This is a genomic window from candidate division KSB1 bacterium, from assembly GCA_034506255.1.
Lineage (GTDB): Bacteria > Zhuqueibacterota > Zhuqueibacteria > Zhuqueibacterales > Zhuqueibacteraceae > Coneutiohabitans > Coneutiohabitans thermophilus.
In genome coordinates, this window is the sequence record JAPDPX010000002.1 from 604,190 (window position 1) to 649,437 (window position 45,248).

Sequence of the window (45,248 nt, forward strand, 5' to 3'; positions counted from 1 at the left end):
CTCGCCGGGGGCATGCCCGCAAATTTTCTTGATGTCGGCGGCGGCGCCAACCCCGAGACCGTGGAGAACGGCTTCAAAATCATCCTTTCCGATCCCAACGTCAAGGCGATTCTCATCAACGTGTTTGGCGGCATCGTGCGCTGCGACCGCATTGCGCAGGGCGTGATTCAAGCGGCGCAGAACGTCAGGATCAACGTGCCGCTGGTGGTGCGTCTGGAGGGCACCAATGCCAAAGAAGCGGGCGAATTGCTCGCCAACTCCGGCCTGTCAATTTTGGTGGCGCATACGCTGGAAGAAGCGGCCAGAAAGGTGGTGGCTTCGCTTCCGGCCGCGGCATGACGAACGACATCCCTTCACGAGGAGGAGCAGTTGAGCATACTAGTTGACAAGCAGACGCGTGTACTGGTGCAGGGGATTACGGGCAACGAAGGCTCATTTCACACGCGACAAATGATGGAATATGGCACACAGGTGGTTGCCGGCGTGGTGCCGGGCAAAGGCGGGCAGAAGTTCGACGACCGTGTTCCGATTTTTGACACCGTGGCGCAGGCGGTGCGGGCCACCGGCGCCAACGCCGCCGCGATTTTTGTTCCGCCCTCTTTCGCCGCCGATGCCATCATGGAATCGGCCGCGGAAGGCGTGTCGTTGATCGTGACCATCACCGAGGGCATTCCCGTGATGGACATGCTGACCGTCAAGGCCTTCCTGATCAAGACCGGCACGCGCATGATCGGCCCGAATTGTCCCGGAGTGATTTCCCCGGGACAATGCAAGATCGGCATCATGCCGGGCTTCATCCACCAGCCGGGGCGGGTGGGTGTGATCTCCCGCAGCGGCACGCTCACTTATGAGGCGGTCAAGCAGCTTTCCGACCTTGGCATCGGCCAGTCGACCTGTGTGGGCATCGGTGGCGATCCCATCATCGGCACCACTTTTGTCGATGCCCTGCGGCTGTTCAATGCCGATCCCGGCACCGATGCAGTGGTGTTGATCGGAGAAATTGGCGGCAACGCTGAAGACGAGGCCGCGGCCTACATCAAGCGGGAATTCCGCAAGCCGGTGGTGGCATTCATCGCGGGCCGCACCGCGCCGCCCGGACGCCGCATGGGACATGCGGGCGCCATCATTGCCGGCGGTCAGGGCACGGCCGCCGAGAAGATGGCCAGGCTCGCAGAGGCTGGTGCCACGGTCTGTCAAAGCCCGGCAGAAATAGGTCTGCGCATGCAGGAGCAATTGCAAAAGCTCGGGAGCAAGCCCGTGGCGCGCAGGGCGGCCGGGGTGAAAACCGCCGCCAGGCCCAAAGCCGTTGCCGCGGGTAAAACCAGAATCGCAAAATCCGCGGCGAAAGCCAAAGCCGGCAGGAAATAGCAGCCGGCTGAAAATGTGGAATGGTGAGCTCTTGTTTCTGCCACGGCCCGGTGCAGCAAAATTTTTGCGACTGTGCCTGACACCCAGTGAGGTTTTGGTTTTCCCGGCTCCGCTACCGGTGAAAAGTTCGCAAAGAAATGGCAAGTCCGCGCCGGCAGGATGGCGGGCATGCAGGCAGCTTTCGCGCCACGCCGGCGGAGAGCGGGTAAATGAACACGGACAAACGCGCATGAGGGTCAAGCAACGCTTGCGCTGTGGTCAAGCCGCCGGCAAATGTCTTCTTCTCATTCTGCTGAGTGCGCCGCTGCCAGGCCTGGCAATGCAGGGCACGGCGGCAATCAGCGGGATTGTGATTGATCGCGAAACCAACCAGCCGCTGGAAAATGTTGCAGTCTATCTCAAACATTCGCAGCGCGGCGAGGTGACCTGCGCAGCGGGCCGGTTTCGCATCGAGCATCTGCCGCCGGGCGAGCACGAGTTGATTCTCAGCCGTCAGGGCTTTCAGACGGCCAGACAGAGCGTCAAACTGGTGGCGGGCGCGGAAGTGGTTGTGCAAATCGCGCTGGTGCCGCGGTTGCTGACACTGGATGAAGTGCAGGTGACCGCCAACCGCAGCCCGGCCGTGAGCGCGGAGGTGGCCACCATGATGTCGGTGGTCACGGCGCAGGATATTCGCCGCCAGCCGATCCAGCAGACGCCGGAGGTTTTGCGGGAGCAGGCCGGGGTTTTTATTCAAAAAACCAACCAGGGGGGCGGCTCGGCCAGCATTCGCGGTTTGAAGGCCAACAAGCTCCTGCTGCTGGTTGACGGCATTCGTTTGAACAATGCCACTTACCGCGGCGGCAATCATCAATATCTCAACACCGTGGAGGCGCAGGCGCTCGAGCGGATCGAAGTGGTGCACGGGCCGGTTTCAACGCTGTACGGCAGCGATGCGCTGGGCGGTGCGGTGAATTTGATCACGCGCAGCCCCCTGTTGCCGCGCACGGGAGGCTTGTCGCTGCACGGCGTTTTTGCCGGTGCCGTCACGACGGCGGATCAAACACAGACCAGTCATTTGGGCCTGTCGGCTGCGCAGGCAGGGTGGGGCGTGGTGTTGGATGCCTCCTTTAAATCCTTCGGCGAGGTCACCCGCGGCCGGCGCGGCGGAGAGCGCCTGATGCAACACCTGCAAAACGATACGCGCGTGAAGCGCCGTCTGGCGGTCACGCAGGCGCCCAATGGTTACGACACTTTCGATCTCTCCGGCAAGGTGCTGGTGGCGCTCGGTGCGGCGCAGGAACTCATGCTGGCGCAGCAAAGCAACCGCCAGCGGGAGGTGCCGCGCTATGATGTCTATGAAGCGCAGACCGACTCACTTTGGCAGTATGCGCCGCAGGAGCGCGATTTGTCGTATCTGAGGTGGCGCGGTCTATATCGCACTTTTTTGTTTGATGCAACCACCCTGACGCTCTCCCGCCACCGCCAGTTCGAGCGCCGCGTGCGTCTGGGATTCGGCAGCACCACGGAGAATCATGACCAATACCAGGTTGTAACATACGGATTGCAGGTGCAGTTCAATAAGATCGCCGCCGGCCGGCATCATGTGCTTTATGGCGGCGAGTTTTATCATGATGCGGTCCGGGCGCATTCGCAGCAGATCTCGCTTGCCACCGGCGGGCGCACCGTGCGCAGTCCGCTTTATCCGGAAGGCTCGTCGTTTCGCAGTCTGGGATTGTTCTTGCAGGCGGAGCTGGCATGGACGCCGCGCTCGACTGTGATCGCCGGCCTGCGATGGAGCGCTTATCGTCTGCAGACACCGGCACGCGATGAGGCCGGGCTGGCCGCCGTCACACAAACTCCGGAAGCGCTGACAGGCAGTCTGAGCCTCAAACATGCACTTTCCGGGAGGGTGAATTTGGTGGCGAATTTGGCGCAGGGTTTTCGTGCTCCCAATCTGGATGATCTCAGCCGGCTGGGCCGCGGCAAGGGCGACCTGATTTACGAAGTGCCGAATCCCGCTCTTCAACCGGAGCAATCGCTCAGCCTCGATGGCGGGATCAAGCTTCACGCCGAGCGCGTGCAGGCCAACCTGATCGTTTATTACAACTGGCTGACAAATTTGCTTGTTCGGCAGCCGACGCTGTTTGCCGGCCGGCCCTTCCTCGTCGAGGGAACGGACACGCTCGCGGTTTACCACAAAGCCAACGCCGGCCGGGCCTATACCACCGGTTTCGAAGTCGAAGCCGAGGTTGGACTGGCGCGTCATCTGGCGGCATTCGGCAATCTGAGTTATACATATGGTCAGAACCTGTCGCAGCGGGAACCGCTGCCGGCGATACCGCCCATGCTGGGGTTGCTGGGCTTGCGTATCGAGCAACGCCGCCTGCAGGCGGAAGTTTTTCTCCGTTTTGCCGGAGCACAAAACCGCCTGGCAGGAGAGGACAAGGAAGACTTGCGCATCCCGGAAGGTGGCACGCCCGGCTGGTGGACGCTCAATGCCCGCGCCAGCCTGACGCCGGCCGATCTGCTTGAATTCAAGTTTGGGTTGAGCAATATCCTTGATTGGAATTATCGCGAACACGTGAGCGGTTTCAATGCGCCCGGCCGCAATTTCATGGCAGGCGCAGTGGTTAAGTTTTGAGCCAGGCACGGCGTAATGCCTCAGTTACGTTTGAGGACGCAGCGCAGACCTCCTGTCGGCAGGCAGGGCTGCCTGCGCTACGCCGGAGTCTACCGGCACGGCTGGCGAGGCGGCAGGCTCTGCCACCGGCATGACAGCGATGCCGTGCAGCCTGCTGACGGCAAAAAGACTGTTGGTTTGACATGAGCGGTGCCGACCTGCCGCAGGGTGGAACATGGCTGCGGCGGGCAGGGGTGACCGCACGAATTCAAAATCATCTTTGGCACGCAGAAAGGAGTTCAATGTTGGAACGTACGCTGGCAATTTTGAAGCCGGATTGTGTCTCGGCTGGGAAAATGGGCAAAGTTTTGGCGCGTATCGAAGCCGCGGGTTTTCGCATTCTGGCCATGAAAATGGTACGCCTGACACCGGAAACCGCCGGCAAATTTTACGAGGTGCACAAGGAACGCCCCTTCTATAAAGATCTGGTCAGCTTCATGTGCAGCGACCGTGTGGTGCCGCTGGCGTTGGAAAAAGAAAATGCGGTGGCCGACTTTCGCAAGCTGATCGGCGCCACCGATCCCGCACAGGCCGAGCCCGGCACTATTCGCAAGGATTTTGCAACGAGCAAGCAAAACAACATCGTGCATGGCTCCGATTCACCGGAAAATGGCCGGCTGGAAGTCGCGTTCTTCTTCTCGGAAAAGGAGCTGTTGGAAACAATGTGAGGTTGCGGCCGCCCGCCGGGCTGATGGGCCGGCCCGGGGGATAACAGATCACTGCCGGCCCTCTCTTGCTGGTTGGCAAGCGTCGGAGGCAGGCTGGTGACCGGCCGCTCCTGCAGCATGGCTGCTGCCACCTGCCTGTTGCAGCAGGCCGCAGCATGGCTGGCCGCGCCACCGCCGTGGGATTCGCCCCATCGCAAAGGAAGCCGGCTCACATGGCTTCAGCAGCGATCAGGTGGATCACTGCCGCGGCTGTAACCGTGCTGGCAGTGATTGTCACCAACGGGTTTCGGTGTTGACAGCAGCAGAAAACCGTTTCTGAGAGACCGCGACCGGCGGCCGCAATCTTCGATGTGTCATCTCAGCCCGGCACGATTCCGCCGGTGGCAGCGATTGAGACGCCGCGTCCGGCGCTGGTCATGCGCGGCGGGTGGAAATTCCCGGTGCAGATTTCCGTCCTGTAATTCCGCCGCAATGCCCGGGCGGACGCACGGCGCCACGAGATGTATATTGCGCGCGTCAATTTTCCATCTCGGGGTGGCATTGGGTATCGCGTGCGCCTCGGTCGGTTTGCCACCTGGCCGCAGGCCAAGGCTCCGACAAATAAACTCCGATGGCAAGTGCAAGCCGGCCACAGGGGAATGGAGTGTGCCAAGATCGATGAAAATGCACGGTTTGAGCCGGAATTTTAGCTTGACTTCAAGCAGCCGGTTTTATAAATTGCGTCCCACTTTGAAATATAAAATTACCGCGACATGAAGATTTCCCTTGTTGGACTCGCAGAAGGCGTTCATCACCTTCACTTTGAAGAACAGCCGGCGAGTTGCGGTATCATCGATCATCCCAACCTATTCAATCCGGTGCACATCGAGGTTGACCTGGAGAAACGGGCGGCAAGCCTCTTCTTGCGCAATCGTATTGAGACGGTTGGCCGCTTCCATTGCGATCGTTGCCTGAAAGAAGTGGAGTTGACGATCACCGACATCGGCCGGGTCATTTTCTCCAATGATGAGGAGTTGCGCGCGCTTGCCGAAGACGAAGTGCATCCCCTGGCACAGGACGCGCGGGAGGTGGACATTACCGATGATCTGCGAGACTTGCTGTTGCTGGCGATCCCCGCAAAAATTCTCTGTGCCGAGACCTGCAAGGGGCTTTGCCCGCATTGCGGGGTGGACTTGAATACAGAAACCTGCCGGTGCGGCGCACGACCAATCGATGCGCGCTGGCAGGCATTGCAAAAACTGATCAACTGAAGCGAGGTACTTGTGCCCAATCCGAAACGACGTCACTCCCGCACACGCCGCGACAAACGGCGCACACACTGGAAGCTGGAGGCGGCCAAAATCATCAAATGCAGCCACTGCCATCAACCCAAATTGCCCCATCGTGTCTGCCCAAACTGCGGTTATTATAACGATCGCTCCGTATTTTTGCCGCGCGAGTCAACCTGACCTTTCCCTGCCGCTCACAAAGGAGAAGAACCGTCATTCTTCCACCCGCATCCAACAACGTTCATCACGACACGAAGCGAAACAGCCCGCATGAGATGATTTCAGATAATGTGACAGGATCCCGGCAGAGCCAGCATGCCCTGCCGCCTGGCGCTGGCCGTCAGCAACCCTGTGTCGCGGCGGCGCTGCATGCCGCAGCGTCATGGCACAACAGGAGAGTGTGGCAGCGCATGGCCATAATCCCCCGGGTGAACATGTGCCGGTGTGACCGCGAGGCCACGGCTTGATTTGGTGAAAAGAGGACCCTATGCGGATTGCCCTGGATGCCATGGGAGGAGACTTCGCACCGGCCGCGATCGTGCAAGGTGGTTTGGAAGCGGCACGGCTCAACGATGGCAAATGTGAAATCGTTTTTGTCGGTGATCGGGCTCAAATCGAACAGGAAATCAGCCGTCACCCCCTGCTGACGCGCGGCGACCGGTTGCACTTTTCGATTCATCACGCCTCCGAAAAGATCGAGATGACCGACTCGCCCGCCGCGGCACTGAAGAAGAAAAAAGACGCCTCGATCCTGGTGGCCAATCAGTTGCATCAAAAGCGGCAGGTGGATGCCGTCGTGAGTGCCGGCCACACCGGCGCAGCGATGGCCGCCTCCCTGTTCGTGCTCGGCCGTATCGTCGGCGTCAACCGTCCGGGTATCGGCTCCCTGATTCCCAACGGCAACGGCGTAACCATGTTGATCGATGTGGGCGCCAATGTGGATGCCAAGCCCATCCATCTCCTGCAATATGGCTTGATGGGCAGCATTTTCATGGAACGGGTGGTTGGGTTGGAGCGGCCCAAGGTCGCGTTGCTCAGCATCGGCGAAGAACGCTCCAAGGGGACGGAGGTCACCCGCGAAGCCTATGAGCTGCTGGAGCAGAGCAGCATCAACTTCATCGGCAATGTCGAGGGCCGGGACATTTTGCAGGCGAAGGCGGACGTGGTGGTCTGCGACGGTTTTGTCGGCAACGTCATTTTGAAGTACACCGAAAGCCTCGGCAGTGTTTTCCGCCGCCATATCAAGCGCCAGATCGGAAAGAAAATCTTCCTGAACCTCGGCGCCTTTTTGATGCAGCCCACTTTCAAGGGGCTGCGCAAGATTTTCGACTACGAAGAATACGGCGGCGCACCCCTGCTCGGTGTTGATGGTGTCACCATCATCTGCCACGGTTCCTCCACTCCGAAAGCCATTCGCAACGCCATCCGGGAAGCGATGGCCATGGTGCGCGAAGGCATCAATCAAATCATTCGTCAGGAGCTGGAAGCATTCGAAGTTCGAAAGGGAGTTTCACTCGTTGAACAAGACGCCTAAGTCAATGGTTCTGGGAACGGGGCGGGCCGTCCCCGAACGTGTACTGACCAATGCAGACCTCGAGAAAATGGTGGACACGAGCGATGAATGGATTCGCTCGCGCACCGGCATCGAACGACGTTTCATCGCCGGGCCGGACGATTTGACCTCCAAACTCTGTGCAACAGCCGGCCGCAAAGCGCTGGCCAAGGCCGGGCTGCCCGCGGAAGAATTGGATGCCATCATCATCGGCACCGTGACCGGTGATGCCTATTTCCCTTCGACGGCCTGCTACGTGCAGGAGATGCTGGGCGCCACACGCGCGGCTGCCTTCGATCTCTCTGCCGCCTGCTCCGGTTTCATCTACAGCCTGACCATGGCCGACAGCATGATTGCGGCGGGCAAGGCGCGCCATGTGCTGGTGATTGGCGGTGAAATTTTGAGCCGCATCACCGACTGGACCGACCGCGCCACCTGCGTCCTGTTCGGTGACGGCGCCGGTGCCATGGTGCTCGGTCCGGCGCAGGGCGAGAGCGGCATCCTCGACACCCTCATCAAAAGCGATGGCCGCCTCACCAGCCTGCTGTGCATGATCGGCGGGGGCACGCGCGTGCCCTTTGAAGTCGCGGTCGCGGAAAGAATGTTTCGCATCGAGATGCAAGGTCCGGAAGTGTTCAAACACGCCGTCACCGCGATGGGCGATGCCGCCGCGGGCCTGCTGGAGCGCAACAATCTCACCGGCGAGCAGGTGAATTTGTTGATTCCCCATCAGGCCAATTTGCGCATCATCATGGCCACCGCCAAGCGCGTCAACATGCCGATGGAAAAAGTCTACGTCAATGTGCAAAATTACGGCAACACCTCCGCCGCCTCCATCCCGATCGCCATCGATGAGGCCTTTGAAGTGGGCCGCCTGCATCCGAACGACCTCTGCCTGATGGTGGCTTTTGGGGGCGGTTTCACCTGGGGTTCGGCATTGATTCGGTTTTAGGCCATGCACGCAAAGATCGCCTTTCTTTTCCCGGGACAAGCCTCGCAGTTTGTCGGCATGGCCAGGGACCTCCACGAAGCCTACCCGGTCGCGCGTGACCTGTTCCGGCAGGCCAATGAAGTGCTGGGCTTTGATATTGCGAAAGTTTGTTTCGCAGGTCCGCTGGAAGAATTGACACGCACTTCGATCACGCAGCCGGCCATTCTGATTCACAGCGTGATTGTGGCCCGGTTGCTGCAGGAGCGGGGGATGCTGCCGGCCATGGCCGCCGGTCACAGTCTGGGTGAATATTCCGCGCTGGTGGCGGCGCAGGCCTTGAGTTTTGAAGAAGCCCTGCGGCTGGTGAAGCTGCGCGGGGAGTTGATGGAAGCCGCCGGCCGGAAACAGCCCGGCACCATGGCGGCCATCATGGGCCTGGCGCCGGAGGCGGTCGATGCCGTTTGCCGTGCCGTTACGGAAGAACTGGCGCCGCAGCAACAAGTAGTGCAGGCCGCCAATTTCAATTCGCATGAGCAGACCGTGATTTCCGGCCACCTCGCAGCGGTGGAGAAAGCCATGGCGCTTGCCAAACAGCGCGGCGCCAAGCTGGCGAAATTACTGGTAGTGGGCGGCGCTTTCCACTCACCCTTGATGGCGGGCGCGCGCCAGGGGCTGCAACAGGCCTTGCGGGCGGCGCCTTTCGCTGATGCCCGCTGCCCAATCTACACCAACGTCACCGCCCGGCCCGAACAGGCGGCGGCTGTCCTGCGTGAAAGGCTGGAGCAGCAACTCACCAGCCCGGTGAACTGGGTGGCGACCATCGAAAACATGATTGCGGATGGCGCGCAGCAGTTTTATGAAGTGGGTCCGGGCAAGGTGCTGGCCGGCCTGCTGAAGCGGATCAACAAAGCCCGCACCGCCATCACGGTTGGCACCGTTGCCGAATTGCAGTCGCTGATGCAGACTTGAGGCACTGTATTTCCTGGTGGACGCTTGCGGAAATTTTCCTGCACCGGCGGGCCGTGGCAGCACACGTCTGAGAGTTGGCCGGCACCAGGCGCGAATCGGCGGGCAAATTCTGGCGAAGGCAATAATTGTCGAACAGATACTCACCTGACTTTAGTTGCGCATGATCAACTGATGGCCCTCTTGCAAGACAAAATTGCCATCGTCACCGGCGGCAGCCGTGGCATCGGCAGGGCGATTGCAGTGCGCTTCGCCGCGGCAGGGGCAAAAGTCGTGCTCACCGGCCGCAGCCTGGAATCCGCCGGGAAAGTGGCCGAGGAAATACGCGCGCAGGGCGGGGAGGCGGTGGCGCAGGCGGTGAATGCCGCGGTGGCAGAAGAAGTGGAGGGGCTGATCAAGAGCACGGTGGACCGTTTCGGCCGCCTCGATATTTTGGTCAACAATGCCGGCATCACGCGCGACAATCTGCTGGTGCGCATGCGCGGGGAGGAATGGCAGGAGGTGCTCGACACCAACCTCACCGGCGTGTTCAATCACCTGCGCGCGGCGAGCCGGGTGATGATCCGGCAGCGCAGCGGCAAGATCATCAACATCACTTCCATCGTGGCGCTGATGGGCAACAAGGGGCAGGCGAATTATTGCGCCGCCAAAGCCGGGGTCATCGGTTTGACCAAATCAGCGGCCCGCGAGCTCGCCAGCCGCAACATTCAGGTGAATGCCGTGGCGCCGGGTTTCATTGACACCGACATGACGGCAGTGCTGGGGGAGAGTGTCCGCGAGACGCTGTTACAATCGATTCCTCTCGGCCGCTTGGGAACACCCGGGGAAGTGGCGGGTCTGGTGTTGTTTCTGGCGTCCCCGGAGGCGGATTACATCACCGGCCAGGTGATCAACATCGACGGCGGCATGGTGATGGCATGAGCCGGGATGAGCCGGCAGTCGAATTCCTCTGCAAAACTGCAAACCATTCAGCGTGGTCGTACAATCAACCTTTCAATCAAGAATTGAGGAGTGAAAGCGAATGTCCGATATTGAAAGCAAAGTGAAACAGATCATCGTGGATCAGCTCGGCGTCGATGCCAGCCAGGTTACCAACGAAGCCAGTTTCATCGAGGATCTCGGCGCGGATTCCCTCGACACGGTCGAGCTGGTCATGGCATTCGAAGAGGAATTCGACATCGAAATTCCCGATGAGGAGGCCGAGAAGCTCACCACGGTCGGCCAGGCCCTGGAGTATTTGAAAAAGAAAAAGGCAGCCGCCTGAGCCGGCCGCGGGCCATGGCCGAAGGGCATGGCCACCGCGGGCGCAGAGGCGGCGCCCCGCAAAAAAAAACAGTGAGCACTGTCCCGCCTGCTCACCCGGGCTGTGAGGTTGAACAACGCTGACGCGCAGATGCAAAAAAGACGAGTGGTGGTAACCGGTCTCGGGGCCATCTCGCCGCTGGGAAACAACGTCAAAGACACGTGGGAGAACGCCCTTGCCGGCAAGTCGGGCGTTGCCAGGATCACCCGGTTCGACCCGGAAGCCGTGGCAGTGGAAACCAAGTTTGCCGCGGAGGTAAAGGATTTTGACCCCACGAACTACATTGACCGCAAAGAGGCCCGCCGCATGGATCTCTTCGTGCAATATGCCATGGCGGCGGCCTCCGAGGCCATTGCGTCTGCCCGCCTGCAGCAAGCCGGCATCGATACGAGCCGCGTGGGCGTCATCGTCAGCTCGGGCATCGGCGGCCTGGCCACTCTGGAGCGGGAATTCCAAAAGTGCATGGAAAAAGGTGTTTCCCGTCTCAGCCCGTTTTTCATTCCCATGATGATTTCGGATATGGCCGCCGGCCATATTTCCATTCAATACGGTTTCAAGGGCCCCAACTACGCCATCACCTCCGCCTGCGCCTCCAGCTCGCATGCCGTGTGCGAAGGCTTTCGTACCATCGAGCGTGGCGAGGCCGACATCATGATTTGCGGCGGCAGTGAGGCTGCGATTACGCCCATGGGCATCGGTGGCTTCAACGCCATGAAGGCGCTTTCCACCCGCAATGAGGATCCGCCGCGCGCCAGCCGGCCATTCGACAAGGAGCGCGACGGCTTCGTCATGGGCGAGGGGGCGGGCATCCTGGTGTTGGAGGCCCTGGAGAGTGCCCGCCGCCGCGGCGTCGAGATTCTCGGCGAGATCGTCGGGCTGGGCTCGACCGCGGATGCCTACCACATCACGGCGCCCGCGCCCGGCGGCGAGGGGGCGATACGCGCCATGCGGCAGGCGCTGAAAATGGCCGGCATTTCGCCGGCCGAGGTGCAGCACATCAACGCGCACGGCACCTCCACGCCCGCCAACGACAAAGCCGAAACCGACGCCATCGCGCAGGTGTTTGGCGAGCATGCGTCGCAGCTCAACATCAACTCGACCAAATCGATGCACGGCCATTTGCTCGGCGCCGCGGGCGCCGTCGAGTTGATCCTGACCCTGCTCGCCTGCCGCCACAATGCGATTCCGCCAACGATCAATCAGTTCACCCCCGACCCCGAATGTTACCTGTGCTACACCCCGAATGAAGCGGTTTACCGCGAAGTCGAGTACGCCCTGTCGAATTCCTTCGGGTTCGGGGGACATAACGTGACGATTGCCGTGAGAAAGTTTTCGGACGTTTGATCCCGGCGCCGCGAGCCAGCAGCACGGCCCTCTGCCCCGGCGCCAGCAGAGGGACGACTGGCCGGATCGTCCGCCATCGCTTTTGATTCTATGCTGCTTCGACTCCGACAGCTTTTCAGCAGGAATGGCAAGACCCCGCCAGCGCCTCATCAGGCGCAGATCAAGGAATTCTGTGAGCTGATCGGCTACCGTTTCCGCCGCCGGGAACTGATCACCCAGGCACTCAAGCACCGTTCCTACCTGCCGCAAGTCAACGAGCACCGCTCCCACTCCAATGAACGTCTGGAACTGCTGGGCGACTCCGTGCTCGGCCTGGTGGTCACCGAGTACCTCTATCACAAGTTTCCCGAAAAGGAAGAAGGCGACATCACCGCCATCAAATCGCTGCTGGTGAGCCGCAAGATTCTTACCCGCATTGCCCGCAAGCTCGATCTCGGCAAGTTCATCTTCATGAGTGAATCGGAGGACCTGGCCGGCGGCCGGCTGCGGCCTTCCATCATCGCCGATGCCTATGAAGCGGTCATTGGCGCGGTTTATCTCGATGGCGGTCTCGAACAGGCGCGCAGCTTCGTCAAGCAAACGCTGCTGTGCGATATGGATCAAATTCTCAGTGAGGAACAGCACCGCAACTTCAAAAGCATCCTGCTCGAACTCTCGCAAAGCCGCAATCTGGGCACTCCCTATTACAACGTCCTCTCCGAAGAGGGCCCCGACCACAACAAAATCTTCACCGTGGAAGTCAGAATCCAAAACCGCACCATGGGACTGGGGGTCGGCAATTCCAAGAAACGCGCCGAGCAAAATGCCGCCCAGCATGCTTTGGCGCAATTGACCTGAACCGCATTGCAACCCGTGCCTCCCCCGCCGCCCCTGTCGCCGCACACTGCTGCCCCATGATCTTTGCCCAAAACCCTTCACGCCATGAAAAAAACGCTGATCTGTGCCGCCCTGCTCTGGGCCTTGTGCCCCGTCGCCGCCCGTTCGCAAACACTCTCCGGCTATTACTCCCGCAATGATTTTCTGCTGGCGCCGCCTGCCGCCTTTGATGACGGCCTGCTGGGCTTCACCAATCCTGCGAATGTAGCCATGCTCCGGCAAAGCGAGACGCGTTTTCTTTGGTCAACTGACGGAACGAAGGCCGCTTCTTTCAATGACTGGGGACTTTTCTGGGGCATGCGCGGATTGGGTTTCTCAACACAACGCCGGCACAGCGGCAATTTGGCCGCTACAGATTACAATCTCGCCGGCGGTTTTGGGTCGCGCGCGTTGGCGCTGGGCATGGCTTACAACTGGTCAAGCGGCGATCGTGCTGCGTTCGGCCGCGAGAAGCTGTTCTCTGTCGGGTCGATCCTGCGGCCCTCACGTTTTCTTTCGCTGGGCTTGATCGGCAATTTTTCCACGGAGAGCAGCAACCGTGAAGGCATCGCCGAGATCGGCATTCGCCCACTCGGCACCTCGCGGCTCACGTTGTTTGCTGATGCAGCTTTACAAAACGGCATGTCCCTTTCCGAAGCGCCGTGGAGCGCGGGCGCGGCTTTGCAAGTGTTGGAAGGGATGCATCTCGTGGGGCGAACCTTCGACTCTGAGGCCTTCACGCTGGGCATGACGATCAACTTCGGCAAAAGCGGCATTGGCGGGCAGGCGCACTTTGATGCCGGACGTGATCATTCATACAATTCTTACATGATTCGCGCCGGCGGCGTGAAGCCAAGTGTTGTTTCCGGCGGCAAGGGAAAGCGCTACCTCGCGATGAGCCTCAAAGGCCGGATGGATTATCACAAGTATGTGTGGTTCGATAAAGACACCAACCGGCTTTACGACGTGCTGAACACCATTCGAACCGCCACCGGCGACCCGCAAGTCGGGCTGCTGGCGCTCAATCTCTCCGGCATGCAAATCCGGCCGGAGCATGCCTGGGAAATTCGCGAAGCGCTCAAACAAGCGCAGGCGGCCGGCAAAAAAGTGATCATCTTCATCGACAACGCGGAGATGACGGACTACCATGTGGCAAGTGTTGCGGATAAAGTCGTGCTCGATCCCGAAGGCATGCTCACGCTGCAAGGGTTCGTACTGGGCCGCACCTACCTGAAAGGCACACTCGAAAAAATGGGGCTCGGGTTCGACGAGTGGCGCTTTTTCAAATATAAATCTGCGATGGAATCTCTCAGCCGTGACAGCCTGTCTGAAGGCGACCGCGAGCAGTTGCAGGATTATGTCGATGATTGGTATGAACTGGTGCGGCGCGAGGTGTGCGCGTCGCGCGGTTTAACGCCGGAACGTTTTGATCAACTGATTGACAACGAAGCTCTCTTCACCGCAGAGCTGGCATTGCAATCGAATCTGGTCGATACGCTGGCGCGCTGGCCGGCGCTCCGCGAGGTGATCAAAAAAATCACGGGCAATTCTCTGACCGAAATCGCGGCAAAAGACCTGCTGGCGCACAACCGCGCCGCGCAAGCCTGGGGCGAGCCGCCGAAGATTGCGCTGGTTTATGGGCTGGGCGTTTGCGCCATGGACGAGGGCATTCGTGCGCGCTGGCTGGAAAAAGTTTTTCGGGATCTCGCCAAGAATTCTGCGATTAAAGCGGTGGTCTTTCGCGTCGATTCGCCCGGCGGCGACGGCATGGCGAGCGACGTGGTTGCCGAAGCGCTGAAGAAATGCAGTGAGAAAAAGCCGGTGATCGTCAGTCAGGGGCAGGTGGCCGGCTCCGGCGGCTATTGGATTTCGATGTATGGCGACACCATCGTGGCCGGGCCCAACACCATCACCGGCTCGATCGGCGTGATCGGCGGCTGGATTTACGACAAGGGCTTGAGCGAAAAACTCGGCATGACGGAAGACCACGTCCAGCGCGGCGCGCATGCCGATGCCGGTTATGGTGTCACCCTGCCGTTTCTCGGCGTGCGCGTGCCGGCGCGCAATTTGACGGTGGTGGAACGCAACCGGATTGAAACGTTGATCAAAGGTTTCTATGAAACGTTCGTTGCCAAAGTCGCGCAAGGCCGCGGCATGTCCGTCGAGCAAGTGAAGGCAATTGCCGAGGGCCGCATCTTTTCGGGCATTGATGGCAAAGCCAACGGCCTGGTGGATGAAGTCGGCGGAATGCTGACCGCGCTGGCCATTGCGCAGCAGCGGGCAGGTCTTGACCCCAAACAGGAAATCGAAGTGGTCGAGATTCCCGCCTCCAAGGGACTGTTCAATTTCAGGCCGGGATTGCCGGGCGTCCAAGCGCAAATGGCAAACGATCCGATCCTGCAATTCATCAAATTCATGAGCGAGCGCAACGGCCAACCGATGCCGTTGCTCGTGCCGGGCATGTATCCGGATTACCAATGAGCTGGCGAAGTCAGGCTTGGGTATCGGACTTTTGCATCCAAGTCTGACTTCACTTGTGCCGCGTAAACACCGGCTGCACCCACGCCGTTGCCCCTGCCGAATCTCTCACCCGTGCGCGCACATAGCGCTCCGCCGTCCGCAGCTCGAACACCGCGGGGTTGTGATACGATTGACTCAGAATCCGTCCCTGCGTGCCGAGGAACTGCGTGCTGTACTTGAAATCCCCTTTTTGCCGAATATGCAGCGTAATTTTTTTTGGTTCGATTTGAATATCTTCCAACTCCACGCCGGTGCTGGCATAGAACAGCCCGGCCTCAAGATTCTGCACGATTTCGCGCGGCGCCAGCGTGCGCGCTCTCACCACCACCCAGCCGCGGCCGGGATTCGAGCGTTCCGGCGCAAACTCCCCCTGAAAATGATGTGCATCATCCACCGCAATGCCGTAGATGCGCTTGCCCGCGCTCAACAGATGATCCCACACCTCTTCCATGCCCGGCCAGCCACCCCCGCCCTGGTTGTGCACCAGTGGATGCCCGTTGAAAATCTCCAGCAGCTTGTCGTTTGAAATCTGCAGCAGCTCGCGATGATCAAATGCCCAGCGAAAATTAGGATGATTGATGTGCGGCACGCCCGCCACCGCGCGCACGGCATCGACGTTCTTCTGGATTGTGCCCACCAGAGTGGAATCGAATTGCGGCGCGATCACACCGGGAATGTTGAGGCCGTTGACATGCACCGGCTTGTCCCCGAATTTGCTGGAGACTTCCTCCCCGGGAATCAAAAGAAAGCTCGAATCGACCAGGCTCGCCAGGGTGGCGGGGTCGGTGAATACGTTGTGATCTGACAGCACCAGAAAACGATAGCCATGATCTTTATACCACTGCGCCACCACTTGCGGCGGCGAGTCGCCGTCACTCATGGTGGTGTGTGTGTGGGTGTTGCCTTTGAACCAGACCATGCCGCTGGTGTCCGGCACTTCGAATTCGATTGGGCGTGTGCACGCACTGAGCAAAAGAACAGCCACAACCGCCAGGCGATGGAGGCGCATGTCAGCTCCGGAGTTTGATCGAGGATTCATTTGAAGATCGCGGTGGGCAATCTATCTCCCCGTTTTGGCAATTGCAAGCCCGGGATCGGCCGGCCGGCGGCGCACGGCACCCGGGCGGTGAGAGCCTCTGTTGCCCCGGCTGCGCCATTGCTTTTTGACCGATCGATTGTTATCATCATATGCAGTTCCTGAAATTACCGCACTGAGCTTGACGGAGCGGCAACGCAAAACAAGGGGATTCCTATGTCCGCCTTGATGACTGTTTTGCTCGGTTCGTCATTGCTGGGGCTGACGGCACACTCTCTCTTCCACTTCCTCGGGGACAGGCGCCCCAGGCCATTCATCCTGCCAATGGCGCTTCTGCTGGTTTGCGTGCCGGTTTGGGCGCAAACCAACATTCAATACACAAAACTGCGCGATGGCGTCGAGCGTTGGCACCGAACAAAAGCGGCGGGTGCAAAGCCTTGGTTCTTTCAGCAGGTGGAAAATCTGTTCAATGTCATACTGCCGCCCAAAGACCAACTGCCATTTGGCGCCAGCGTGGCCTTGCTTGTGGGCGTGAGCGAATATGCCTATCTGTCCCCGCAACTGCCGTTCGTGAAAAATGATCTGCGCGACATACGCGAGTTTTTGCTCAACGAGGGAGGATTCGACACCGTTTATGTGGCAAGCGAGAGGATTGTCAACCGCGACCTAATCGACGGCTACGTGCGCAACAAAATCGGCCGCAGTCTGAAGCCCCGTGACCGTTTCATGTTTTACTCCTCCGGCCACGGCGCCGACAACCGCGGCAGGACCGGCTATATGCAGTTCAGCCAGGCCGTTCCCGGTGATTTTGTGGGTACGCAGGTCATGCCGATTCGCACCGCCGTGGATTGGTGCAGCGAGCTGAATATCGATCACATGCTTTTTGTGTTCGATTGCAGCGCCTCCGGGCTCGCCTTCACTTCCAAAGGTGGGCCGGGGGACTTGCTCGCCGCGCTCAGCGGCAATGGCTGCCGCCTGGTCATGACCGCCGGCACCGCGGAAGAGAAAACCTATGAAGTCGAAGGCCGCAACGGCAGGGGCAACGGCGTGTTCACGCGCGCGTTTTTGAATGCCGCCCGCTCCGGCAACGCGGACAAAGGCACGGGCCGCGACGGCTTCATCACCATCGAAGAAATTCTCGCGCAGATCAAAACCGAGGTCGCGCGCTTTGCGGCCTTGCACAAGAAGAGCGTGTCCCCGCGCCTCTGGCCGCTCGAGGAAACGGAGTATCGCGGCACGTTCGTGTTCGTTAATCCCGAAGCGCAAAGCCAAGGCCTCGCTTTGCTCGATGATTATTCACAAAAGCTCAATGCCCGGCCGCGTGGCGAAGTGATTGCCGCCTTCGGCCTGGCGCGCGTCATCGCCTTTCTCTCCGGACAGGTTTATATCGACGACAGCTTGATTGACACGATTGCCAACGGCGACGTGAAAGATTATCCTTTGCCCGTCGGCTTGCACAAGATTGCGATTCACGGCGCGACTGAGATTGTGACGCAAACCGTGACCATTGCCAAAGGCCAAAGCGCGACGATTACGCTGCGGCCCAAGCTCGCCGCACCGCCGCCGCTGGTGGCGCCAACTGAGCCGGCCACCAGCCAGGCGCCCGAGGGCATGGTGCTCATCCCCGCCGGCTTATTTTTGATGGGCAGCGACGACGGTGACAGCGATGAGAAACCCGTGCATGAAGTCCATGTTGATGCGTTTTATCTTGATCAGTACGAAGTCACGGTGGCACAGTACCAGAGCTATCTCCGTGCGACCGGCCGGCCGAATCCGGGGAACTGGGATGAGCAATTGCAGAATCTGAATCATCCGGTCGTTTACGTGAGCTGGGAGGACGCGACGAATTATGCAAAATGGGTCGGCAAGCGGCTGCCTACAGAAGCGGAATGGGAATACGCGGCGCGCGGCGGGAATACCGGCATGGCTGGCAATCCAAAATACCAATATCCATGGGGCAATGTTGCGAGCCGAGATCATGCAAACTACTCGGGGGTTGCAGGCAAAGACAAATGGGAGCGTACTTCACCGATTGGAAGTTTTCCGCCGAATGGCTTTGGTCTTTATGACATGGCCGCCAATGTTTGGGAATGGTGCTCAGACTGGTATGCGGAGGATTACTACAGCAAAAGCCCGAAGCAGAACCCGAAAGGCCCAGCAACCGGAACTTTGCGGGTTTTGCGCGGCGGGTCGTGGAACGACCTTCCACAGCTCGTGCGCTGCGCCAATCGGTTCAGGAACCTTCCTACGAATCGCTACGTCGATTCGGGATTTCGCTGCGCCCGGGACGCCCGTTAGCATGGTGTTACCCTTTGAGGTCTTTTTACGCTTTTTACTCTTTTAGGCGCGAGCGCAGCGAGCGCCTCGCGAATTTTTTCAGGAACCCACTGCCCGGGCGCTTGCAGCGCCCGGGCAGTAATTCAAGGGCGCCGCAAAATGGCCCATCCCGAAAACATTCTCACGCTCACCTATGATTTCTTGTTGTATTTGATCCCCCCAATTATCCAAGTTCCCGCGCGATCAAAAATTCCTGCTGGCCGATCGCATGCAGAACCTCATTAGACGGACGGAACACGGCGTGACCTTTTTGGGGTTTCGCGTCTTTCCGGAATTCCGGCTGCTGCGCCGGGAAAACGTCATGCGCGCCAAACGGCGTTTGCGCAAACTGCAGACTGAGTATGCCCGCGGCGAGTCTTCGTGGGATGAGATCACCCGTGCCGTGCACGGCTGGCTGGGACATGCCGGCTTTGGCGATACGTACCGCTTGCGGCAAAGAATGTTTGATGAACACCCTTTTCGACGTTCGCAGTCGCTCCTTCAGAAGCCGGGGCGCCAACGCCGTGCGGGCGCCTGAAGGCGCGACTGCCAAACTCGCGTCGGGGCAGGCTCATCGCAGCGGGTTTTGCGCGGCGGGTCGTGGAACAACAATCCACAGAACGTGCGCTGCGCCAATCGCAACAGAAACAATCCCACGAATCGCAACAACAATGTGGGTTTTCGCTGCGCCCAAGACGCTGCAATCGGATGCCGGAATTTGGCTGACCACGGCCAGCCGAAGTGTGCATGTCACCGTCCAGAGTCTGCTCCGGTCCGGCCCAGCGGGACGAACAAATAAACCATTCAGGGGCGGGAAGTAGCACGTCGAACCTCGCCCCTGATCTTTTGATACCGCGTGCTGCTTTGCGCCGCTAGCCTGCGGGTGGCTTGCTGGTGGGTGCAGAACCACCAATGTGGTTCATCGCCTTTCCCCGCCAGGCCGCCCGACAGAAAGTCTGCCTGAACGACTCTGCAGAGAAAGGGGATTCCAGTGTCTGCCTTGATGACTCTGTTGACCGCTTTGTCACTCTTGGGGCTGGCTGCGCTCTCAGTTTTCTATTTCCTCAAGAGCCGGCGCCTCAAACCATTTCTGCTGCAAATCGTCGTGCTGGCGCTTTGTTTTGCCGCTCTGCATGCCCTGTTTGATTTTCCCGCCCGCGCACCCGCAGCCCGCGGCGCGGAGGACGTTTATTTCGTGATCGTCCTTTATCTCTGCATGCTGCTGGGCATGGCAGCGAACTATGCGCACAACCGTTTTCTTTTACCCAAAGAACAGCGGCCGAAATTTGATCCTGGCCTGTTTTTCGCGCCGATCTTCGCCTCTCCGATCGTCTTTATTCCGCTGCTGGCAGCCCTGCAAAATGTGGGGGTTGATCTGGCCCGCCTCACAGTGCCGAAAATGATGGTCTTTTTCGTCGCCTTTGAAAACGGCTTCTTTTGGAAGGAATATTTCGATCATCGCCGGCAGGAGAAACAAGCAGGGGAAAAATGAGGATCATCCGAATTTTGCGTACATTTTGCGACAACAAGATGAAAAGAATCGCAAAATCAGTTCCGTGCCTTCTCTGCTGAGAGCCACTAGCCCCAACGTGATAGCGAACGGCCCAACCCCGCCAGGGGCGAAATGTTTAGAGTAATTGTCAACACCTCCAACTTCAAACTCCTTTGGGAGTGACATGTAACGGCGTTTGCCTTCAATTCAAGATGAGATCAATGAGGAGGCACGATACACATGTCACCCCGCTGGGGTTTCATTTCGGCGAACGGCACTTGGCTATAAACCTCTCACTCCTATCGGAGTTCATCAGATGCCAAGAACAGTCATGCGGCCATGCACGCTTGAGTCGGATGATCTAAAAATGAGCGCGATGAGCAAAATCTTGCGCCGGGCGGGGTATCTGCCTGCCGCCTGGTTGTTGTTTACCATGCCAGCGGCCGCACAACCGCAGATCCGATCCACAAAATTGAGTGACGGCGAGGCAAGGGGCAGGTGGCAAGGGGCAAGACTTGTTTCTGGGGATTGCGTTTCGTAGAGCGGGGCGATGTTTTGTCGGTTGAACGAGCGCTGTGCAGCTTCAAATGAGCTTCCTGATTCTGGCCAATCTGCGCCAGAAACCGATAAGTATTGAGTGCCCCCAATTTACTGTTCAAAATGAGAATGGCTTGGCGCCGTAATTGCTCGGGGCTGCAGTCTCTCTCAGTAGCCATCCTGTTTATCCCGAAACAAAAACGGGCGGCCCGGCAAGGCCGCCCGTCGTGTTTTCATCCCAACCATCTCTGCCCGCGCAAGCGGCGCTCAGTACTTCAACACCTCCAGCGCGGTTTGATAAATGTCGTCCTCGCTGATCAAAATGGCGGCTTCGAGAATGCGGCTGAAGCCGATGGGCGTGTCCTTGGTGCACACCCGGCGCGGCGGGGCATCGAGAAATTTGAAGCATGTTTCTGAAATTTCTGCCAGCACCTCGCCGCCGTAGCCGCCGGTCTTGTGATCTTCGCTCGCCACGATCACGCGGTTGGTTTTCTGCAGTGAGGCGCGAATGGTTTCCAGATCATAAGGCACCAGCGTGCGCAGATCAATGACCTCAGCCTCATAACCCTCCTCGGCGAGTTTTTCCGCGGCTTTCAGCGACCAGTGCACGGCATTGCCGTAGCTCACGATGGTCAGGTCCCTGCCGGTCCGGCGAATGCGCGCGCGGCCAAAAGGCACGAAATGATTCGGCCCGGTTTTGGGCGCCTGCGCCATGGGATGGTTGTAGAGATATTTCGGCTCGAACATGATGGTCACCCCGCGCGAGCGCATCGCGGTGCGCAGCAGCCCCGCGGCATCATCCGCGAATGCCGGCATGATGATGCGAAAGCCGGGGAAGTTGGCGAAGACGCCTTCCGCGCTTTGCGAGTGATAAAGCCCGCCGCCGATGTAGCCGCCGCACGACAGTCGCACGATGATGTTGGGCAGGAACTTGCCGTTGGTGCGCCAGTATTCGTGGCTGAGCTCGACCATCTGCTCCATCGCCGGCCAGACATAATCGGTGAACTGCGCGGCTTCAATCACCACCCACATGTCCTCGCGGAAACGGCTCATGCCGTTGGCCGTGCCGACAATGAAATCCTCGGCGATGGGGGCATTGAACACCCGGCCTTTACCGAACGCCTGCTGCATGCCGTTGGTGACGTTGAACACGCCGCCCTTGTCTTTCGACGCCACGTCCTGGCCCCAGAGAAAGGTGTGGGGATTGCGCTGAAATTCCTCGTGCAGCGTGCGGTTGATGGCTTCCCGCATCTTCTCCTTTTCGCCTTCCGCGGGCGTGGGCGTTTCTTCGACCTGATAAACCGGCGCGACCGCGAAATCATAGATCGATTTGGGATCGGGCAGAGGGGCGGCTTCGGCGCGCGCCGCGGCTTCGTTCACCAGCCGTTTGTTTTCCTCCTCGATGGCGCGCAGCTCGTCTTCACTGAGCAGCCCTTGCGCGAGAAGGTAGGAGCGAAAACGCGGCAACGGGTCCTGTGCCATCACCTCGTTGAGTTCCTGTTCCGAGCGGTAGGACTCGTGCTTGTCGCTGTTGGAGTGCGGCCCGATGCGGATGCACTGGGCATGCACCAGCGCCGGTCCCCTGCCGGAGCGCACGTAGTCCATGGCTTCATCCATCGCCACACGGCTGGCGATCGGGTCGGTGCCGTCGCAGCGGATAATGTGGAGATATTTCAAGCCGATGAAATTGTCCGCCACGATTTCGTTGGCGGTTTGCTCATGCACCGGCACGCTGATGCCGTATTTGTTGTTTTGAATGACGAAGATCACCGGCAATTGTTCGCGGCTGGCGCCGTTGAGGGCCTCGAAGACATAGCCTTCGGAGGCCGAAGCTTCGCCGAAGCTGCAAAAAATGAAGGCATCGGATTTGTAGTATTTGACGGCGCGCGCCAGACCCACGGCATGCAGGGCATGATTCGACACGCAGCTCGAGGTGTTTTGAATGCCGATTTCCGGCTTGGAAAAGTGATTGGACATGTGGCGGCCGCCGGCGGCCACGTCGTCACGCCGGCTCAAGCCGTTCAGCATGATCTCATCGATGGTCAAGCCGGCCGCCAGGCAGGTCAGTTGATCGCGATAGTAGGGAAAGAGGTAGTCTTTCTTCGGACGGAACGACAGTCCGAGCGCCAACTGAATCGGTTCATGGCCCGAGCAGGTCGCGAGATAACTCCAGCCCTTGCCCTGCTTGAAGAGAATCCAGGCCCGCTCGTCGATGAGACGCCCGGTGTGCATCAGACGGTACCATACGCGCGCCGTCTCGGCATCGATGGTGGGCTGCTCCGACGTGCGGGAATAAGCGTGCATGACAGCCACAGGAACCTCCATTTATGACAGGTTGAGGGATTAGCGAAACGCACCACCGGCGGGCAGAATTCGGCCGGCGTTTTTCCTCGTCTCACGTCCGGCCGTGATTGGCAGTCATCATGGTGAACGTGAGTGAGTGCTGAACGCTGTTCAGGCCGGTGGTTTTGTAAAAAATTCATCCAATGTAAAAAATAATTGTCAGAATGCAAATCCTTTTGCCGCGAATTTTCGGGCAAATTCCAGCGGTGCCTGCCTTGCAATGGCATATTTTGGTTGGGGCGGTGATCCTCTGCCTGTCTGGAATCTCTCGTTCATATTTTTACACAAGTTTCAGGTTGTTTCTTGAGTTGTCGTGCCAAGCTCGCGCTTTGCGCTTGGAAACCCACAAGAAAATCCCCTCGCTTGCCGAGGGCATCACGTTTCTTCTCCCACGAAAATGAATTCCCACGAAAGGATTTTTGTAGTAGACCCTTCAGGGCCGGTGCATGAAGGCACCACTACGAAAGCTCATTTTCATTTTGATTGGTGCCGCGCGCGGTAGGGCAAATTACCCTGAAAACATCATGCTGGTCGCAGAGATTTTGGCGACGCCACTTTGTCCAGCTTGCCACTGAATAAAAATCAGCGCGACGCTGCGTCGATCAGCGTCCAGAGAATTGGTTCCGGGTCGCTTGCCGCATTACGATTTGCCCACACAAATCGACATAGAACCCGAAATTTTTTCGCTGGAAATCTGCTTCGCGGGCGGAATGTTGGGTTTGATTCTGGCAGTGCCATTTCCAAGAAAAGGAATTCTCACGGAATTTTTTCGCGGGCATTCTGCTTTCGTGGCCGATTGTTTTGTTTGATCCCGGCAGCGTTACTCTCACCGCGAGTGAGACGGTCGAGCCATACAGCTCGGTGTTTTGGACTCTCGTTTTGGCTGATGAATTTGTGATTACGACCTGGCGAAAAGTGGCGTCAATAGGGTATTTAATTGTCTTTTTGTTCACATATCAAATTGTTTTCGGCATTTTACTGTAATTTCTAAAAAAAACCTTGACTTTCATGAGATGTTGTTTTATCATTGGGCACAAGTGGATAGAAGTAGGGAAAAGTGGAAAAAAATGGTTAAATGGGGTTTGAGGCCGTGGTGGAACTCTCCGAAATCATTCCAAAGTTTTACGGCCGCTTCAAACAGAGCCTCGATGATAAAGGCCGGGCCGCCATCCCGGCCAAGATTCGGGAGATCATCGAACTTCGGGATATGAAGACGCTCATGTTGCGGCTGATGGAAACGCCGAATACATGTTTTATCCGCGCCTACCCCGCCTCTTATTTCCGCGAGAAAATCTTGCCGATGGCCTCCAATTACGACGAAGAGAGTGAAGTCGGCATTTTCAAGATGCAATCCATTCTGTCAACCTGCCATCAGGTTCGGCTGGACAATCAGGGTCGCGTCAACATTCCGACGGAGTTGCTGCAGTCAGCAAAGATCACGAAGGAGATTCGCTACGTCGGGATGGGCGATTTTTTCGATATGTGGGACGCCGCGCACTACGACGAATTTTTGGCGGCAGGACGCGCCGGCAATCTCAAAGGATGAAGTGAGCAGCAGCGACGCGTGCAGACGCCAAGGTTAGATCAAGGCGGGTTTCATGTGCCGGTGTTGGTGCGTGAAGTGACCGCCCACCTGCTCGCCGGGCCAACCGGCATCATCGTCGATGCCACATTGGGCGATGGCGGCCACAGTCTGGCCTTGCTCGAATCCGGACCACCACGGCTGCAGCTTATTGGCATAGATGTCGATCCCCAAGCCCTCGCCACCGCCCGCCAGCGGCTGGCGAAATTCGCAGAACGTTGTTCTTTGCTCAGCGGCAACTTCCGGCAGATTGCCGGCCTCCTGACAGCGCAAGGGGTGAGGTCGGTCGCGGGCGTGCTCGCCGATCTGGGCGTGAGCTCGCGTCAAATCGATTTGCCGGAACGCGGCTTCAGTTATCTCGATGAGGGTCCGCTCGATCTGCGCCTGGATCCCTCCCTCCCCCAAACTGCAGCGGAGCTCTTGGCGGCTCTGGAACAAGACGAACTGGTGCGTCTCCTGCGGGACTATGGCGAAGAGAGGCAAGCCCGGGCCATCGCGCGAGCCATCGTGCAACAGCGGCGACGGCAGACGATCCGGACGACGACCGATCTTCGCTCGATTATCACCGGCGTGGTGCGCGGCCCTCATCGGATTAAAACGATGGCGCGCGTCTTTCAGGCGCTGCGCATCGCGGTGAATGATGAATTGCAGGCGTTGCACGAATTTCTACCGCAGGCCTTCGCTTGTCTGGCAGCCGGCGGCCGCCTGGCTGTCATCAGCTATCATTCCCTCGAAGACCGCATCGTCAAAGATTTTTTTCGCGAGCAGGCGCGCAGTTGTACCTGCCCACCGGAGCTGCCGGTGTGCGTGTGTGGCCGGCAGAGCCGGGCGGTGGTGCTGACGTCCCGGCCGATCACCCCGACACCCGCGGAAATCGCGGCGAATCGCCGCAGTCGCAGCGCCAAATTGCGAGTGCTTCAGAAACGATGACCATGGCCAGCCCCAAAACTCTTCGTCACGCGCCGGTTCGCCGGTCAAACTGGCGGCGGGCGGGAACAACCGCGACCCTGCGCCCGGCCCCTTCGGCACACCGTGGCCCAAGCGACCGCAGTGCCGGCCGGACGTGGGCGGCGTTGCTTGCGCCGTTCTTGCTGTTGTTGGTCATGGGCTTGTTGTTGATCTGGTTGCGCGTGGCGGTTGGCGATCTGGCCGCAGCCGTGGCGCGTGCCGAGGCGCAAAAGCGCGAGCTGCAGGAGGAGAACACCCGCCTGTTGGTGCGTGCGGAGCAACTGGCGGGATATGGTCGCATCGCCAAAATTGCACGGGAGCATTTGCACATGACCAGGGTTGCCAGCAAACTGATTGTCGTCACCCAGGAATGAGGATGTCCGCGACGACAGGTTCCCGCCTCGTGCCGCGGCTGCGGCAGCCGCCCAAGTCGAAAGTCGCGGGGCTGTGCAACCGCGTCGTTTTTGTGGAAGGTTTTTTTTTGTTCTTTGCCATTTGTGTCGTGCTGCGGCTGCTTTATGTCGAAGTCTGGCAAAGCGGCAAATATCGCGACCTGGCCAAGGCACAGCATTACATCACCATTCCCCTGGAGGCACAACGCGGCATCATCTACGACCGCAACCAAAACCCGCTGGCGCTCAATGATGCCTGCCTCTCGGTGGGGGTCGATCTTCGTCAGGTGAAAGACCGCCGCAGTCTGGCCAACAAGCTGGCGCCGCTGCTGCATGAGCCGGCCGCAAAATTGCTGGCCCGCATGCACACCGAGCTGCCGTTTGTCTGGCTGAAACGGCGTGTCGACGCCGAGCTGGCCCAGAAGATTCAGGCAAGCAAAATTCCCGGCCTGCGTCTCGAAAAGGACGCCCGGCGCCGCTATCCGCACAAGGAAATTGCCGCGCATCTCATCGGCTTCACGGATGTCGACGGCCGCGGCCTTGCCGGCATCGAACTGGCGTGCGATTCCTTGTTGCGCGGACAGGATGGTCGCCGCGTGTTGCAGCGGGATGCCATTGGCAACGCCCTGCCGGATCTCGCCATGCCCGACGTGCAGCCGTTGCACGGCCGGCATGTGTATCTGACCATCGACTACATCCTGCAGACGATTGCCACCGAAGAGTTGCGCGCCGCCCTCGATTACTTTGCCGCCAGCAGTGGCACGGTGACCATCACCGATCCGCATACCGGCGAAATTCTCGCGCTGGCCTGTGAGCCCGGTTTCGATCTCAACAACCCAGGGGCATACTCACCGGCAACGCGGCGCAACCGTGCGGTCACCGATCAGGTCGAGCCGGGTTCGACCTTCAAGCTGGTGACCCTGGCCACCATCCTGCAGGAGAAGATCCGGCAGCCCAATGACATCATCTTCTGTGAGAATGGGGCCTACAAGTTTGCCGGCAAGGTCATCACCGATCACGGGGAGCGTTACGGCAATCTCACGGTGGCACAGGTGCTGACGCATTCCAGCAACATCGGCACCACCAAGCTGGCGCGGCTGGCAGGCAGGGAGAAGATTTACCGCTATGCGCGCGACTTCGGCTTCGGCATGCCGACGCGCACCGGCCTGGAGGGCGAGAGCGGCGGCACCCTCAAACCGCCGAGTGAGTGGTCGGGCTACACGATCGCGGCGATGGCGATGGGCTATGAGGTTTCGGTCACCGCGGTGCAGATGGCCATGGCCTACGGGGCGGTGGCCAACGGCGGTTTGCTGTTGCGGCCCAAAGTGATTGCCGCGATCACCGACAGCAGGGGCAGAGTCATCCGCAACGAACAGCCGGAAGTGGTGCGGCGCGTCCTGAGCCGGGAGGTGGCCACCACCCTGACCCGCATGCTGGAGGGCGTGGTGCAGCACGGCACCGGCAAGCATGCCGCGATCGCGGGCGTTCGCATCGCCGGCAAGACCGGCACCGCCCGCCGCACTTTGGAAAACGGCCGCGGTTACTCCAGCGACAATTACCTCTCATCGTTCGTGGGGTTCTTTCCGGCGGAGCAGCCGCGCTATTTGATCCTGGTGATGATCGAGAATCCGCGCCGCGATCACTGGGGCGCGATGGTGGCGGCGCCCACTTTTCGCCGCATCGCCGAGCGCATGCTCGGTTTGGAAACCGCCGCCGTCACTTCCTCGAAAGGCAGCCGTGAGCACAGGGAAAATTTCAGTGAGATGATCATGGATCCCCGCAAAATCGTCGTACCGGATCTGACCAGCCGCCATCGCAGTGTGGTGGAGGAAATCCTGAAAAACCTCGAACTCGAGCCGATCTGGGACGGCGAAGGCGATTTCATTCTCAACCAGTTGCCGCCACCCGGCGCAGTGGTGTTTCGCAACTCGCCGGTGACTTTGCAGCTTTTTCAAACCGAACCGTCACGCCGCCAGCCGCAGACCATGCCCGCCCTGGTGGGACTCTCGCTGCGCCAGGCACTGCGCCTGCTCTCCCTCGCCAACGTGGAGGCACGCGTGGTGGGCAGCGGCAGGGTGGTGCAGCAATATCCGCCGGCCGGCACGCCCATCACCTCCGGCGTGCGCTGCGAACTGCGCTGCCGCTCGGAGGTGTCGGCGGCCCGCGAGACCATGGTGCATTGAATGCGCCATTGACAGGCCTGGGCACGGCCCGCACCAGGATGACGCGGTGTTGACTATTCGAATCGGGTGATGCGATGCCAATTCTTTTCACGCTGGGTGAGGTTTTGCAGGCCTTTGAAGAGGCCGCAACCTATGTGGGCGAGGCGAGCCGGCTTGCGACCCGGCCCGCCGCCCTCTCCACCGATTCCCGCACCTGTGGCGTGAACGAACTGTTCTTTGCCCTGCAGGGCGACAAATTTGACGGCCATGATTTTTTACCGGAAGTTTTCCAGCGCCAGGCCCTGGCGGCGGTGGTGGCCAAAACCTGGCATCGCCGCCATCCGCGCCGCAAAGGCAATTTCATCGTCGTCGACGATCCGCTGCTCGCCCTGCAGCGCCTGGGCCGGAACATTCGCCGGCGCTGGGGCCGGCCGGTGATCGCGCTCACCGGCAGCAACGGCAAAACCACCACCAAGGAGTTGCTGGCGGCGCTGCTGTCCCGCAGGCATCTGGTGCACAAAACCAGCGGCAATCTCAACAATCACATCGGCGTGCCGCTCACACTGTCTCAGCTCACGCATGCCCATGAGCTGGCGGTGATCGAAATGGGTGCGAATCACTTCCATGAAATCGCCCGGCTGTGCGAGCTCGCCGCGCCCAACTACGGCTTGATCACCAACATCGGCCGCGCGCATGTGGAATTCTTCGGTGATCTCGCCGGCGTGGCGCGCGCCAAGACCGAGCTCTTTGCTTACTTGCAAAAGCGGGACGGCATCGCCTTCCTGAATGCCGACGAGGCGCGCCTGGTGACGGTGCATCCCTCCGGCTTGAAGACCGTCACCTTCGGCCTGCACCAGCCGGCGCAGGTGCACGGCACCATCAAAGCCGTTGATCGCGAAGGCCATGTCACGCTCACTTGGCGCGGCCTGGACATCCGCCTGCCCGTTCCGGGCGTGCACAATGCCAGCAATGCCCTCGCCGCGATTGCCGTGGCGGATTTCTTCGGCCTGGATTCCGCCACCATCAAGGCCGGCATCGAAAGCTTCACCGGTGTCGCCAGGCGCATGCAGATTTTGCAAATCGCCGGCATGATCGTCATCAATGACGCCTACAATGCCAATCCCGAGTCCATGAAGGCGGCGCTGGAATTTCTCGCACAGTATCCCAGACCCGAGCACGGCCGCCGGGTGGCGATTTTGGGTGACATGCTGGAAATGGGTGCCAGCGCCGAGGCGGTGCATCGCGAGCTGGGCGAGTTCATCGCCACGCTTCCCATCCAGGCGGTGTTCGCCTATGGTCCCCAGATGCGGCACCTGGTGCATGCCATCGGCCAGCATTGCTGGGCGCTGCATTTTGAAGACAAGAACGATTTGATGTATGAAGTGAGCCGGTCGGTGCGCGCGGGGGATATTCTCCTGCTCAAGGGCAGCCGGGGCATGGCGATGGAACAAGTTTTGGAAAAGCTGCCGGCGCCGGCGTGACGCACCAACACCTGCAGGTGGGTTGCGGGCGAGGGGTACAACCAAGGGAACCGTCATGTTCTACTATCTGCTCTATCCGTTGAGCAAACATGTTTCCGGTTTCAATCTGTTCCAATACATCTCGGTGCGGGCGGCGTTTGCCGCAATCACCGCACTGTTGATCAGTTTTCTGGTGGGGCCGCGCTTGATTCATGCGCTGCGGGTGCGGCTGATCGGCCAGGAAGTGCGCAAGGACGGCCCGCAGACCCATTTGAAAAAACAGGGCACGCCCACCATGGGCGGCTTCATCATCCTGGCGGCGGTGCTGCTGCCCACGTTGTTGTGGGCGCGCGCCACCATCTATGTCGGCCTGGTCGTGCTCGCCACCGTGTGGATGGGCATCGTCGGCTTCATTGACGACTATTTAAAAGTCGTGAAGAAGCTGCCCAAAGGGCTTTACGGCCGCTACAAGATCGTGGGACAGGTGTCGCTGGGATTCGTGCTCGGCACGATCATCTACTTCGCGCCGCAATTCGACGGCATTGCCACGCTCACCACCGTGCCGTTTTTCAAAAATTTCGAATTCGACCTGGGCCTGAACCTGGCGTATCCCCTGAGTTTCATCCCCTACGTGCTGGTGGTGATCTTCATCATTACCGCCACCAGTAATTCGGTGAATCTCACCGACGGTCTCGACGGTCTGGCCGCCGGCCTGGTGGCGATCTCCGCCGCGGCCTGGGCGCTGATCAGCTATGTTTCCGGCCGCACGGATTTCAGCGATTATCTCAACATTCTGTTTCTGCCGGGTGCCGGTGAACTCACGGTCTTCTGTGCGGCGTTGTTCGGCGCGACGCTGGGTTTCCTGTGGTACAACACCCATCCGGCGCAGGTGTTCATGGGCGACACCGGCTCGCTGGCGCTCGGCAGTGCGCTGGGTGCGCTCGCGGTGTTGGTGAAGAAGGAACTGCTGCTGCCGATCATCGGCGGCATGTTCGTGGCGGAGAGCCTCTCCGTCATTTTGCAGGTGTGGTATTTCCGGCGCACCGGCGGCAAGCGCATCTTTCGCATGGCCCCGCTGCATCATCATTTCGAGCTGAAGGGTTGGAGCGAGCCGCAGGTGGTCGTGCGCTTCTGGATCATCGGCATTCTGCTCGCGCTGCTCACGCTGGCCACTTTCAAGGTGCGCTGATGGCACGCCGTCCGATCGATGTCCTGCTGCTGGTTGCGGTGCTGCTGTTGCTGCTGCTCAGCGTCTATTTCGTGTTCACCGCCAGCTCGGCGCGGGCGGAGCGCCTGCACCAGGACAGCATGTTCTATCTCAAACGCCAGTTGATCCGCCTGCTGCTCGGCCTGCTGCTCGGTTTTCTGATGATGCGGCTCGATTACCATCACCTGCTGCGCCTGTCACCGCTGGTCTATTTGCTCGGCGTCGCGCTGCTGGTGGCACTGTTGTTTGCGCCCGAGTCCTGGACCATTCGTGGCTCGCAGCGCTGGTTCCTGATCGGCCCGCTGCAGTTTCAGCCCTCCGAGCTCGCCAAATATGGCTTGATTCTTTATCTCGCCATGAATCTCGCCAAGCCGCAGCTCGACATCCGCCAGCTCGGTGACGGGCTGATGCCGCAACTCCTGCTCGCCGGCGTGGTGGTGGTGGCCGTGGCGCTCGAACCGGATATGGGCACGGCGCTGATTATTGCGGCCACGGTGGCGGCCATGCTCTTTCTGGCCGGCGCCCGCTGGTCACATCTTTTCGCCCTGTTTTCCTCGATGGTGCTGGCAGGGCTGGCGTTCACGGCGCGTGTCGCCTATCAGCGCGGCCGCATCGAAGCTTTCGTGGAATCCCTGCTGGGCAATGCCGAACCCTCCTGGCAGGTGAAGCAATCGTTGATTGGCCTGGGCACCGGCGGCCTGCTGGGCGTGGGATTGGGCCAGAGCAAACAAAAGCTCCTGTTTCTGCCCGACCCCTACACCGATTTCATCCTGGCCATCATCGGAGAAGAGCTGGGATTGCTCGGAACACTGACGGTGGTGCTGCTGTTTTTGGTGATTCTCTGGCGCGGTTTCAGCATCGCGCGCCAGGCGCCGGATAACGCCGGCAGGCTGGTCGCCTTCGGCATCACCTGCACCCTCGGGTTGGGTGCTTTTGTGAACATGTCGGTGGTCACCAATCTGCTGCCCACCACCGGCATCCCGCTGCCGTTCGTGAGTTACGGCGGCACCGCGCTCATCATGAATTTGATCGGTGTCGGCATATTGCTCAACATCTCGACCCAGGGCAGCGGCACGAGCCGGCCGGGCCGTGGCCTGGCAAAAATTCCGTTGGCGCGTGTGCAGTGGTATCGTGACCGCAAGCAATCTGATGGCTGATTCTGAACCTTTGCGCCTGGTTTTCGCCGGCGGCGGCACCGGTGGCCATCTTTATCCCGCGCTGGCACTGGCCGAGGCCTTTGCCCGGCAGTGGCCACAGGTGCAAACGCTTTTCATCGGCTCGGCGCACGGCCTGGAGAGCCGCGTGGTGCCGCCGCTCGGCCATCGCCTGGAACTGATACCGGTGCGCGGTCTGCTGCGCAAGCTGACCTGGAGCAATCTTCTGGTGCCGGTCTATCTGCTGCAAAGCGTGCAGCGCTGCCGCAGGTTGTTTCGGCAATTTCAGCCGCATCTCGTCATTGGCACCGGCGGCTATGTCAGCGGGCCGGCCTTGCTGGCCGCCTGGCTGCGGGGAACAAAATTCGTGATTCAAGAACAGAACAATTATCCCGGCCTGGTCAACCGTCTGTTGGGCAGGCGTGCGCATGCCGTCTTTCTCAGCTTTGAAGAAAGCCGCAAATATTTTCCGCGGCAGGAGCGCGTGTATGTCGTCGGCAATCCTGTGCGCCGCCAGTTGCGCGAGCGCACACCGTCATTGCGCGCCGCCGCCGCCCGCGCCTGGCAGCTCGATGCGGCGCTTACCACCCTGCTGGTGTTTGGCGGCAGCCAGGGCGCCCGCCGGATCAATCAGGTCATGGCCGAGTTGCTGCCGCAATTGACCGGGATTGACGGGCTGCAAGTGTTGTGGGCTACCGGTCCCGCGCACTTCGAGCAACTTGCGCCGCTCGCCGCGCACACGCCACGTCTGCGTCTGGTGCCTTACATCGAGGACATGAGCCTGGCCTATGCCCTGGCGGATTTCGTGCTCTGCCGCGCCGGCGCCTCGACGATTTTCGAGCTGGCTGCCTGCGGCCTGCCGGCGGTGTTGATTCCGTTTCCGTTCGCCACCGCGGATCATCAAACTTTCAATGCCCGCGCGATGGTGCAGGCCGGCGCTGCCGTGATGATCCCGGAACGGGAGCTGCGTATGGAAACTCTGTTGCAGACGCTGCGCACGCTGGCACTGGATGCCGGCCGCCGTGCCGAGATGGCGGCGGCCGCCCGGCGGATGGCGCGGCCGCATGCAGCCGATGACATCGTTGCGCTCTGCCTGCAGTTGCTGCAGTCCGCTCCGGCCGCGTAACGTCTGCCGTTCCTCCGGATCAGGGGAGGCGGCCCGGATGACAGAAAACCGGGACATGCAGAAACAGCATGCTGCCCGCAAGTTTGTGACTGTTTCAAAGGGTGTTGCGACATGGCAGTAAAACGCTATGGCAAATCCTTCTTCTTTGCCACCACTGTCATGCTCAGCGGTCTGCATGTGCAGAACTGGGTGGCCCACGACGCCAGCTTTCACGTGCAGCAAGTGGTGGTGAAGGGCAATGTGTTGCTGAGCACGGAGACAATCATCAAAACGGCGCAGGTGCCGCAGGGCGAGCGCACTTTCCGCATCAATGTCAGTGAAATCGAAGCACGCCTGGCGACCCTGCCCTTCGTGCAGGAAGTGCAGGTCAGCCGCGTTTATCCCGCGACCGTCACGATCTGGGTGAAGGAACAAGAGCCGGTGGCGCTGCTCAACCACAAGGGTTTGTGGCCGCTCGCCGCTGATGGCGAAGTGCTGCCACAGGTGGAAGCCGGCGTCCGCCTGGATTTGCCGGTGGTCACGGGCGCGGCGCTGGATCCGGCGAGCCAGGGCAGGCGGTTGACAGCCGCCGGGGTGCAATTGTGCGACTTCATCCGCACCCTGCGCCAGCACAATCCGCTCATGTATCACGACATCTCCGAATTCCACTTGCAGCCAGAGGGCGGGTTGATTTTGTATCTCTATTCCTACGGGGTGCCGGTTTATGTGGGCCGCCAGGACTGGTTCGAACGCTGTGAGCGTCTGGACACCGTGCTGCGGCAATTGCCGGCACACGGCGGCCGGCTGGCTGCCATTGATCTGCGTTTTGAGAATCAAGTTGTGACGAGAGTTGCGGGATAAACCTGGTTACCGGCGCCAGTGGCGCGGGAACAGTCTGGCACGCCCGGCAATCAGCAACGACCACAAGGAGAGACCATGGTACTCGATTACATCTGCGCGCTGGATATTGGCACCACCAAAATTTGCGCGCTCATTGCCGAGGTGGACGAGCACGGCCAGCTCAAGATCATCGGCATGGGAACCACGCCCTCGGAGGGCCTGCGCCGCGGCGTCGTGATCAATCTCGAGCGCACGATTCAATCGATTCTGCGCGCCAAGGACGAGGCCGAACGCATGGCCGGCGTGGAGATTCAGGCGGTGTACACCGGCATTGCCGGCGATCACATCCGCAGCATCAACGGCCGCGGCGTGGTGGCGGTCACCGGTGAAGATCACGTCATCACCGTCGAAGACAAGCGCCGGGTGATCGACGCCGCCAAGGCCGTGGCCCTGCCCTTTGACCGCGAGATCATTCACATTCTGCCACAGGCCTTCATCGTCGATGACCAGCGCGGCATCGATGATCCCGTCGGCATGAGCGGCGTGCGCCTGGAGGCCGAGGTGCACATCGTCACCGGCGCGGTGACCTCCGCGCAAAACATCTGCCGGTGCATCGAGCGCGCCGGCATGGTGGTGCAGGATCTCGTGCTGGAACCGCTCGCCTCCAGCTATGCCACGCTCACCGACGATGAAAAGAACCTGGGCGTGGCCCTGCTCGACATCGGCGGCGGCACCACCGACATCGCGATGTTCTACGAAGGCTGCATCCGCCACACCGCCATCGTCGGCCTGGGCGGCAAGAACATCACCAACGATCTGGCACACGGCCTGCGCACCCCCATCGACCGTGCCGAGCTGCTCAAAATCGCGCACGGCGCGGCCATGCACCTGGACAACGAGCGTGACGAGACCATCGAGGTGTTTGGCGTCGGCGGCCGGCCGCCGCGCAAGGTCTCGCGTCAGGTGTTGATCGACATCATTCAGCCGCGCGTCGAGGAAATTCTGGAGCTCACGCTCAACGAGCTGAAAAAATCCGATTACTTCAAACTCATGACCGCGGGCGCCGTCCTGACCGGCGGCTGCGCCATGCTCCCCGGCATCATCGAACTGGCGGAGTCGATCTTTGACATGCCGGTCAAACTCGGGGTGCCCAATACCGTGAACTCGGTCACCGCTGAAGTCAACAAGCCGAATCATGCCACCGGCGTGGGGTTGATCCTGTACGGCTACCAGCACAAAGCCGAAGCCGAGGGTCTGGCCAGCCCGAATGAGACGCACTTGTTCGACAAGATTGCCGATCGCATGAAGCGGTGGTTTGGTGTCGTCAATCGTGCGGCCTGAGCTGTCCCGCAGGCTCGGTCGCAGCAGCCCGGCCGCACTCCTGCCGGGGAATGACCAACGACGGCTCCGCGAGGGGCTCCTACCAACAAGGAGAAGTCTCCATGAATCTACGATTGAATTTCGACGAGGGCAGCTTGATGGCGGCACGCATGAAAGTGGTCGGCGTTGGCGGCGCCGGTTGCAATGCCGTCAATCGTATGATTGCCGCGGGCTTGACCGGCGTTGATTTTGTCGCCATCAACACGGATGTGCAGGCGCTCGACACCTCCAAGTCCACCCACCGGATCCAAATCGGTAAAACCACCACCCGTGGTCTGGGCGCCGGTGCGGATCCCGAAATCGGCCGCAAAGCCATCGAGGAAGACCGCGAAGCGGTCGCGGAAATTCTCGAGGGCTGCGACATGGTGTTCGTCACCTGCGGCATGGGCGGCGGCACCGGCACCGGCGCCGCTCCGATCGTCGCGGAGATCGCCAAAGATCTCGGCGCGCTCACCGTTGCCATCGTCACCAAGCCGTTCGCCTTCGAGGGCAACAAACGCTGGAAACGCGCGGAAGAAGGCCTGATGGAGATGAAGCAGCGGGTGGACACCATGATCGTCATTCCCAACCAGCGCCTGCTCGCGGTGGTGCCCAAAGGCACGCCCCTGGTGGAAGCCTTTCGCCAGGCCGACGAGGTGTTGCTGCATGCCACCAAGGGCATCTCCGATTTGATCACCATTCCGGGTCTGATCAATCTCGACTTCGCCGACGTGCGCACCGTGATGAGCGAGATGGGCGATGCCCTCATGGGCGCCGGCGTTGCCAACGGCGACGAACGCGCGATTCGCGCGGCCCAGCAGGCCATTTCCAGCCCCTTGCTCGAAGACGTGTCGATTGCAGGCGCCCTCGGCGTGCTGGTCAACATCACCGGCGGCCCGGATTTGACCCTGCACGAAGTCAATGATGCCGCCAGCGTCATCTCCGAAGCTGCCGGCAGTGAGGCCAACGTCATCTTCGGCGCGGTGATCGATGACAACATGCACGATGACGTGCGTGTCACAGTTATCGCCACCGGCTTCCGCAACAACGGCCGGAGCGCGAGCACCGGCCGGCAAAACCGGCTGCCGCGTTTCATCGATACCACCGTCAGGGAACTCGACATTCCAACCTACCAGCGCCGCGAAAAAAACGGCCACAACGGCCATGCCGAGCCGATTATCCGGCCGCTGGAGGAAGAATACGTGCCGGTACCGGAACCCCCCGCTGATTATGACGTGCCGGCATTTCTGCGAAAAAAAATGGGATGATGAGGCCGGCTTCTCCGCCAGTCACCGGGACAGAAGCCTGCCAGGCAGCACCTGCACACGGTGAGCCCCGCCCTCGCAGCCCTGCACGCCACACTCTCATTGGCGGCGGTGCAGGGCTGCGCTTTTTTACTCTCGCATGAACGAATTCTTGTCCCTTCGAAATTGCAGCCTTTTCTGGGAAAGGTCGCAGCAACGGCGGGGCCGCGGCATTGCGAATCTCAGCGTCTCACCGTGCTCGAAATTTTGGAAGTCTCGGTTCCGCCGGGGATGGAACTTTTGTTGACAAACACGAATGAGTGGTTCCTACGCAAAAACGGTAAATCATCATGCCCGCACAACCGAATCCCCATCGCTATCAAGAAATGACCTATCGCCGCTGCGGCCGCAGCGGCCTGAAGCTGCCCGCGATTTCTCTCGGCCTGTGGCACAACGCCGGCGATGTCGATCCGCTGGAAAACACCCGTGCGCTGGTGCGGCTGGCATTTGACCACGGCATCACGCATTTCGACCTGGCCAACAACTACGGCCCGCCGCCGGGTTCCGCCGAGCGCAACTTCGGCAGAATTCTCAAAGAAGATCTCGCCGCCCATCGCGACGAGATGATCATTTCCACCAAGGCCGGCTACCTCATGTGGCCGGGCCCCTATGGCGAGTGGGGCTCGCGCAAGCATCTGCTGGCAAGCCTCGATCAGAGCCTCCAGCGCATGGGCCTGGAGTACGTCGATATTTTCTACAGCCACCGCCCGGATCCCGAAACCCCACTGGAAGAAACCATGATGGCACTGGCTCACGCCGTGCGCCAGGGCAAGGCACTGTACGTCGGCATCTCCAACTACAACACCGAGCAAACCCGCCGCGCGATCGAAATGCTGCGCGCCCTCGGCACCCCGTGTTTGATTCACCAGCCGGTGTACAACATGTTCAATCGCTGGGTGGAGGAAAGCCTGCTCGCACTGCTGGCGGAGCAGGGCGTCGGCTGCATTCCCTTTTCGCCGCTGGCCCAGGGTCTGCTCAGCTCGCGCTATTTGTCCGGCATTCCTGCGGATTCCCGCGCCGCCAGACCCACGGGCTTTTTGCGCAAGGAGCAAGTCACTGCCGAAAAAATCGAAAAAGCGAAAAAGCTGAATGAACTGGCGCAGCAACGCGGCCAGACGCTGGCGCAAATGGCGCTGGCGTGGATTCTGCGCCAACCGGCGGTGACCGCGGTGCTCATCGGCGCCAGCCGGCCGGAACAGTTGCAGGAGAATCTCCTCGCCCTGCAAAATCTCAACTTCTCCACCACAGAATTGCAGGCGATCGATGCGATCCTGGCGTGAGCCCTTGCTGTTTGTCCAAAATCACAGCCTTTGGGCAAAGTACTCCTGCCCAGGCCGGGCCGGCGCAGGCGGGACCCCGGCGTTTCTGCCGGGCTGCCAACTTCGGCCCGGCCGGGGCGGGAACATTACCGGCCAGACGCCTGCCATCACTGGAGCCCCACATGCGATTGGCAAGACGACGGCGCGTTGCCGTGCCGGCAGCGCTGGTTTTGACAATGCTTTTTTCCGCGTGCGAGCAACCGGGGGGATTCCGCGCCATGCAACTCGATCAAGGCTGGCAGTTCCGGCAGGCTGGTGCGGAGAAATGGCACCCCGCGCAGGTGCCGGGTGAGGTGCACACCGATCTGCTGCGCCAGGGTTTGATTGCAGACCCGTTCTATCGTGATAACGAGGGCAAATTGCAGTGGATCGGCAAAACCGACTGGGAATATCAGACTCGCTTCACGCTTCCCACCAGCCTGTGGCAGCACGAAAACCTCGATCTGGTGTTCCCGGGATTGGACACCTACGCCGACGTCTTTGTGAATGACTCACGGCTTCTGTGTGCGGACAACATGTTCCGCGAGTGGCGTGTGCCCTGCAAATCCCGCCTGCGCCCCGGCGAAAACACGCTGCGCGTGTATTTCCGCTCGCCCATCACCACCGTACTGCCGCGCATGGCACGCCTGCCCTATCAACGACCCGCCTCCAACGATCAGGGCGAGAAGACCAGCCCCTACACCCGCAAGGCGCCCTATCATTTTGGCTGGGATTGGGGCCCGCGCTTTGTCACCTGTGGAATCTGGCAGCCCGTGCGGCTGGAGGCCTGGGATGGCGCCCGCCTGGTTGATTGGCATATCATCCAAAATCAACTCACCGAAAAGAGTGCACGGCTCACCGCGGCGTTCGAGATTCATGCCACGCGGCCGCAACAGGTCGAGATCAGAATTGCCTCGGCAGAGAACGCTTTTGCGCCGCAGACCATCCGTTGCGAGCTGACCCCCGGCGTGCAAACGCACCGTCTGGACTTCACCATTGCGAACCCGCGGCTGTGGTGGCCCAACGGCATGGGTGAGCAACCGTTGTACACGGTTCACGCACAGTTGCGGGCAGGCGGCAAACGCCTCGGCGAGGTGGTCCGCCGCATCGGCCTGCGCACGGTGGAGTTGTGGCAGCAGCCCGATGCCTGGGGCCGCAGTTTCGAATTCGTCGTCAATGGTGTGCCGGTTTTTGCCAAGGGCGGCAACTGGATTCCCGCCGACAATTTCCTGAATCGCGTCGATGCGGCGCGCTATGCGCATTTGCTGCACTCTGTGAAAGAGGCCAACATGAACATGCTGCGGGTGTGGGGCGGCGGCATCTACGAAAACGAAAAATTTTATGAGCTGTGCGATGAACTGGGCCTGATGGTGTGGCAGGATTTCATGTTTGCCTGTTCGATGTATCCGGCACAACCGGCGGACCTGGCCAACCTCGAGCAGGAAGCGATTCATCAGGTGAAGCGGCTGCGCAATCATCCCAGCCTCGTGTTGTGGTGCGGCAACAACGAAGTCGAAGTCGCCTGGAAGGGCTGGGGCTGGCAGCAACAATATCCCGACTCGCTGTGGCAGGATTATCTGAAAATTTTCCATGACGTGTTGCCCAAAGTGTGCGCCACCCATGACCCCACGCGGCCCTACTGGCCCAGTTCGCCGACCTCCTACAACCAGGAAGACTGGCCCGGCTCGCCCAATTCTGGTGACATGCATTATTGGGGCGTGTGGCACGGCGCCGCGCCCTTCACCGCCTATTTGCAGCAAACCCCGCGCTTCATGAGCGAATACGGCTTCCAATCCTTCCCGCAGTTCGCGACGGTCAGGCAATTCGCGCTCCCGGAGGATTACGATCTGGCTTCACCGGTGATGCTGACCCACCAAAAACACAGCCGCGGCAATGAACTGATCCGCACCTACATGCTGCGCGAGTTTCCCGAACCCAAAGATTTTGCGGCTTTTTTGTACCTCAGTCAGATCGTGCAGGCCGATGGCCTCAAGCTCGGCACGGAACATCTGCGCCGGCTGCGCCCGCGTTGCATGGGCGCGCTGTACTGGCAGATCAACGATTGCTGGCCGGTGGCTTCGTGGTCCTCGATCGATTATTACGGCCGGTGGAAGGCACTGCATTACTTCGCCCGCCGCTTCTTCAGTCCGATTCTCGTCAGCCCGCACCTTGACAGCACAAAAGTCGACGTATATCTCGTTTCGGACGAGCGCGCGCCGATGGCGGCAACGCTGCATCTCAGCCTGATCGAATTCAACGGCCGGGTTTTGCGGCAGGAGGAAAAGCCGGTGTGGGTGAGAGCCTCGAGCAGCGCGAACTACTTCACCTGTGACAAACGGGAATGGCTGCCGGCCGGGGAGGAAAACCGCGCCTTCCTGCTTGCCGAGCTGCGCGCCGCCAACGGGGAAGTCCTGTCATCGAACACGCTGCTTTTCAAGCCGGTGAAGGACCTGCGGCTGCCCTCGCCGCAAATCCGCACGCAGGTGACTGCGGCCGCGAACGGCTTTCAAATCACGCTGGCCGCGGATCAATTTGCCAGCCATGTCTTCCTCACCACGGATGCGTGTGAGGGATTTTTCACCGACAACTATTTTCATCTCGTGCCGGGGCGGCCGGTGACCGTCGCGTTTCAAACCAAGGAAAGCATCACACCGGCCGATTTCGAGCGCAGCCTGCAGGTGAGCTCGCTGACTGACGCCTTTGCTGCGCCGCTCGCCCGCCCGGAATGAGCTGTGCCCTCTCTTGTTTTTGATGCTGGAACTCTGCCGCCAAGCGCCGCAGTGGCTCAAATGTCCGCAACTGCCACGAAAGCGAAATCCCACGGAAATGGTTTTGGGCTGTTTTCGTGGGAGCTTTATTTTGTGGGAGAAAAACTCAAGTCGGGCGCCGCGCTCACCCGATGACCCGTCTCGCCAAAAATCCTCTCTGAAATAAAAAACCCATTTGCTATCTTGCCGGTGGCAAAGTCTCTTCCATTTTGTGATTTTCATTTCTTTGAGGACGGCAACTGATGGCGAACTCCCTGTATCCTCTGACTTTTGCTCCCGTGTTGAAACAGTATCTTTGGGGTGGCCGGAATCTCGAACGGCTGGGACGCACCCTGCCGCCGCACGGCGTGGTGGCCGAAAGCTGGGAAATCTCCGGCCATCCCAACGGCGTGACGGCTGTTGACAACGGGCCGTTCGCCGGCCGTTTACTCACCGAGCTGCATGCCGAGCTGGGCGTGGATTTGATTGGCCGCAACTGTGCCTGGGCGCAGGCGCGACACAAATTCCCCCTGCTCATCAAATTGCTGGATGCCAAGCTGCCGCTCTCGGTGCAGGTGCATCCCGACGACGATTTCGCGCGCACGCATGAAGGCAACGAGCTGGGCAAAACCGAGATGTGGGTCGTGCTGCAGGCGGTGCCGAATGCCGAGTTGATTCTCGGCGTCAAAGCCGGTACCACGCCCGCGGCTTTTCGCCAGGCCGCGGTAGAGGGGCGGTTGGAGCCGTTCCTGCACCGGCTGCCGGTCAAGGCGGGCGATCATGTCTGCGTGCCCGCCGGTTCGCTGCATGCCATCATGGGCGGCTTGTTGATTGCTGAAATTCAGCAGAATTCCGACACCACCTATCGCGTGTATGATTGGAACCGTGTCGGCGACGACGGCCGGCCGCGGCCGCTGCATCTCGACAAGGCGATGGCCGTGATCAACTTTGCCCAAGTCGAGCCGCGCCTGCAGCCCGCCGAGCGAATTGCCGGGCACAACGGCGTGCAGCGCTGGCGGTTGTGCGCGAATCGATACTTCGTGACCGAGCGCGTGGAAATGCCCGCGGGCGCGACTTTCACCGGCGCCTGCACCGGCGAGAGTTTGGAAATTTGGGGTGTGATTGCCGGCACGGCCCGCATCAATCACGTGACGCTCACCGCCGTGCGCTTCGCCTTGTTGCCCGCGATGCTGGGCGAGTTTGCCGTCACCACTGCGGGCGGCGCCACTTTGCTGCGCATTTATGTGGGAGCATGAAAAATGCCACGCGTATTCTCTTCCCGGCGTTGTTTTGCGCCGTGCCCGCGACGCTGTCCCGCCAGAAAAATTTCCATGCTTCATGCTTTGCCGTTTGGCAGATCGCTTCTGATCAGATCGTTCTGTGCAATCCTTTCCGGAGGCTGAGCCATGTCCTTCAGTATCAGACGCGTTGACTACTTTTATGCGACGGTCAAAGATCAGCCGGGCGAGGCTTACAAACTGCTCTCCCAACTCGCGGCTTTGGGTGTCAATTTGCTCGCCTTTTCCGCGATTCCCACCGGCCCGATGCGCACCCAACTCACGCTGTTTCCCGAGCACACGCCGCACCTGCTGGAGGCGGCGCGCAAAGCCGGCTTCAGCCTGGATGGCCCGCATCGCGCCCTGCTGGTGCAGGGGGACGATAAACTGGGCGCGCTCGCCGAAGTGCATGAAAAGCTCTATGAAGCCAATGTCAACATCTATGCCTCCAGCGGTGTTTCCGATGGCCGGGGCAGCTATGGCTACGTCATTTACGTCAGACCGGAAGAGTACGAAGCCGCGGCCAAAGCTCTGGGGCTGTGAGGCAGCGAGTTCGGGTGTTTTGCCCAAAGCGAAAGCGCCGCAACCTTCGTGGTCGATCAACTCACGCGCCGCTGACTGGCTGCGCACGGTGAGGGTGGAGAGTCTATTCCCTGCGGTGGGAGTTTCTCATGTTGTTCGATTTGCCTCTCGATCAGCTTCAATCCTATCGGCCGGAGCGCAGCGAGCCGCCGGACTTTGAAGCCTTCTGGCAGGAGACACTGCTGCAAGCGCAGCGCTTTCCGCTGCACGCCACGTTCGAGCCGGTCGACTCCGGCTTGCGTTTGGTTGAAACCTACGATGTCACGTTCAACGGATTTGGCGGGCAGCCGATCAAGGGCTGGCTGATCTTGCCGCGCGAACGCAGCGCGGCTTTGCCGTGCGTGGTCGAGTACATCGGCTACGGTGGCGGCCGCGGCATGCCGCTGGATTGGCTGTTGTGGAGTAATGCCGGTTATGCGCATTTCATCATGGACACGCGCGGCCAGGGCAGCGTCTGGCGCAAAGGCGATACGCCTGATCTCGAACCAGCAGGCTCAAATCCCCACCATCCCGGCTTCATGACGCGCGGTATACTCGCTCCGCACAACTACTACTATCGCCGCCTCTTCACCGATGCCGTGCGGGCGGTCGAAGCGGCAGCCTCGCATCCCGCGATTGACGGATCACGTCTGGCAGTTACCGGTGGCAGCCAGGGCGGCGGCATCGCGCTGGCGGTGGCGGGACTGGTACCGAGCCTGGCCGCGGTGATGCCGGATGTTCCTTTTCTCTGCCACGTTCGCCGCGCCACCGAAATCGTGGATACTTTTCCCTATCAGGAAATCGCCAAGTTCTGCCAGGTGCATCGCGACCACAGCGAAACGGTGTTTCGGACATTGTCTTATTTCGATGGCCTCAATTTCGCGGTACGGGCAGCCAGCCCGGCGCTTTTTTCGGTGGGATTGATGGATGAGATTTGCCCGCCTTCCACGGTGTTTGCCGCCTACAATCACTATGCGGGCGCGAAGCAGATCAAGATTTGGCCTTACAACCATCACGAAGGCGGGGAAAGTTTTCAAGCGTTGGAGAAACTGCGCTTTCTTGCCGCGCGGTGGCGCTGAGGAACGGTTCGGCCGGCGGAGTTGTTCGTCAACAGCATTGACCACTTCTCGGTGTTTTTGCCCTTCCCAACCTCGATGACGAGGAATGAAGCCCGGTTCGCCGCGGTCGTGAAAAACCGGCCAGCGTCTGCGCTGGGCAGACGTCGCCGCCTCAAGCAACTTCGAAAAGCTCATCGAGCATGGCGAGATAATTTTCCGGCGGCACATAGCTGGGAATGGAATTCCCCGAGCCGAGCGCATAGCGGCCGCGGCGGCCACAGGTTTCAATTAGAAAGCGGGCATGCCGGCGCACTTCCTGCGGCGAGTCGCCGGCCAGCCGGTTGACATCCATGCCGCCCAACACCGCGATGCGATCGCCGTAGCGCGCCTGAAAATCCTGCACCGGAATGATCAAATCCTCGAACGAATGCTTGCCATCGATGCCCACCTCTTCAATCAAGTCGGACATGATTTTTTCGAGCTGGCCGCAGGAATGTAGAAAGTAAGGCAGTCCCCGGGCATGCGCCATGGCCGCAAAGCGTTTGTGCCAGGGCAGAATCAGTTCCCGCAGCGTTTGCGGCGAAACCAGTGTGGCCGTGCGAAACCCCATGTCATCGCCGGGAAAGATTGCAATCAAGCGCTCGAGGCCGAGTACCTGTTCATAGAATCCCACCATCAACTGGCCGAGGCGGTCGGCAATCGCCTTGACCAAATCCGGCGCTTCATAGAGCGCGTGACAAAGCCCTTCCAGCGACATGATCCAGGACAAGTGTTCGAACACGCCGCCGCCATGCGAGACGATCATGCCCATGCCTTCCGGCAGATGCGCATTGAGGTATTCGAAGGGAAAAAAATCCATCTCCGCCACGGTGGGCCAGGGATAGCGCTCGAAATCTTCCCAGGTTCGAATCGCGCCCTGGTGTTCATCCGGCCAGGCTCGGGAATGTACATTTGGTGCGTCGGCAGCGGCAGGTTGCGTTCAATGCGGATGAAGTCATAGCCCAGGCGGTGCCAAAATACGATCAAATTATCCAAATACGCTTGTTGCGCCGCTCGCTCGGCCGCTTCCGGCACCCAGGTCCGGCCGAGCAGCTCCGTCACGATCGGCCGCATCACGACGTCATCGATGATGTACTCCACCAGCGGAGGCCGCGATTGCTGCGCGCGCCCCATCAGCACTGCAATACATTTTTTCGCATCCGGCTGGGGATGACCCAAGGGCAGATGTTTCAGCATGGAAATTCGCTCCACAATTTGATCGCTCGTTGCGCGACCCGTCTTGCAACCGCAACAACATTCGGTATGGCACAAAATAGAAATTCCTGCCAGAGCGGCAACTGTTTCCGTGGAAAGCGGGAGGCGGTGTTCTCGCACGGCAGAAGATGAGGGCGGCGTGGATCAGCCGTGCTTGCCCGCAGCCGTGGGGCGGGAGGAATTCCATGTGGCCAGAAAAACAGGCCGGGGCGATGGTCAAATCCACCCCGGCCTTGGCTGTGTGGGATGAAGGGTATCCACCCGGTGAACCCATCTTGAAGCTTGCCACAGTAAGAGATATTTTTGAACTTTTTTCAGCGCGCACTTTTGTGGCGACCAGCCGGAAATGGCAACCGAATGGCAATTCAGATAACGGCCC

General features: G+C 60.1%; 38 protein-coding genes and 1 pseudogene (1 of these 39 cut by a window edge). 34 read left to right on the forward strand and 5 right to left on the reverse strand.

The window, feature by feature from the left end:
- The 14 genes from sucC to ONB52_06120 form a co-directional block, all read left to right on the forward strand.
- A protein-coding gene (sucC, locus tag ONB52_06055; GenBank protein ID MDZ7415709.1) for an ADP-forming succinate--CoA ligase subunit beta crosses the window boundary here: on the forward strand, nt 1-339 show its 3' end. 828 nt of this gene lie to the left of the window's left edge; the window shows 339 of its 1,167 coding nt (coding positions 829-1,167); its start codon lies beyond the left edge, outside the window; it ends in the stop codon at nt 337-339.
- A gap of 30 nt (nt 340-369) precedes the next feature.
- A complete protein-coding gene (sucD, locus tag ONB52_06060; protein MDZ7415710.1) occupies nt 370-1,368 on the forward strand; it encodes a succinate--CoA ligase subunit alpha in 999 nt (332 codons plus the stop codon).
- A 229-nt stretch (nt 1,369-1,597) separates the two neighbouring features.
- Nucleotides 1,598-3,991, forward strand: a complete 2,394-nt coding sequence (locus tag ONB52_06065) for a TonB-dependent receptor (protein MDZ7415711.1) — start codon at nt 1,598-1,600, stop codon at nt 3,989-3,991.
- A gap of 284 nt (nt 3,992-4,275) precedes the next feature.
- On the forward strand, nt 4,276-4,698 hold the full coding sequence (ndk, locus tag ONB52_06070) for a nucleoside-diphosphate kinase (protein ID MDZ7415712.1): 423 nt from the start codon (nt 4,276-4,278) through the stop codon (nt 4,696-4,698).
- A gap of 752 nt (nt 4,699-5,450) precedes the next feature.
- Nucleotides 5,451-5,948: a DUF177 domain-containing protein gene (locus ONB52_06075; protein ID MDZ7415713.1), complete on the forward strand. Its 498-nt coding sequence runs from the start codon at nt 5,451-5,453 to the stop codon at nt 5,946-5,948.
- Between the two features lie 12 nt (nt 5,949-5,960).
- Complete coding sequence (gene rpmF, locus ONB52_06080) at nt 5,961-6,146, forward strand: 50S ribosomal protein L32 (GenBank protein MDZ7415714.1); 186 nt, start codon at nt 5,961-5,963, stop codon at nt 6,144-6,146.
- Nucleotides 6,147-6,453: 307 nt separating this feature from the next.
- Nucleotides 6,454-7,500 carry a phosphate acyltransferase PlsX gene (gene plsX, locus ONB52_06085; GenBank protein MDZ7415715.1) on the forward strand — a complete coding sequence of 349 codons (1,047 nt, stop codon included), beginning with the start codon at nt 6,454-6,456 and terminating at the stop codon, nt 7,498-7,500.
- 4 nt (nt 7,501-7,504) lie between these two features.
- A complete protein-coding gene (locus ONB52_06090; GenBank protein ID MDZ7415716.1) occupies nt 7,505-8,470 on the forward strand; it encodes a ketoacyl-ACP synthase III in 966 nt (321 codons plus the stop codon).
- A 3-nt stretch (nt 8,471-8,473) separates the two neighbouring features.
- Entirely contained in the window at nt 8,474-9,418 is a 945-nt protein-coding gene (gene fabD / locus ONB52_06095; GenBank protein MDZ7415717.1) for an ACP S-malonyltransferase, read from the forward strand.
- Between the two features lie 171 nt (nt 9,419-9,589).
- Nucleotides 9,590-10,336, forward strand: a complete 747-nt coding sequence (fabG, locus tag ONB52_06100; GenBank protein MDZ7415718.1) for a 3-oxoacyl-[acyl-carrier-protein] reductase — start codon at nt 9,590-9,592, stop codon at nt 10,334-10,336.
- A 100-nt stretch (nt 10,337-10,436) separates the two neighbouring features.
- The gene (locus tag ONB52_06105) at nt 10,437-10,679 is read left to right on the forward strand and encodes an acyl carrier protein (GenBank protein MDZ7415719.1); all 243 of its coding nucleotides are present in this window, start codon (nt 10,437-10,439) and stop codon (nt 10,677-10,679) included.
- 129 nt (nt 10,680-10,808) lie between these two features.
- Nucleotides 10,809-12,062: a beta-ketoacyl-ACP synthase II gene (fabF, locus tag ONB52_06110; GenBank protein ID MDZ7415720.1), complete on the forward strand. Its 1,254-nt coding sequence runs from the start codon at nt 10,809-10,811 to the stop codon at nt 12,060-12,062.
- Nucleotides 12,063-12,152: 90 nt separating this feature from the next.
- A complete protein-coding gene (gene rnc, locus ONB52_06115; GenBank protein ID MDZ7415721.1) occupies nt 12,153-12,899 on the forward strand; it encodes a ribonuclease III in 747 nt (248 codons plus the stop codon).
- Between the two features lie 84 nt (nt 12,900-12,983).
- The gene (locus tag ONB52_06120) at nt 12,984-15,398 is read left to right on the forward strand and encodes a S49 family peptidase (GenBank protein ID MDZ7415722.1); all 2,415 of its coding nucleotides are present in this window, start codon (nt 12,984-12,986) and stop codon (nt 15,396-15,398) included.
- Between the two features lie 49 nt (nt 15,399-15,447).
- On the opposite strand, the gene ONB52_06125 is transcribed toward ONB52_06120, so the two are convergent.
- The gene (locus ONB52_06125; protein ID MDZ7415723.1) at nt 15,448-16,446 is read right to left on the reverse strand and encodes a CehA/McbA family metallohydrolase; all 999 of its coding nucleotides are present in this window, start codon (nt 16,444-16,446) and stop codon (nt 15,448-15,450) included.
- Nucleotides 16,447-16,797: 351 nt separating this feature from the next.
- Between ONB52_06125 and ONB52_06130 the strand changes: the two genes are divergently transcribed.
- Nucleotides 16,798-18,771 (forward strand): formylglycine-generating enzyme family protein, encoded by a 1,974-nt coding sequence (locus tag ONB52_06130; GenBank protein ID MDZ7415724.1) that lies wholly within the window; start codon nt 16,798-16,800, stop codon nt 18,769-18,771.
- A 202-nt stretch (nt 18,772-18,973) separates the two neighbouring features.
- Here the strand turns inward: ONB52_06130 and ONB52_06135 are convergent, their stop codons facing one another.
- Nucleotides 18,974-19,264 carry a hypothetical protein gene (locus tag ONB52_06135; protein MDZ7415725.1) on the reverse strand — a complete coding sequence of 97 codons (291 nt, stop codon included), beginning with the start codon at nt 19,262-19,264 and terminating at the stop codon, nt 18,974-18,976.
- A 105-nt stretch (nt 19,265-19,369) separates the two neighbouring features.
- Here ONB52_06135 and ONB52_06140 point away from each other — a divergent pair.
- Together ONB52_06140 and ONB52_06145 are read left to right on the forward strand one after the other, a co-directional pair.
- Nucleotides 19,370-19,588 (forward strand): annotated as a pseudogene (locus ONB52_06140) (SUMF1/EgtB/PvdO family nonheme iron enzyme).
- A 201-nt stretch (nt 19,589-19,789) separates the two neighbouring features.
- Nucleotides 19,790-20,281, forward strand: coding sequence for a hypothetical protein (locus ONB52_06145; GenBank protein ID MDZ7415726.1), 492 nt, complete (start codon nt 19,790-19,792; stop codon nt 20,279-20,281).
- A gap of 804 nt (nt 20,282-21,085) precedes the next feature.
- Here the strand turns inward: ONB52_06145 and ONB52_06150 are convergent.
- Nucleotides 21,086-23,122, reverse strand: coding sequence for a thiamine pyrophosphate-dependent enzyme (locus ONB52_06150; GenBank protein MDZ7415727.1), 2,037 nt, complete (start codon nt 23,120-23,122; stop codon nt 21,086-21,088).
- 1,114 nt (nt 23,123-24,236) lie between these two features.
- Here ONB52_06150 and ONB52_06155 point away from each other — a divergent pair.
- From ONB52_06155 to ONB52_06230, 16 genes are all read left to right on the forward strand, one after another.
- The gene (locus ONB52_06155) at nt 24,237-24,707 is read left to right on the forward strand and encodes a hypothetical protein (protein ID MDZ7415728.1); all 471 of its coding nucleotides are present in this window, start codon (nt 24,237-24,239) and stop codon (nt 24,705-24,707) included.
- An 18-nt stretch (nt 24,708-24,725) separates the two neighbouring features.
- A complete protein-coding gene (gene rsmH / locus ONB52_06160) occupies nt 24,726-25,673 on the forward strand; it encodes a 16S rRNA (cytosine(1402)-N(4))-methyltransferase RsmH (protein MDZ7415729.1) in 948 nt (315 codons plus the stop codon).
- 2 nt (nt 25,674-25,675) lie between these two features.
- Nucleotides 25,676-26,065: a cell division protein FtsL gene (ftsL, locus tag ONB52_06165; GenBank protein ID MDZ7415730.1), complete on the forward strand. Its 390-nt coding sequence runs from the start codon at nt 25,676-25,678 to the stop codon at nt 26,063-26,065.
- A gap of 2 nt (nt 26,066-26,067) precedes the next feature.
- Complete coding sequence (locus tag ONB52_06170) at nt 26,068-28,266, forward strand: penicillin-binding transpeptidase domain-containing protein (GenBank protein ID MDZ7415731.1); 2,199 nt, start codon at nt 26,068-26,070, stop codon at nt 28,264-28,266.
- 74 nt (nt 28,267-28,340) lie between these two features.
- Nucleotides 28,341-29,726 carry a UDP-N-acetylmuramoyl-tripeptide--D-alanyl-D-alanine ligase gene (locus ONB52_06175; protein ID MDZ7415732.1) on the forward strand — a complete coding sequence of 462 codons (1,386 nt, stop codon included), beginning with the start codon at nt 28,341-28,343 and terminating at the stop codon, nt 29,724-29,726.
- Between the two features lie 55 nt (nt 29,727-29,781).
- Nucleotides 29,782-30,894, forward strand: coding sequence for a phospho-N-acetylmuramoyl-pentapeptide-transferase (gene mraY, locus ONB52_06180; GenBank protein MDZ7415733.1), 1,113 nt, complete (start codon nt 29,782-29,784; stop codon nt 30,892-30,894).
- The gene (ftsW, locus tag ONB52_06185) at nt 30,894-32,069 is read left to right on the forward strand and encodes a putative lipid II flippase FtsW (protein ID MDZ7415734.1); all 1,176 of its coding nucleotides are present in this window, start codon (nt 30,894-30,896) and stop codon (nt 32,067-32,069) included. Before mraY ends, ftsW begins: the two co-directional genes overlap by 1 nt.
- Nucleotides 32,062-33,192, forward strand: coding sequence for an undecaprenyldiphospho-muramoylpentapeptide beta-N-acetylglucosaminyltransferase (gene murG, locus ONB52_06190; protein ID MDZ7415735.1), 1,131 nt, complete (start codon nt 32,062-32,064; stop codon nt 33,190-33,192). Before ftsW ends, murG begins: the two co-directional genes overlap by 8 nt.
- Before the next feature lie 111 nt (nt 33,193-33,303).
- Nucleotides 33,304-34,032, forward strand: a complete 729-nt coding sequence (locus ONB52_06195) for an FtsQ-type POTRA domain-containing protein (GenBank protein MDZ7415736.1) — start codon at nt 33,304-33,306, stop codon at nt 34,030-34,032.
- A 75-nt stretch (nt 34,033-34,107) separates the two neighbouring features.
- Nucleotides 34,108-35,352 (forward strand): cell division protein FtsA, encoded by a 1,245-nt coding sequence (ftsA, locus tag ONB52_06200; GenBank protein ID MDZ7415737.1) that lies wholly within the window; start codon nt 34,108-34,110, stop codon nt 35,350-35,352.
- Between the two features lie 101 nt (nt 35,353-35,453).
- The gene (gene ftsZ, locus ONB52_06205; protein MDZ7415738.1) at nt 35,454-36,638 is read left to right on the forward strand and encodes a cell division protein FtsZ; all 1,185 of its coding nucleotides are present in this window, start codon (nt 35,454-35,456) and stop codon (nt 36,636-36,638) included.
- A 326-nt stretch (nt 36,639-36,964) separates the two neighbouring features.
- Nucleotides 36,965-37,954: an L-glyceraldehyde 3-phosphate reductase gene (mgrA, locus tag ONB52_06210; GenBank protein MDZ7415739.1), complete on the forward strand. Its 990-nt coding sequence runs from the start codon at nt 36,965-36,967 to the stop codon at nt 37,952-37,954.
- Nucleotides 37,955-38,211: 257 nt separating this feature from the next.
- Nucleotides 38,212-40,701, forward strand: a complete 2,490-nt coding sequence (locus ONB52_06215) for a glycoside hydrolase family 2 protein (protein ID MDZ7415740.1) — start codon at nt 38,212-38,214, stop codon at nt 40,699-40,701.
- Nucleotides 40,702-40,982: 281 nt separating this feature from the next.
- Entirely contained in the window at nt 40,983-41,975 is a 993-nt protein-coding gene (locus ONB52_06220; protein ID MDZ7415741.1) for a class I mannose-6-phosphate isomerase, read from the forward strand.
- Nucleotides 41,976-42,125: 150 nt separating this feature from the next.
- On the forward strand, nt 42,126-42,539 hold the full coding sequence (locus tag ONB52_06225; protein ID MDZ7415742.1) for a hypothetical protein: 414 nt from the start codon (nt 42,126-42,128) through the stop codon (nt 42,537-42,539).
- Nucleotides 42,540-42,667: 128 nt separating this feature from the next.
- Nucleotides 42,668-43,636: an acetylxylan esterase gene (locus ONB52_06230; protein ID MDZ7415743.1), complete on the forward strand. Its 969-nt coding sequence runs from the start codon at nt 42,668-42,670 to the stop codon at nt 43,634-43,636.
- Between the two features lie 151 nt (nt 43,637-43,787).
- Here the strand turns inward: ONB52_06230 and ONB52_06235 are convergent, their stop codons facing one another.
- Nucleotides 43,788-44,474 (reverse strand): hypothetical protein, encoded by a 687-nt coding sequence (locus tag ONB52_06235; GenBank protein MDZ7415744.1) that lies wholly within the window; start codon nt 44,472-44,474, stop codon nt 43,788-43,790.
- Entirely contained in the window at nt 44,417-44,851 is a 435-nt protein-coding gene (locus ONB52_06240) for a hypothetical protein (protein MDZ7415745.1), read from the reverse strand. Before ONB52_06240 ends, ONB52_06235 begins: the two co-directional genes overlap by 58 nt.
- Before the next feature lie 203 nt (nt 44,852-45,054).
- Here ONB52_06240 and ONB52_06245 point away from each other — a divergent pair.
- On the forward strand, nt 45,055-45,248 hold a 194-nt coding region (locus tag ONB52_06245; protein ID MDZ7415746.1), incomplete at its 3' end, for a hypothetical protein.

What these genes read in the sequence shown, in the direction of transcription:
- ONB52_06195 (MDZ7415736.1), top strand. Translation starts at nt 33,304, where the DNA reads ATGGCAGTAAAACGCTATGGCAAATCCTTCTTCTTTGCCACCACTGTC.
- mgrA (MDZ7415739.1), top strand. Translation starts at nt 36,965, where the DNA reads ATGCCCGCACAACCGAATCCCCATCGCTATCAAGAAATGACCTATCGC.
- ONB52_06170 (MDZ7415731.1), top strand. Translation starts at nt 26,068, where the DNA reads ATGTCCGCGACGACAGGTTCCCGCCTCGTGCCGCGGCTGCGGCAGCCG.
- ONB52_06120 (MDZ7415722.1), top strand. Translation starts at nt 12,984, where the DNA reads ATGAAAAAAACGCTGATCTGTGCCGCCCTGCTCTGGGCCTTGTGCCCC.
- fabF (MDZ7415720.1), top strand. Translation starts at nt 10,809, where the DNA reads ATGCAAAAAAGACGAGTGGTGGTAACCGGTCTCGGGGCCATCTCGCCG.
- plsX (MDZ7415715.1), top strand. Translation starts at nt 6,454, where the DNA reads ATGCGGATTGCCCTGGATGCCATGGGAGGAGACTTCGCACCGGCCGCG.
- ONB52_06235 (MDZ7415744.1), bottom strand. Translation starts at nt 44,474, where the DNA reads ATGGATTTTTTTCCCTTCGAATACCTCAATGCGCATCTGCCGGAAGGC.
- ftsL (MDZ7415730.1), top strand. Translation starts at nt 25,676, where the DNA reads ATGGCCAGCCCCAAAACTCTTCGTCACGCGCCGGTTCGCCGGTCAAAC.
- ONB52_06075 (MDZ7415713.1), top strand. Translation starts at nt 5,451, where the DNA reads ATGAAGATTTCCCTTGTTGGACTCGCAGAAGGCGTTCATCACCTTCAC.
- ONB52_06215 (MDZ7415740.1), top strand. Translation starts at nt 38,212, where the DNA reads ATGCAACTCGATCAAGGCTGGCAGTTCCGGCAGGCTGGTGCGGAGAAA.
- ONB52_06225 (MDZ7415742.1), top strand. Translation starts at nt 42,126, where the DNA reads ATGTCCTTCAGTATCAGACGCGTTGACTACTTTTATGCGACGGTCAAA.
- fabG (MDZ7415718.1), top strand. Translation starts at nt 9,590, where the DNA reads ATGGCCCTCTTGCAAGACAAAATTGCCATCGTCACCGGCGGCAGCCGT.
- ONB52_06240 (MDZ7415745.1), bottom strand. Translation starts at nt 44,851, where the DNA reads ATGCTGAAACATCTGCCCTTGGGTCATCCCCAGCCGGATGCGAAAAAA.
- ONB52_06150 (MDZ7415727.1), bottom strand. Translation starts at nt 23,122, where the DNA reads ATGCACGCTTATTCCCGCACGTCGGAGCAGCCCACCATCGATGCCGAG.
- ONB52_06065 (MDZ7415711.1), top strand. Translation starts at nt 1,598, where the DNA reads ATGAGGGTCAAGCAACGCTTGCGCTGTGGTCAAGCCGCCGGCAAATGT.
- murG (MDZ7415735.1), top strand. Translation starts at nt 32,062, where the DNA reads ATGGCTGATTCTGAACCTTTGCGCCTGGTTTTCGCCGGCGGCGGCACC.
- ONB52_06220 (MDZ7415741.1), top strand. Translation starts at nt 40,983, where the DNA reads ATGGCGAACTCCCTGTATCCTCTGACTTTTGCTCCCGTGTTGAAACAG.
- ftsZ (MDZ7415738.1), top strand. Translation starts at nt 35,454, where the DNA reads ATGAATCTACGATTGAATTTCGACGAGGGCAGCTTGATGGCGGCACGC.
- ftsA (MDZ7415737.1), top strand. Translation starts at nt 34,108, where the DNA reads ATGGTACTCGATTACATCTGCGCGCTGGATATTGGCACCACCAAAATT.
- ONB52_06155 (MDZ7415728.1), top strand. Translation starts at nt 24,237, where the DNA reads ATGGGGTTTGAGGCCGTGGTGGAACTCTCCGAAATCATTCCAAAGTTT.
- ONB52_06105 (MDZ7415719.1), top strand. Translation starts at nt 10,437, where the DNA reads ATGTCCGATATTGAAAGCAAAGTGAAACAGATCATCGTGGATCAGCTC.
- ONB52_06090 (MDZ7415716.1), top strand. Translation starts at nt 7,505, where the DNA reads ATGGTTCTGGGAACGGGGCGGGCCGTCCCCGAACGTGTACTGACCAAT.
- ONB52_06230 (MDZ7415743.1), top strand. Translation starts at nt 42,668, where the DNA reads ATGTTGTTCGATTTGCCTCTCGATCAGCTTCAATCCTATCGGCCGGAG.
- ONB52_06175 (MDZ7415732.1), top strand. Translation starts at nt 28,341, where the DNA reads ATGCCAATTCTTTTCACGCTGGGTGAGGTTTTGCAGGCCTTTGAAGAG.
- ONB52_06130 (MDZ7415724.1), top strand. Translation starts at nt 16,798, where the DNA reads ATGGCGCTTCTGCTGGTTTGCGTGCCGGTTTGGGCGCAAACCAACATT.
- ONB52_06125 (MDZ7415723.1), bottom strand. Translation starts at nt 16,446, where the DNA reads ATGCGCCTCCATCGCCTGGCGGTTGTGGCTGTTCTTTTGCTCAGTGCG.
- mraY (MDZ7415733.1), top strand. Translation starts at nt 29,782, where the DNA reads ATGTTCTACTATCTGCTCTATCCGTTGAGCAAACATGTTTCCGGTTTC.
- rnc (MDZ7415721.1), top strand. Translation starts at nt 12,153, where the DNA reads ATGCTGCTTCGACTCCGACAGCTTTTCAGCAGGAATGGCAAGACCCCG.
- ftsW (MDZ7415734.1), top strand. Translation starts at nt 30,894, where the DNA reads ATGGCACGCCGTCCGATCGATGTCCTGCTGCTGGTTGCGGTGCTGCTG.
- fabD (MDZ7415717.1), top strand. Translation starts at nt 8,474, where the DNA reads ATGCACGCAAAGATCGCCTTTCTTTTCCCGGGACAAGCCTCGCAGTTT.